We start from the raw sequence: 57,671 nt of genomic DNA on the forward strand, positions 1-57,671 counted from the left end.
TAGTAAGATTTTAAACATGATGACAGGGTGAAAGGCACTTTCGCCACGGTCACTGCTATGGACATGGCGTAGGGTGTGTTCGATACTTTGCCAGTTGATTAGGTTATGTAGTTCATCGAGTTCTTCGATGGCTTTGTGAGCGTTAATGAGACTGTCTGCTAGGGAGAGTTGCCCTGTTTGTTTCCATGCCATATTCGTGTCTTTTGCCATCTGTTTGATTTTACTGTATTATATCACTTTTACAAACTTTTGTGCATTTGTTCGTGCAAAGGTTTTTTTTAGGAAAACATATGAAATTTTTATTGGGTGCGCTCTTTACCGTATTTGTGGCAATCGTTAGCGTGTTTGCGGTTGTTACCAGTGGCGTTGTCAATGTGTGGGAGCAGACCAAGAGCATAGCCCAATGATGTTTAGCTTTTTAGAAACTGCTCGCAATCGTTCCATAGAAAATGCCAGTAAAGATATTGTGGTACCAGATTTAGAGAAGGTTGAGCTAATCAGTTCTGGTGGCGCGGACTATAAGGATATGTGTGCAGGCTGTCACTTGTCTCCGGGAGTGGCACAAACTGACTTTAGTGAGAGCTTATATCCAAAGCCGCCCAACTTTACCAAGGCTGATATTGTCAAACGTTATCAAACAGAAGACGGTGCAAAGCAAAGCTTTTGGGCAATCAAACACGGAATTATGGCTTCGGGAATGCCTGCATGGGGCGCCTCTCATGATGACGCTAGAATGTGGGCAATGGTAGCCTTCATTAGATCGTTACCTGAATTAGATGAAAGCCAATACACGATGCTAACCACTAGGATAGATGGCGATATGATGGACATGTCATTTGATGGTGATATGAATATGTCGGATGATGGATCTGGAATGCAGCATTAATACTTTCTAGATATGAAAGCCTCCTAACTCACGGTTGTCGCTATCACCAATGTAGTACTGAACAGTGCTGCATTTAATGTTTTTAGTTAAGTACATAAGAATTCAAATATAGGGTGTAAGTTTTTAGAATATCGAGCATAACAATAGACGTTTAGGAGTAATTTAATGAGACATTACACACATGTGTTTTCTAATGGACATAACTGGTTATCCGGTCGAGTCCTTTTATTGGTGGTGACATCGTCACTCTCGTTAACGCTAGCCGCTTGCAGCCAATCTAATATCAGTGGCTCTGATTCTCAACCAGTAAAGGTTGAACAGTCTGCTGCCCAGAATGCACAAGTACAAAATGAAAGTTCTGCTCCTGCAAATGCTCCCGTTAACAGCTCGTCATCATTACTCAAAAACGTCTCAGCCACGGTTTATAAAGATGCCAACTGCGGCTGCTGTAAAGAGTGGGTAGGCTATGCAAAAAACAATGGATTAAGTGCAACCACGCACGATGTGGAAGATCTATCCTTATTTAAGGAGCGTTATGGCGTACCACAGCAAATGCGCTCTTGTCATACCACCGTTACCACCGACGGTTTTGTCTTTGAAGGGCATGTCCCTGCTAAACACATGGCTGAATTCTTAGCAAACCCTCCTGCACAAGCTATTGGACTTGCCGTACCGAGTATGCCGGTTGGTAGCCCCGGTATGGAGTATGAAGGTAAATTCATGCCTTATAAGGTAATGCAGCTTAATAAAGACGGCACCACAGAAGTCTATGCTGCTATTGATTCTCCTCAGCAGCAGCTGTAGTGTTGGCTTAGATGTGAATAGATTCTGTTAAATATCGAAAATATTATAACTATAAGCTTAACCACCATCTCTCAAATTAAATCAGGTTATCATTATGAATAAACAGAACATACTGAACCGCCGACGTTTTTTAACCGGATCCTCTGCTGTCCTTGGTGCCTCCTTGATGCCGACTATTGCTAGTAGCGCACTGGGACAATCGAGTCGCTCAGGCAGTCAGGGCGCTACTATTAATAGTGATCAAAACGTTCATAAAGTACCTGTATTGACAGGCAAAGAGTTTGATTTATACGTCAGTAAACAGTCCGTTATTGTGAACGGCAAAAAGAGCATGGCGACGCTCATCAATGATTCACTACCAGCACCGACGCTAAAAATGCGTGAAGGCGATACGGTGGTGATACGTGTTCATAATCAGATGGATGAATCAACCTCTATCCATTGGCATGGACTACTAGTACCGTTTGAGATGGATGGGGTGCCGGGCATTAGCTTTGATGGTATTCCTGCGCACAGCACCTTTACTTATAAATTCAAATTAAAACAATCAGGCACTTATTGGTATCACTCACACAGTGGGTTCCAAGAACAAACCGGTATGCTGGGTGCCATTGTGATTGAACCTAAAGGGCGTGAGCGTCATCCTATCGACGAAGACCATGTGATCGTGCTTAGTGATTGGACCAGCCGCAACCCACATAATCTCTTGAAGCTGCTCAAACAGCGCGCCGACTTTGATAACTACCATCTACCAGACTTCAAAAAACTGCTTGCTGATATTGCCGAAACGGATATGAAAACCGCGTTTGATAAGCGCAAAATGTGGAATCAGATGCGCATGATGCCCACTGATTTTACGGACTTGTCGGGTGAAAACACATTTACCTACCTTATCAATGGCAAAACGACCGCAGCTAATTGGGCGCAAATCGTCAAAGCAGGACAGCGCGTTAAATTACGCTTTATCAATGCCTCAGCACAAACTATCTTTGATGTGCGCATACCCGGTCTCAAAATGACTGTGGTGGCAACCGATGGCATTGATGTCGCCCCAGTTGCGATTGATGACTTTCGCATTGGCGTGGCTGAAACCTATGATGTCATTGTCACCCCGACCAAAGATGCGCATACCATATTTGCCCAAAACATAGACCGTTCGGGCTATGTCGCAGCAACGCTTGCCACCAAAGAAGGTGCTCGTGCGGCAACGCCTGCTATGGACAAAATTGAATGGCTCACCATGGCAGATATGATGGGTGCTATGGGTGCTAATGGTTATAAAGCTAAGCACGCTAAAACAGAATATGACTTTAAGTCTGATATGCGTGTGGACAGTCCACGTATGAACCTTGACGATCCAGGTATCAACCTGCGCAATATTAATAGAGAGGTATTGAATTATAGTCAGCTACGCTCTGTCGATGAGGCAATATTTGCGGAGCAGCGCAAGCCTACCCGAGAGATCGAGCTACATTTAACCGGTAACATGGAGCGCTATATTTGGGCGTTTGATGGGGTTAAGTTCAGTGAGGCCACGCCGGTCAATATCAAGCCGGGTGAGCGCGTGCGTATTACCTTAGTCAATGACACGATGATGAATCATCCGATGCATTTACATGGGATGTGGAGCGATTTGCGCATGCCTAACGGTGAGTTTCAGGTGCGCAAGCATACGATGATGGTGCAACCAGCTCAAAAAATTAGCTTTGATGTCACAGGAGAAGCTGGTCGATGGGCATGGCATTGTCATCTGCTCTATCATATGGAAGCCGGTATGTTCAGAGAAGTGGCGGTCGTTTAAGCAAGTCTTTGGTTGATAGGTGAGAGATGAGATGAAAATACATAAAGTGGGTTTACGGCTCGCTGGGGTATCATCATTGGTATTACTAGCATCATCATTTGCTAATGCTGCTGACCCTGCCACTGCTAAAAAAGACATAACTATGTCAGGCATGGACCACAGCAAAATGGACATGTCGGATATGGATCATAGCAAAATGGATATGTCGGATATGGATCACAGTGGCATGGATATGTCAGGCATGGACCATGGCAGCATGGATATGTCAGGTATGGACCATGGCAGTATGGATATGTCAGGCATGGACCATGGCAGTATGGATATGTCAGGTATGGACCATGGCAGTATGAATATGTCAGGCATGGACCATGGCAGTATGAATATGTCAGGTATGGACCATGGCAGTATGGATATGTCAGGCATGGACCATGGCAGCATGGATATGTCAGGCATGGACCATGGCAGTATGGATATGTCAGGCATGGACCATGGCAGTATGGATATGTCAGGTATGCAAGGTGGTAAAGCTCCAGCTGATGCTCGCAGTCCTGACTATTCAAACGGCGTTCCCTATGGACGCTATGGTCAGCCTATGATGATGGGTGATATGCCATTATGGGGCGTTTCTGTAGACGATTTAGGCTATCAGTTTGATGACGATCAGATTAATTATGAGGTTAGTGCTTGGTATGGTCTAGATGAGCGACGCCTAGCTGTACGCAGCGAAGGTAGTGTTCAGACCAAAGATGAGAAAGACATTGATAGTCTGACCTCATTGTCTTACTGGAAGCCGCTAAGTATTTTTTGGAATGGCGAAGCAGGGGTCGCCTATGATACCAAGAATGATAAGCCTGCCATTATGGCCGGTATTGTCGGCACAATGCCTTACTTTATTGAAACAGATGCTAGAGCATATCTCTACACCGATGGTCAAGTTAGGCTTGATCTTGGTGCAGAATATGAATGGCGTTTGGGTCAGCACTGGGTTGTGATACCGGAAGTTGGTCTGTCAGCTTTTAGTAAAGACGATATTGACAATCATATCACCAAGGGATTCAATGAATTAAAGACTGAAGTTAGACTGACTTATGAAACCTTAGGTCGTCAACTGGCACCTTACGTCGGTGTGAGCTATGAGACGGCTCTTGGCAGTGCGCGTGGCCAGCGGCGTCAAGAAAATGAATCGGTTGATAGCAGTAGTTTGACTGCCGGTGTTAAATTCTGGTTCTAACATTGTCAAAATTATAGGAGATATATTATGAATACTTCTGATCAAAACAGCATGAATCATCAAAGCCATCAACAGGGCATGAATCCTTATGTGAAGTTCACTTTGATGATTCTGACGTCTACGATTGTAATGTTTATCATGATGTATTTTAATACCTATCAATGGGATCATGTTTATTTTAGTGAGACCCGAGCTTATATGGCATTATATATGGGCGCAGTCATGGCGATTATCATGCTCGCCTTTATGGGTAATATGTATAAGAAGACCAAGGTAAATCTACTGGTTTATGGAATAAGTGTAGTAATGTTTGCTGTAGGTATTTGGGGTGTGCGTTCCCAAGCAACGGTCGATCAAGTGGATTGGATGCAGGCCATGATACCTCATCACTCGATTGCTATTTTGACGAGCTCAAGAGCAGATATTGAAGACCCTAGAGTACAACAGCTCGCTGACGATATTATTAAGACGCAAAAGCGTGAAATCGCTGAGATGCAAGCGCTTATTGAAGAGCTCGAATAGACGGCTATATAATATAGAGGTATGGCAAGCTAAGAAATTGATTATGAAAAAATGGTGATACCTGGTATCAGCGCTATAGTCTTCGCTGGTACCTTTACCTTAAAAGGACAGATTGCACAGATAATTAATGTGATTTTTTACCTACCCCTTCAACTGCAGTAACTGCTCTTTGTTTTACTGTACTTATTATCAATATTTATTGTCTTCAAGGAGTGGTTTTATGAAACATATTGCCGATGAAAAATCTATCAAAGGTGGTCAGTACGATAAAGTACCGGAAAATTATAGCGGTACGGTCTATATTTGTCCTATGCATCCAGAAGTAAGAGATGTTGAAAAAAGTGACTGCCCAATATGTGGCATGTTTCTTAAACCTGAAGACGAAGTTGCTAAAGATGATAGTCACGCTAGCTGTCATGGAAAGGATACTGATAGTAGCGGAGTAAAATCTGTTAAAGGCGGTAAATACGATAAAGTACCTGCTGATTACGATGGCACGGTATATACCTGTCCTATGCATCCTGAAGTGAGAGACGTTAGAAATAGCGGTTGTCCGATATGTGGTATGGCGCTTGAGCCCGAAACGCTTACTATCGGTGAAGAGGACACCTCAGAGCTTGACGACATGACTCGTCGTTTTTGGATATGTACCGTGTTGACTGTACCGCTATTAATATATGTGATGAGCGGTATGTTTGGAGTTGACTTTAGTCAGTATGGTATACCTTCACAGGTTTTACAATGGGCTGAGTTGGTGCTTGCGACCCCTGTAGTGCTTTGGGGCGCCGCCCCGTTTTTCGTCCGTGGCTGGCAGTCTATAAAAAGCCGCAATCTAAATATGTTTACCTTGATTGCGATAGGCGTAGGCGCTGCTTATATTTTTAGTATTGTCGCGACCTTTTTTCCCGATATTTTCCCAGACAGTTTCAGAGATGCCTCTGGTCAAGTCGGAGTCTACTATGAAGCGGCAGCGGTCATTGTGACCTTGGTGCTACTGGGTCAAGTATTAGAGCTCAAAGCTAGAAGTCAAACTTCAGGTGCGATTAGAGCTTTGCTTGAGCTTGCACCACCAACCGCAAGACGTGTCGATGAAAACGGTGAAGAAGTCGAAGTCCCGCTTGATGAGGTCGTCACTGGCGATAAGCTACGGGTTAAACCAGGTGAGAAACTACCCGTAGATGGTACAGTGATCGATGGTAATAGTAATGTTGATGAATCAATGGTGACGGGTGAGCCAATCCCTGTATCAAAAGTAGCAGGAGATACAGTGACTGGTGGTACGGTAAATGGCACCGGAACGCTATTAGTCGAAGCGGTCAATGTTGGAGCAGATTCAGTATTATCTAAAATTGTACAAATGGTTGCTGAAGCCCAGCGTAGCCGCGCACCTATACAGAAATTGGTAGATAAGGTAGCTGGGTGGTTCGTACCGATCGTGCTTATTTGCTCCGTCATTACCTTTATTGTCTGGGCGATATTCGGCCCTGAGCCCGCTATGGCCTATGCTTTGGTTAACGCGATTGCGGTACTGATTATTGCTTGTCCTTGTGCCCTTGGTCTAGCGACGCCGATGTCCATTATGGTTGGTACCGGCAAAGGCGCGCAAAACGGCGTCCTCATCAAAAATGCTGAAGCGTTAGAGAGTATGGAAAAAGTCGATACCATTGTCGTCGACAAGACCGGAACACTGACCGCTGGTAAGCCCGAGCTTACCGCAATTGATGCGCAGGTAGGTCAAGATGAAGACGAGTTCCTCGCATTGGTAGCCTCAGTAGAAAGCGCTAGCGAGCATCCTTTAGCAGAAGCTATCGTTAGAGCAGCTCAAGAAAGATCACTCATTATTCCTAAAGCTACTGACTTTAATTCGACTACTGGCGAAGGCGTACAAGCCGTGGTCGATGGTAAGAAAGTCGCTATTGGTAACTCTAAGCTTATGGAAAGCCTAAATAGTTTTGATAATGAGCTGTCCACTAAAGCTGATGTCCGTAGAAAAGACGGTGAAACGGTAATGTTTGTGGCTATAGACGGTAAAGCTGCTGGTATTATTTCAGTTGTTGACCCTATTAAACCAAGCACTAAAGAGGCTATTTCACTGCTTCATGACGCAGGTTTAAAAGTTGTGATGCTAACCGGTGACAACGAAAAAACCGCGCAGGCAGTCGCCAATAAACTAGGTATTGATGAAGTTCATGCGGATGTCTCACCAGAGGATAAAAACCGTATCGTCAAAGAAATGCAAGACAGCGGTAAATTGGTCGCTATGGCGGGTGATGGTATCAACGACGCACCAGCGCTAGCGCAAGCTAATGTTGGTATCGCTATGGGAACCGGTACCGATGTGGCGATGGAGAGTGCGGGCATTACCCTGCTAAAAGGTGATTTAATGGGTATTGCCAAAGCTTATAAGCTTAGCCACGCCACCATGCGCAATATCAAACAGAATCTGTTTTTTGCCTTTATCTACAATGCACTTGGTGTACCTATTGCCGCAGGTGTGCTCTATCCTATATTTGGGCTTCTGCTCAGTCCGATGATAGCAGCGGCAGCGATGAGCTTGTCGTCATTCTCGGTGATTGCTAACGCGCTGCGATTGCGCCGTTTGAAACTATAATTCTGGTACGGTAAAAAGTGTTCTAAAGCACACTGACACATACTGGTCTAAACAAGATCACAAAATATAAGGATACCGTTATGGGCAGCTTTTCTATTACACATTGGCTGATTTTATTGGTCGTAGTGGTGGTCGTATTTGGTACTGCCAAGCTTAAAAATGCAGGTAAAGATCAAGTTCGATTATGTCCTAGCCGATTCATGGTTTTCAGCCAATGCAACATTCAAGCACATCCGTAAAGCCAAAAAACACTTTATCTTTGCATTAAAGTCAAATCGCTTGGTGGCTTTAACACCTGATGATAGACAAAAAGGTAACTTTGTACGTATTGATGAATCCAATCTACCCGATAATACCCCTGTTCACGGCTTTTTAAATGACTATCACGATGAAGTCTTGTTATTACGCCGAGTCTTTACAAACAAGGACGATTCGACAGGGGTGTTATATCTGGTGTGTTCGGATTTGCAATGCGACAAGGATACGTTTATCAATGGCTATCAAAAACGATGGCACGTTGAAGTGTATCATAAGTCGTTAAAGCAAAATGCCAATTTGGGTAAGTCGCCTGTACATAGCCAAAGGGCACGGTTTAATCATATCTTTTTAGCCACGTATGCGGTGTTTAAGCTTGAGTGTTTGAAAATCAAAACCAAGTTAAATCATTTTGCTTTGCGTTTGAAGTTACTCGTATCTGCTAATCAGTCGGCTTTTGCCCAGCTTAAGGCTATGAGCGGTGCGTAACTTCAGATAATATAATAACTGCTAGTTTTCTTTTAAACATAAAATTTCCTTTACCATTATAACCACTTTGATAGCAACACGCCTAACGCAAACAGCGTCACGGAGCAGTCTGACATTCCTTGCCAGTGGCTTTAGGTATTATTCACACAAGCAGAATCCTGTGCTTGCCAAGCTATTATTAAACAAAACCTTACATAAAATCCAGTGGATTAACAAAAAAATTGCTGAATTGATAACGATAAATTTAACAATTTGCTAAATATAACTAACTTTATATTCAATTTTACACCGATTTTACACACAATATTGCCAAAAACTGCACGGACGTTGGTTAAAATAGCCTTGATTGTTGAACCGATTGGGATCTTGTGATGATGCAACGATTAAATGCCCATACAGGTATTGGGCTGTGGCTAAAATGGACACTGTTGGTGTGGATGAATGCCATCTTTGGCTTGGTGATGACATGGGACAACATGCGCCAAGACGGTCTGCCGTATTGGCTGGGCGTGGGCGTGGGCGTGTGTGGTTTTATTCCGCTATATGCTTTGGCAGAACGCCGCCTACGACGGCGCGGCGTGCATGGTATTGGCACGGCACTGACAATCGGTGTCATCATCCGCGCGTTGTTACAAGTCGCGGTTATAGTCGATGCGCTGGCAGGCGTGGTCGGTGTCAGCGTGGCAGAAAACATCGTCGGGGCAGCGCCCAGCGGTTTTGGTGATGAATTCGGCTTTTATTTTGTCGCAACTGTGGTGACAGGCACGTTGTTGTCTGTGATTGCGTGGTTACTGACGGGCTTGTCATTGCTGGGTATGCGTTTATTTGTGCGCAAAAAACAGCCAGCATTGACCCAAGCCGCGCAGCCGTGATTACTACCGTTACGTTAAATGTAATTGAATACCAACAGCTTGGATGAAAAAGGACACCAACATCTTTAAATAATATTGATAAAAATTATCATTCGTATTATTATAGCGGCATTCTGGGGCAGACGCATGATTCTGCCAATATTCAACACGTTAGGGCTTTTTGGTATGTCATCTGCCGCCGCAGTATCTGATTTGCAGATTTCCCGTAAAACATGGTGGGTGACTGGGGTCGGTGTGCTGCTGCTGCACACGGTGGTGGGTTGGGCGTTGTTACAAATGCCCAGCGCAACCATGCCGCTGCCAAACATCACGCCGCCGCTTGAGGTCACGTTTGTTGATTTAACCCCCAACGCCGAGCCAATACCCACACCCACATTGCCCGAAAAATCACAGGCAAACGTGGCGACGGCTATGCCCACACCTGTGCCAACAGACGAGCCGCCACCGCCAACTCTGTCAGCCAAGCCTGAAGCACAGCCCGTTACTGCGACCGCTGCGCCTGCCGATACACCTGCGCCTGCCATCGAGCCACACGCCATTGCCGAACCAGCGTCTAATCTGCCAACGTCACCAACTGCGCCTATGCCCGTGGACGAGTCTTTGCCATCATCTGAGCCCGTTGAGGTGGTCAAAACCGAGCCATTGCCCGAACCTGTGACACAGCCTGAACCCGAGCAACCGCCGATGCTGACTCAGCAGACGGCACAAGCTGAGGCTGAATTGGTGGCCCAACAAGCGCGTGAACAAGCTGAACGCGAACGCCAAGCCCAGCAAGCGCGTGAACAAGCCGAGCGCGAACGCCAAGCCCAGCAAGCGCGTGAACAAGCTGAACGCGAACGCCAAGCCCAGCAAGCGCGCGAACAAGCCGAGCGCGAACGCCAAGCCCAACAAGCGCGCGAACAAGCCGAGCGCGAACGCCAAGCCCAACAAGCGCGCGAACAAGCCGAGCGTGAACGCCAAGCCCAACAAGCGCGCGAACAAGCCGAGCGTGAACGCCAAGCCCAACAAGCGCAACAAACGCCGCAAACTGTCACGTTCGGTAGCGGTGACACGCGTTGGCGTGTTATGCCCAAGACCAACTTCACGGGCAGCATTGCGCGGCAAATTGCCAACCAAAACCTAACCCAAGTCGTAGCGCGGCTACACATCAGCTCACAAGGCGATGTCACTGATGTTCAGATCGTCACATCATCGGGCAACCGTCAAGTGGATAATGCCCTACGCCAACGCTTACTGGCAGGCAAGCTGTATCCGCACCCTGTGCCACGTGTTGGCAACTTATTGATTAACCTCAACGGATCTTAAACATATGTTGCGCCCACCGCGCCATTTTGGAGGAATGATGGATTTTGCAAGTTATTGGCAGTACACCGACGCGGTGAGTAAGACGTTGTTTGTCGTGTTGGTGCTGCTGTCCTTGGCATCGTGGGTCATTGGCATCATGCGGTTGCTAGCAAGCCAGCGACTGGCGCGCACGGTCAGCCAGTCGTTACGCCACCAGCACCAACAACAGGCAGGCGCGTGGACGCACTTAGCCGCTGAGCAACAACGCGCCGCTGCCGAGCAAGCCCTACTGCAACACATCAGCCGCTACCGTTACCAAAGCGAGCAAGGCCTAAGCCTGTTGGGTACTACCGCCGCCATTGCGCCGTTCATCGGCTTGTTTGGCACGGTGTGGGGAATTTTTCACGCCTTACGCAGTATTGGCGAGACAGGGCAGGCAGGACTTGCGCAAGTGGCTGCCCCTGTCGGTGAGGCACTTACCATGACAGGGCTTGGCTTGGCTGTGGCGATTCCTGCCGTTGTGTTGTATAACATCGCTGTGCGCCTTAACCGTACCGCCATGCACCACGCCAACGACACCGCGCGCGCATTGCTGACCGAAGTCATCACCACCGCAGCATAACACTGCAATCAGTCAATTTTACAAGGCAATGAAAAAGGAGTGTCCATGGCATTTCAACTCGGTGATGACGAAGCGCAAGGTGTGCATGACATCAACTTGATACCGTTGATTGACATCATGCTGGTGCTGATGATTATTTTTTTGGTGACTGCCACTGTGCTCAACCCCACCGTGCCGCTTAACTTGCCCAAAACCGCCGCGTCAGTCAGCAATGCGCCGCCGCAAGTCATCCAAATCAGTATTGATAAAGACGGGCAACTGTATTGGGATGACACCGCCATCACCCTAACCGAGCTGGGCACGCGTTTTGCCGAGCAGGGCAAGCTTGCCGATATTCCGACGATTCAACTGCGTGCCGACAAAAACAGCCGTTATGACACCGTGGCGCAGGTGCTAGCCACCGCAAGCCAACACCAGCTGACCAAAATCGCCTTTGTCAGTGACAGCCCGTAATACTTTGATAGTCAAGCAATCAGCGGTGGTATGGCGTTTGACCCAAGTGACGCAGGCATGTCCTAGCCAGTCACTCAAACACACGGGCTAAAACATGGCGCAAAAAAAGTGTAGCGATTTGTTACCGCCGCGCGGATTGTGCCTTGCTTATTTTAGCGTTATTCGGTTTAATACCGCTAACTTTAAGCGGCAGACTTTGGCGTAATATGCCGCGATTTATGGGAAAAATTTTAAGTGGAATGGATTTGCGCGGAGCAATGCGGTGGCAAGTGTGCCAATGTGTTGGTACGTGCCACGGGTAGCTTATGCGACATTTTTATTTTGACATAGTCTTTACTGCCGTCGCGCTTGCTTTGGCAGCGTGGTGGGGGTTTTCGCACGGTGGTATGGGCGCGGTGCTCTCGGCGGTGTTTATCACGCTGATTTTGGCGGTGATGGAGATTTCACTGTCATTTGACAACGCGGTGGTCAATGCTTCAGTGCTCAAGCACTGGGATGAGTTTTGGAAAAAGATTTTCTTGACTGTCGGGATTTTGATTGCCGTGTTTGGTATGCGGCTGCTGTTTCCGATTGTGATTGTCGCCATGACGGCTGATATGGGGATGATGGAAGTTGTCGATATGGCGCTCAACAACCCCAAAGAATATTCTGCCAAATTGATTGCCCACCACGCTGAGATTGCCGCGTTTGGCGGTATGTTTTTGTTGTTGGTGTTTTTAAATTTCTTGTTTGATGACAAGGATATCTTGTGGTTTGAGTGGCTAGAAAGCCGCCTTGTGCGCTTGGGCAAAGTCGATGCCATGAGCGTGTTTATCGCCTTGATTGTGTTGATGGTATCGCTGTCATGGGTGCCTGTGGCAGAAAAACACGCGGTTTTGGTGGCAGGCGTGTATGGGATTTTGGTGTATTTGGGCACCAATGTGCTATCGGGCTTGCTTGAGGGCGATGACGATGAGGCGCAAGACACGGACGAAGCCACAGGTGGTAGCGACACCAAAGCGGTCACAGGCGCGATTGCGCGTGGCGGCATTGCAGGCTTTTTATACCTTGAGATTTTGGACGCGTCGTTTAGTTTTGATGGTGTGATTGGCGCGTTTGCTATCACTGATGATGTCATCATCATCATGTTGGGCTTGGCGATTGGCGCGATGTTTGTGCGTTCGATGACACTGTTTTTGGTGGATAAAGGCACGCTTGATGAGTTCGTTTATCTTGAGCATGGCGCGCATTATGCCATTGGTGCGCTGGCCATCATCATGTTGTTGTCAATGCGCTATGAAATCCCCGAAATCATCACAGGTCTTATTGGGGTGGCGTTTATCGTGTGGGCGGTGATAAATTCTATCAGCTACCGCAAGCGTCATGCCGAAGCCTAAACGCGGTTGATGCGGATTGAGCTTACAAACGTCACACAATCATAACAACCGCGCAAGGCAAATGCCTAGACAAAATTTGACCGTATCGCTATAGTAAACGTGAGTTTAGGCTCACGTTTTTTTATAGGGTCTAAAAAATGCAATAACAATTTTTCAACTCGTTATATTGTTTGACTCTTTGTCAAATTTTTTTGGCACAAACCACACAGGATATAAGGATATCAATATGGCTATTAGCTTAACCAAAGGCGGCAACGTCAATTTGTCTAAAGAAGCTCCCAGCTTGACCAACATGACCGTCGGCTTGGGCTGGAATCCACGCGCAACCGACGGTCAGGATTTTGACCTTGACGCGGTGGCGTTTTTGGTCAATGACGCAGGCAAGGTTCGCGCGGACAATGACTTTATTTTCTTTAATAACCTAAAATCTGCCGATGGCTCGGTTGAACACACGGGTGATAACCGCACGGGAGAAGGCGATGGTGATGATGAAATCATCAAGGTTGATTTGACGCGCCTGCCTGCTGATGTCAGCAAGGTGGTGTTTTGTGCGGTGATTTATGACGGACAAAACCGCAAGCAAAACTTTGGACAAGTCAGCGATGCCTATATCCGTATTGTCAATGACAATGGCAGCAGTGAGGTGGCGCGTTATGACTTGTCGGAGGATAGCAGCACCGAAACCGCAATGATTTTTGGTGAATTGTACCGCCACAACGGTGAGTGGAAGTTCCGCGCGGTTGGGCAGGGCTTTGCAGGCGGTTTAGGCCCATTGGCAGCGTCATATGGCGTGGCGGTCTAAGCGCGTTAATGGGTGGTAAAAAAGCCGCTGTTCATCTTGGCGGCTTTTTTAACACGCATTGGGCGAACCGATTTTAACGCAGGGATAGCACAAACTTTGAACACAGGACGCGACGACGATGGCGGCAACGTTTACATTAATCGGCACGATTGAGCCGTTTTTGCATTGCAATTTAAAAAAAGGTGACCGCGTGCATTGTGAATCCAATGCCATGGTGATGATGGAGAGTAACCTTGAGCTTAAAGGGCAAATGCGTGGTGGCTTTATGCAGTCGATGTTGCGCCGTTTTGCCACGGGTGAGTCGATTTTTCAGCAGCAAATCGAGGCAGTGCACGGTGAGGGCGATTGTCTGCTTGCGCCAACGCTAGACGGTGATTTGCAGATTTTGGATGTGGGCGCTAATCAATATATGTTGAGCGATGGCGCGTTTGTTGCGTGTAGCTCGGAGGTGCAAATTCGCGCCAATGTTCAATCTAACATCGGCGGTGCGCTGTTTGGCAGCACGGGCGGTTTTGTCATCATGCAAACGCAGGGGCATGGTCAGGTTGTGGTGTCGGGCTTTGGTTCGTTGTTTGAAATTGAAGTCACCCCCGGCAAAGATGTGACGATTGATAACGGGCATGTGGTGTGCTGGGATAGCCGCTTAAATTACAGTGCGTCTCTGGCCACAGGGCAGCGTCAAGGCTTTTTGGGCAACATTGTCAATTCTGTCACCAGTGGTGAGGGGGTGGTGCTGCGTTTTTCGGGGCAAGGCAAGGTGGTGATTTGCTCGCGCAATCGCAACACGTTTCAAGGCTGGGTTCAAAGCCTACTGGGTAGCAACAGCGGTGGGCGTGACCGTGGCAGTTCGCTGAGCGATTTGTTATAAGTCAAAATTTAGTAGGGTTAGATTAACACACATAAAGGATAACACATGGCAGTTTCATTGCAAAAAGGACAAAAAATTTCTTTGCAAAAAGAGGCAGGCGGCACACTTAGCCAAGTGGCGATGGGCTTAGGCTGGGATATGGCGCAGGCAAGTACGGGCGGCGGCTTTTTGGGCAAGCTGTTTGGCGGTGGCAGTGGCGACAGCATTGACTTGGATGCCTCGTGCCTACTGTTTGATGCCAACAAAAACTTGGTTGATACGGTATGGTTTCGTCAGTTGCGCTCCAACGATGGCAGTATTTACCACACAGGCGACAACCGCACAGGCGCAGGCGATGGTGATGATGAGGTCATCATGGTGGATTTGACGCGCGTACCGCCAAATGTACAAGCGTTGGTGTTTACCGTCAATAGCTTTACGGGGCAGTCATTTGAGCGCGTGGCAAACGCGTATTGCCGCATTGTCAATGCCAGTAACCAGCAAGAAATCGCGCGCTATAACTTGTCGTCGCAAGGCGGACACACCGCGATGGTCATGGCAAAGATGTATCGCCACAACGGCGAGTGGAAAATGCACGCGATTGGCGAGACCGCGGCGGGGCGCACGTTTGAAAACCTAATCCCGTCGATTTTGCCGCATATTTAAGTGGTAATTGGGTAGGTTTTGGTCGTCACTGGCTATCAAAAGCGCTTGGTGTATCAAAAGCCCTTAGTTTGACTAGGGGTTTTTGTATTTTGCCACTTGTTTTTTTGTGGGGCTTGCGTTAGTTTAGGCGCATTTGGTTGGCTTGACGATGACAAGCCTTGCTGGGCTAAATTTTTGGGCTAACCAAGTTGCTAGTTTTTATTTAAAAAAGGAAGCGCAGAATGACGCAAAGCCGCTTGCAACCGCTGCTGATTGCCGCGCTGTTGCCGTTATTGGGATTTGCTTGGTTTAGCCGCCCTGTGGCTGGGCAGGTGGATTTTTGGCTGTTGTGGCTGGTGGCGATGACGTTGGTCGGGTTGCCGCTGGTGTTTGCCGAGGTGGCCTTGGCGCAGCGTAGCCGTTTAGTGCCGTTGGTTGGCTTGCCCAAGCTGACTCGTGAAGCCGATGTCCCGACCGTGTGGCGCGGGTTTGGTTGGCTGACCATCGTGCTGCTTGCTTTGGTGGGTGGGCATTTGTTGGCAAGCGCAGGCGAGGTGTTGCAGCCGCTGGCGGCAGGGCAAAATACCAATGGCGGTATGGCAATGCCTGCGTTGTTGGCGATTTTGCTGCTTATCACGATGGCGGCAAGTTTTGCCAAACGCTGGATGGGCTGGGCGGCGCTGGTGTTGAGTACGCTTGCGCTGGTGAGCGCGCGTGTGCATGACCCAAGCACGATGTGGCAGATGACCCCGACATCTTTGGCGGAATGGTCGCTGGCGGTGGTGTTGGCGTTGGTGTGTGTGGGGGCAGGTACGGGGCTGTTTTGGTACAGCCGCGCGCAGCAGCTACAGGCACAAGGGCTTGCCGATAGCCAAGCGTCGCAAGCGTTGGTGGTCAGCGCGAGCCGTGCGGTGTTGCCGATTTGGGCGGTGCAGCTGGTGGTCGGTGGATTGGTGGCGATGAGCGTTGCGCCAACCACGCAGTTTGCCCGTCTTAGCTACGCGCTTGCGATGTTGGCAGGCAGTGGCTATTTGCTGGCGACTTTGACCGAGCAGGTCGCGCTAGTTACCGTGCAGCGGCGTTTTCATTTGTTGATCATGGTTGGGCTGGCGGTCATCATGTATGTGTTGGCGTTGTTGCCGACCGCGTGGCTCAATCAGCTACTTATCTTGATAAGCTTTATCAGTGCGATTTGGCTGGCGGTGTTTGCAGGGTGGCAGATGAAAATCAGCCATTTGCGTAAGGCGATGAACTTTAGCAGCGAGGCAACCTACAACCTGTGGCGCGTTGCTGTGCGTATCGTTGTGCCGTTGGCGATTTTGTTGGCCGTGGTGGGCTGGCTTGGTGGCTTATTGTAATTGGCTTGTGGGCAACCACGCTGATGAGCGTAACCTGAGCATTTTGTGGTGTTGGGTTACGCGCTTTTTGAGCCCACAAGCGGATGTATTTGATGTATCCGATATTGAGAAACCAACCATGCCAAGCCCAACGATGACGATTACCTTAGCCTTTGCCCCCGACGCGGCCACCCAACTGCACGAGCGCTTGTCTATGCCCACGGGTCACACGCCTGTACAAGCGTTGGCGCTGACTGACTGGCAAGCGCGGTATCCGTGGGTGCTGCAATGTCAAATCGGCCTATTTGGGCGCAAAATTGACTGGCAAACACCGCTACAAGACGGTGACCGTTTGGAGTTTTATCGTCCGCTGATTATAGACCCCATGCGCAAACGCCAGCTTAAACTGGCGCGCAAGGCTAGCCAAGATTAGCGTCTTAGACAACCCTCTAACGTGCGTTGGCAGGGCGTTCAATACGGCTGACGTTGCCAGCGTTGTCAAAGTAAATTTGGATGTATTGTTGGGCGTTGTGGATATCAGGCTTGCCTTCACGCTGAGCGATTTTGCCTGCTGTGAAGTCATAGATATAATCCCAGCGGTTTGGGTTGAGCGTGTCGCGTATGGCGGGGCTGCCCAACAAGTACAGCACTTGGTTTTGGTTCATGCCAACCTTGACTTGCGCCAGCTGATTGGGGTTGATGGGCGTGCCTTGGGGGATGTCGATTTTATACACGCTTAGCCACGTACACGCAGGCAATACCGCAGACGCGAGCACCGTCGCAAGGCCAACCACAGGCAATAGTCGAACTTTGTTGGTCATCACAAATACCCAAATCGCACTTAAAAAACGTGTTTATCATACGCTATTTGTGCGACGTTGCCTACTGTTTTTGTTGGACAAATTTTTGGTGGGCAGACGTTGGTGGGCTGCCGCTGATGCCACGGGCTAAGCACGCGTTTGACAACCCTGCTGGCACAAAGCCTATACCGTCACGGTTTTTATCATTCATCGGCGTATGCGCCTTTGGGTGTAGGATTGAGACAACACGAGAACTAAAACCACACACGAATTTTGTCTAGCGTGGTGTATTCTGCTACAAAACTTGTTAAAATAACCCCATGAAAACCCTAAAGTTACCCATCAAAGACCATGCCCCAATCGTGGTGGAAGGCGTTAAAACCACCCAATGGCGCAGCAAAAAAGCGAACTAGCCAAAAGCGTATATCACGCAGGTGGGTTTGAAATCAAACGCCAACTGACCTCTCAATGTAACCACGCAGGTTGCCGTTTTGACAGTGTATCAACGCGACACACGGCTTGAGGATACCAATAGCAAAGCCCGGCTGTTTGCAGGCGCAATCTCCGAACGAGAGGCAGGGGTGAGGTCAGAAGATGAAAATGATAAACAAAAGATAATAGGATTTGCCATGTCTGTCAGTACTCAGGATTTGCGCCGCGCAGGGCTTAAAGTAACCTTGCCGCGATTAAAGATTTTACAATTACTTGAAAGCACATCTAAACATCACATGAGTGCTGAGGATGTGTACAAAGCATTGATTGAGCAAGGCGAGGATGTTGGCCTTGCCACCGTGTACCGTGTATTGACCCAGTTTGAGCAGGTTGGTATCGTTGAGCGGCACAACTTTGACAACAATTTGTCGGTGTTTGAACTGGCGCATGATAGCCACCACGACCACTTAGTCTGTGAGCAATGCGGCAAAATCATTGAATTTCACAACGAACAAATCGAGCAGCTACAACGCCAAGTTGCCGCTGAGTATAACTTTACGCTGACGGGGCATTCGTTGGTGTTGTACGGTGTGTGCGATGACCCCGAGTGCCAAGCCGCTGCCAAAAAATAACGGGCGGTTTTGGGGTCAGTTTGGATAAGTTTAGGCAAGTTTGGCTAGATTTGAGCAACACCAACAAACTTAGCCGAATTTGGGCGGTTGTAGCACGGGCAGACGCACACCAACCGCCAACAGCGCGACGGCATACACCAACGCGCCGCCAACGCACAAGCTTGCCAATGCCACAATCTGTGCTGTGCGCGAGCCTGTCAGCGGAAAATAATCCAGCGCAATCACCAACACCAGCAGCATAACCGCATTGGCAACCAACAGTTGCCAACCAAAATGCCGCCATGTGCGCGTCAGCCGATACACCCCACGGCGGTGCAGCGCGGCATACAACAACGCCGCATTGGCAAGTGCCGATATCGACGTGGCAAACGCCAACGCCGCGTGCAGCGCGATGCCAAGCCAGTCAAATAACGCCATCAACAACGCACAAGCCAACCCATTGACCGCCACCGCCGCCATGCCCGCGCGCACGGGTGTGCGGCTATCACGATGGGCAAAAAACGCAGGCGCAAAAACCTTAATCAGCATAAAACCCAGTAGCCCTGCCGCCATACCCGTGAGCGCAAGCCCTGCCATCTGTGCGTCATGCAGGCTAAATTCGCCATGGGCAAATAGCGTTATCATCAAAACATCGCTAATCAGCATCAGCGCACACGTGGCAGGCAAGCCGACCAACACCACCAGTCGCACCGCCCAATCAAGTGTTTGGGCAAAATCCGTGCTTGCTGAATCCGCGCTTGCCGTGCGCGCCAACACGGGCAAAATCACCGTACCAATCGCCACCCCAATCAGCCCAAGCGGCAACTCGCCCATGCGTTCTGCGGCATACAGCCACGCCACTGAGCCATCGACCAGCAGCGAAGCTATCAGCGTGTTGAGCAGTAGATTAAGTTGCAGCACCGACACCGCAAACACCGCAGGCAGCAGCAGGCGCAGCATACGGCGCACGCCTGTGTGGGTAACATCCAATACAGGCAGCACCAGCAGCCCAAGCGCGCGCAAAGCAGGCAACTGTACCAACAATTGCAACACGCCTGCCAATGTCACCGACCACGCCACGATGACCAACGGCTGTGCCCTATGCGGCGCAACCCACCACGCGGCGGCAATCATCACCACATTGAGCACCACAGGCGCGAGCGCAGGCGGCACAAAGCGTTGATAACTTTGCAGCACACTGCCTGCCAACGCGGTCAAGCTAATCAGTAGCCCAAACGGCAACATCACGCGCACCAGCGTCACCGCCGCCTCAAACTTGGCAGGCGTATCCACAAAGCCTGCCGCCAAACCACGCACCAACCACGGCGCTGCCCACACGCCAAGTATCGTGAAAACGCCCAAAATCAGCAGTAACGCGCCCGTCACGCGTCCTAGCAACCCTTGCAGCGGTGCAAGATTGCCTGTGCGTTCGGCAGTTGTTTGGTAATCCACCAGCACAGGCACAAACGCTTGCGCAAATGCACCTTCGGCAAATAATCGGCGGACAAAATTCGGTAGGCGAAAGGCGACCAAAAACGCATCCATCATACCGCCACTGCCAAAACAGTGCAGCAACACACCATCGCGTACCAACCCGAGTACGCGCGACAGCAGCGTTAGCGCGCTGACCCACGCAGCAGACGACAGCAGCCCTTGCTTGCCATCACGCTGGATTGGTTTTGGTTTTGCTTGTGCCAAATGCGCCAACCTATGACCGCACCGCCAATGCCCGTTTAGTCAGCATATTGCGCCACCAGTTGGCGTAAGCGCAGCCAGTCAAACTGTGCACCGGGGTCGGTTTTGCGTCCGCGCGCGATGTCGCTATGCCCTGCCAAGTGATGGCGCGTTTTGGGATATGCGCGGTTGATTGCTGCCACCACCGCCGCCAGCGCGGCGTACTGGCGCGCATCAAACGCCGTGTCATCATCGCCTTCAAGCTCAATACCAATCGAAAAATCGTTGCAATTTGCCACGCCCAAATACCGCGATTGCCCAGCATGCCACGCGCGGTCAGCAAAATTAACAAATTGTGTCACCTGCCCATCGCGCTCAATCAGTACATGTGCCGATACCTGCTGCTGATAAATTTGGGCAAAATACGGGTGATCAGCAGGGTCAAGCCGATTTTGAAAAAACGCCTTAACATAGTGCTCACCTGCGGCATTGGTTTTGCCAAATTCACTGGGCGGCAAGCTGATATTGTGAATCACAATCAAGCGCACATTGGCGGCAACATCGTACGGGGCAGGGCGCGCGCCAAAATTTGGCGACGGCACAAATGCGGCAGGTGACAGCCGCCCGTCTTCGATGGTAAAGCGTGGCAGAGCGTCAGCAGATGGGGCAGAGGTGGGCATGGGGGTTTCCTTGTGTACATGCAATGATTAAAAGCTGATGTTTTAAAACTTATGGTTGAAAACCAAAGGCTTCACGTAAGATGGCTACAGTCAAGTGTTACCATCAAAAAATGGTAGATGATTTGCCTACCAGTATAATCCAATCAGCCGCCAACTGTTAGATAGCGTGACGCGCCCTCACACAAAACGTTACCCATTTTGCCGCCAAATCAGCGATAATAAACCGACCGATGGTTAAACTGACAAATATTGAGCAAACAAACATTGAGGAAGCTATGTCCGCTGTGCCACCCGTTATTTCTCCTGCGTTACGCCTTGAGCTGACCAAGCAAGTCACGCAAGCCTTGCAAGAGGACATCGCCACAGGCGACATCAATGCCGCGCTGATTGCCGCTGACCAACGCGACCACGCGACCATCATCAGCCGTGAGCCGATGGTGCTGGCAGGGCAGGCATGGGTGGACACGGCGTTTGGCTTGCTTGATCCTACTATGAATATCACGTGGTATGCACAAGACGGGGCGCACGTTGCTGCCGACACGGTGTTGGCAACCTTGCATGGCAACACGCGCGCGCTGTTATCAGCTGAGCGTACCGCGCTCAACTTTTTGCAAACCCTGTCCGCCACTGCAACCAGTGTGGCGCATCATGCCGCGCTGATAGCCGATTTACCGACCCAACTGCTAGATACCCGTAAAACCTTGCCGCTATTGCGCCATGCGCAAAAATATGCCGTGCGCTGCGGCGGTGGGCACAATCACCGCATTGGGCTGTTTGACGCGTTTTTGCTCAAAGAAAACCACATCATGGCAAGCGGCAGCATTGGGCAAGCAGTGGCAAATGCTCGTCGTATCGCCAATTTGCCCGTGGAGGTTGAGGTTGAAAATTTCAGCGAGCTTGAAGAAGCCATTGCCGCACGCGCTGATATCATCATGTTGGACAATTTTTCATTGGCAGACACGCGCACCGCGGTGGCACGGGTGGCAGCATTGGGCAAGCCGTGCAAGCTTGAAGCTTCAGGCGATATCAGCGCCGACAACCTGCGCGAGGTTGCCTTGACGGGTGTGGATTATATTTCTTTGGGCGCATTGACCAAACACATTCGCGCGGTGGATTTATCCATGCGCTTTGTCAAAGCTGACGTGATAAACTTATCTTGATAAGTACAGACATCTTGATAAGTACAGACACCGCGCAAAATGTGTAGCACAAAAAGACAACAAGGCAAAATGATGAGCACAGCAACAGACCAAACGCATTATTTGCTGATTGGCGTGGGCGCAATAGGCTTACCCTTGGCAAATCGTTTGGCAGCCAATGGCTACCGCGTGACCGCTGTTAGCCGCACACCCAAAGCCGACTTGGCAACAAGCGTTACCCATCTTTGCACTGATGCGCGCACGTTGCGTGCAGCAGAATTGGGGCAAGCGCGTGCCACCATCAGCCATGTGGTCATTATCGTCACACCAACGGGCACGGGTGAGCAGGCGTATCGTGACAGCTATTTGGCGATAGCGCAAGCGGTGGTACGGCTAGGCGCGGATTTGCCCAATTTGCAGCGCGTGGTGTATGTGTCATCAACGGGCGTGTATGGACAGCATGCAGGCGAGCGTATCGACATCAACACGCCGATTGCACCGCCAACGTCAGCGACCCATCGCGTGTTGTTACAAACCGAGCAGACTTTGCAGGCCGCGTTTGGTGCGCGTTGCACCATCGTGCGCGCCAGCGGTATCTATGGGCGCAAGCGTCGCCGCTTGCTTGCGATGGCGCGTGATGTCGCCACGGGCGCGCGTCCTGCCCCGACAAACAACTGGAGCAACCGCATCATGGACAGCGACTTGGTCAATGCGTTGTACCATATCGTTACCGCGGCCGCGCCATTACCTGTGTACTTGGCGACGGACAGCCACCCCGTCGCCTTGCACGCGGTGTTGGCATTGATTGCCGCGCACATGGGGCTAAAGACGGCAAATTTTGCCACCGACAGCACGCCGACCACAGGCAAGCGTCTGTACGGCAACTTGCCTGCCGATTGGCTAACCTATCCCAACTACCAAACAGGCTACCGCGATATATTAGCCGATGACACACGCGACCAAGCCTAACGACCTATGCCAACGTTGTTACCGCTTCATCGCTTGCGCCATCCCAACGTCATGACCGACGCAGAACGCCATGCCTTGCCCGACCCGTGCCGACCCATTGACGCGCCCAGCGATATGGTCAATCTTGCGTGGCAAGACTGGCTACAGCAGGCGCTTATCGGCGCACCGACTTGGCAGATGGCAGACTTTGACGCGTGGGACAATACAACAGCAAGCACAGCCACATCCGCCAATTTGGCTGATGGTGATTTACCGTATGACAGTCTAGCCGATATGCTGCATGAGCAACGCGCTTTGACACAAGCCGCCGCTGACCCGTACGCGTGGCGGTTGCCGTTGGCGTGGCTACCGTCGATGGTGCAGCGTTTTGCCCAAGCCTTATTTGATGAATTATGGCAGACGCAGCCTGATTTGGCACTGTGGGCGCAAGTCGATAGTCAAGACCATTCATTGCCTGATAGCATGACGTGGCGGTTATTGGTTGCCAAACACCGCCATGCGGTCATGCTGTGCGTGTGGGCGTTGTGTCAATGCCGCGTGCGCCAAAGCGTCAATCCACGCGCGACCTTACAAGCACTGGCAGACGCGCTAAGCGCATTTGCCATAAGCCATCGGCACGCGCTGGCAGCCCATAGCCGCGAGCGTGATTGGCAGGTTTTGCCCAGTCATGTTGAGCTTGCGCTATCGGCTATCGGTGTGCGTATGACCAAGGCGACAGCAGACCAAAATGTCGGTTGCCGCCGCAGCGCGATTGCCGCGCATAGCCCATTAACGTTTTAGCCTGTCAGCATTTCGCCTTTTAATCACGGCTAAACCATAGTAACCATGATAAAAAATGAACCATTGCAAAAAAAGGAACTACCCATGACCCAAGCCCAAACCAACCAAACCGCCACCACTTTTAGCCCACAAGCGTTTATTGAAGCCGCGTTGCAAAATGGCGTGCTAAAATTTGGCGAATTTACCCTCAAATCTGGCCGCGTAAGCCCGTATTTTTTTAACGCAGGGCTGCTTGCGACAGGTGAGCTACTGAGCCTACTGGCAGCAGGCTATGCCGATAAGCTCAAACACCATGCCGATACACAAAACTTGACGATTTTTGGCGCGGCGTACAAGGGCATACCGTTGGTTGCCGCCACCGCGCAGACGCTATGGCAAGCGCACGCCATCAACGCCGATTGGGGCTATAACCGCAAAGAAGCCAAAGACCACGGTGAGGGCGGCACACTCGTGGGCGCAAGCTTACAGGGGCGTGCCGTGTGGGTGCTTGATGATGTCATGACGGCAGGCACGGCCATGCGTGAGGTCATGACGTTGTTGGACAATGCAGGCGCGCGTGTTGCTGGGATTATCGTCGCGCTTGACCGCCAAGAAAAAGGCCAGGGCGAACACTCTGCCATGCAAGAGCTTGCCGAAGCGTTTGGCGTGCCTGTGTTGGCGCTGGTCAGCATGGCAGATATCGCTTCGTATGTTGAAGCGCACGGCACACCCGAACAGCTTGCCAACATGCAGACCTATCGCCAGCAATACGGTGTGTAATATTTTAGCTTAATGTAAATTTTATTTAAAAAAGAGAGTAAACCATGAGCCAACGCCAATTTTTGTTTGTCATGGATGATATCGCCACGGTAAATTATGCCAAAGATACCACCCTTGCCATGTTGTGGGCGGCGCAAGCACGCGGTCACGCGCTGCACTATTGCCAAATCCATGATCTATGGCTGGCAAACGGACAGCTTAACATCGACAGCCAAGCCCTGACGGTGGCGCAAGACCCTGCCAATTTTTATCAGTTGGGCGAAAAAACCACCCACGCGGCGACGGATTTTGACGTGATTGTCATGCGCAAAGACCCGCCGTTTGATATGCGCTTTTTGTACGCGTTGTATTTGTTGGAATATGCCCAACGCGCAGGCGTGTTGGTTGCCAATGACCCACGCAGCGTGCGCGATTGTAACGAAAAACTGTTTGCCACCCAATTTAGCGATTTGATGACCCCGACCATCGTCAGCGCACAGCAAGCGCATATCCGCGCGTTCATCCACGAACACGGCGATGTCATCGTCAAGCCGCTAGATGGCATGGGCGGCATGGGGATTTTTCGCTTGCAAGCCGATAGCCCAAACATCGGCTCGACACTTGAGCTTTTAACCCAGCTGGAAACCCTGCCCATCATGGCGCAAAAGTATATACCTGCCATCCGTGAGGGCGACAAGCGCGTGCTGATTGTTGGCGGCAAGCCCGTGCCGTATTGCTTGGCGCGTATTCCTAGCCAAGGCGAAACGCGCGGCAACTTGGCAGCAGGTGGGCGCGGTGTTGCCATGCCACTGTCAGCGCGTGAGCGCGAGCTTGCCGAAGCCGTCGCGCCTGTGTTGATGGATAAAGGCTTGTGGTTTGTCGGGCTGGATGTGATTGGTGGTTATATCACCGAAATCAACGTGACCAGCCCAACGTGCGTGCGCGAAATTGACAAACAATGCGGCACGCACATTGCCGATGATTTTATGGCGTTTCTTGAGCAGCAGCTGGCGCAGCGTTAATGGGTCACCTTCACCAACGCGCTGACTTTTTGGTAACCTTTGGGCAGTGCTGTGCCGCGTTGGGCGCGTTTGCCTGTGTGGTTGGCAAGATCAGCAGGCTTGAGCGTCAAGGTGCGTTTGCCAGCGGTAACTTGTACGCTGTCAGACGCGCCAAAGGTTGTCATGGCAGCGATGGTTTCATCGGCTTTTAGATCCATCAGCTTGTTACCTTTGCCGCGCTTCATCGTGGGCAAATCTGCCAGCGCATAGCACAGCACATGACCTGCCGTGCTGGCAACGGCAACTTGCGTGTCATCTGTGTCGATGAGGTGCGCCTGTGGTGTCTCGTTGTCGCCTACGGTAATAAGCTGTTTGCCGGCTTTTTGGTTGGTGTCAAGGTTGCCAAGTTCGGTGATAAAGCCATAACCTTGCGTGCCTGCCACCAGCAGCGTTTGTTCATCTTGTCCCATCAAGGCGTGCACAATGCTTGCCCCCGTCGGTAGTTTTAGCAAACTGGTCAAAGGCTCGCCCTGTCCACGTGCTGAAGGCAGGCTGTGCGCGTCTAGCCGATAGCTGCGCCCTGTGCTGTCAAGCAAATACACCTTGTCATTGGTTTTGCCCTGTGCGTGGGTCAGGTAGCTGTCGCCTGCGCGGTAGTTCATGCTGGCAGGGGTGATGTCGTGGCCTTTTGCCGCGCGTATCCAGCCTGCTTGCGACACAATCACGGTAACAGGCTCGCTGGGCGCTAAATCGCTGTCTTTGAGCGCGACCGCCTCACCGCGCTCAACCAGCGGTGACAAGCGTTTGTCGCCATGCGCTTTCATGTCGGCGGTCAGCTCGTCAATCAACAAGCCTGTTAGGCTGTCGGCGTCATTTAGGTAACCTTCAATTTGTTGCTGCTCGCGCATCAGTTCGTCTTGTTCGCGTTTAAGCTCAAGCTCTTCAAGCTGGGCAAGTTGGCGCAAACGAATGTCCAAAATCGCCTGCGCTTGGCGTTCGCTTAAATCATAACGCCGCATCAGCTCGGCTTTGGCATCATCGGCTTCACGAATCAGCGCGATGATGTCATCTAAATGCACATACGCGATGAGCAAGCCTGCCAAAATATGCAGCCGTTCGGTGATTTTATCCAGCCGATAGCGCAAACGGCGCGTTACCGTGTGGCGGCGCACCAAAAGCCATTCGGTCAAAATCTCGCGCAGCCCCATGACTTGTGGCTTACCGCTGCTGCCGATGATGTTGAGATTGACGCGGTAGCTGGCTTGCAAGTCAGTGCTGGCAAACAAATGCCCCATCAACGCCTCGATATCCACGCGGCTTGAGCGCAGCTCGATGACGATACGGCAGGGGTTTTGGTGGTCAGATTCGTCGCGGATATCGGTGACCCATGGCAGCTTTTTTTGTCCGATTTGTTGGGCGATTTGCTCGATGACCTTGTTGCCTGAGACTTGATACGGCAACGCGTCGATGATGACCAGATTTTTTTCGTGTTCATCCACATGGTACACTGCGCGCATTTTGTAGCTGCCGCGCCCCGTTTGGTACAGAGTAAGCAGCTCGGCAGGTGGTGTGATGATTTCGGCGCGTGTCGGCAAATCGGGCGCAGGGATATATTTAGCCAGTTGTTTATCTGTCAGGTTTGGGTTTTTGAGCAGCGCGATACAGCCTTTGACCACCTCGGTCAGATTGTGCGGCGGAATGTCTGTGGCCATACCCACCGCGATGCCCGTTGTGCCATTGAGCAAAATATTGGGCAACCGCGCAGGCAGGGTGGTGGGCTCTTGTAGCGTGCCGTCAAAGTTGTCTTGCCAATCCACCGTGCCTTGCCCAAGCTCTTGTAGCAGCGTGTTGGCATAGTTTGACAGCTTTGCCTCGGTGTAGCGCATGGCGGCAAAGGACTTGGGATCATCGGGCGAACCAAAATTGCCTTGCCCACTAATCAGCGGATAACGGTAGCTAAACGGCTGGCTCATCAGCACCATCGCTTCATAACACGCGCTGTCGCCATGCGGATGGTATTTACCAATGACATCACCAATGGTGCGCGCGGATTTTTTGGGTTTGGCGGTGTTCTTAAGCCCCAATTCGCTCATTGCATAGATGATGCGCCGCTGCACAGGTTTTAGCCCATCAGCGATATGCGGCAAGGCGCGATCCATGATGACGTACATGGCATAGTTTAAATACGCCTGCTCGCTAAATTCCGCCACCGAGCGTGTGAGGCTTGGGTCGTGATTTGGCAGGGTTTTGGGGGCAGTGTTGTTAGCAGTCGCAAGTTCGGTCATGGGTTTTTATCCTATATTTAATGGCATTATGATAAGGCAAGGCGTGATAAACGCAAGCTAAAAACGCGCCATCCGGATTTTGTGCGACAACGCCTGTCGTTTGGTAAAACTCAACCAAAGTTTTGCCTTAGATTTTAGCCGCGCAAAACCCGATAATCTGCTTGAGAAATGGCGCAAAGTTTAGTAAGGTAATGCCGTTATCCAAATCTAAACTCAGCTTAGCCGCGCGCCACGGTGACAAGGAAGTGATGGCAGCAAACGGGCGCAAAAGTCGAGGTTGGGTTGGCGGTTTTGTGGCGGACAGGCATGTACTGACCAGCCGCCGCAAAAATACCACCCACGTTTGGCAAGTTTTTTAGTAAGATATTTTAAAATTAAATAAATTTATTTTAAAATAATTCGCGATAAACTTGGCAAATCTCAACCACCGATTTTAGGCTCAGCCAAGTGTAAATTTAATCAACCAACATTAGCCCATGCTAATCATGCTTATAATGCAGCAAGGAATTTGCAATGATCAACCAAACCACCACCAACGATAAGACCGACGACACCAACGCGCTTGCCGCGCCACGCCTTGCCAGCCAGCACGAAAAGCCGTGGCTCAAAACCTACCGCGACCACGGCATGAGCGCCGACTTTACCCCACCTGCCAACGATGTCACCTTGATGAACGTGTTTGAAGACGCGTTTGAACGGTTTGGCAACAAGCAAGCCTATGTCTGTATGGGCAGCGCGATCACGTTTCGTCAGTTAGACATCTATAGCCGCCAAGTTGCCGCGTATTTGCAAGGATTGGGTCTAAAAAAAGGCGCGCGCGTTGCTGTGATGATGCCCAATATTTTGCAATATCCTGTGTGTATGATGGGGATTTTGCGGGCAGGCTACACACTGGTAAACGTCAATCCGCTGTACACCGCGCATGAGCTTGAGCACCAGTTACAAGACGCGGATGTTGAGGTGATGTTTATCCTTGAAAACTTTGCCCACACCTATGAACAAATCGGCAAGCCACTTGTGCCGCATGTGGTGGTTTGCCACATGGGCGATTTGATGAGCCCAATCAAAGGCTTTATCGTCAATGCTGCCGTGCGCTATATCAAAAAAATGGTACCAAAATGGCGCATTGCAGGCGCGATATCGTTTAAAAAAGTGCTTGATGCGTCTGCCACCCATTATCACCGCCCCGATGATTTGACGGGCGAGGATATCGCGGTGTTGCAGTACACAGGCGGCACGACAGGCGTTGCCAAAGGCGCGATGCTGACCCACCACAATTTGGTGTCCAACACCTATCAGGCGTTGGCGTTTGTGCGCCAGATGTTTGCCGAGGATGACAACGAAGGCTATGCCTTGATTGCCTTGCCGCTGTATCATATCTTTTCGTTTACCGCGTGCGCTTTGATTTCCATGAAGCAGGGACTGACGGGGCTATTGATTCCTAACCCACGTGATTTAGACGGTTTTGTCAAAGAGTTGGACAAGTACAAGCCACGGTTTTTCCCTGCCATCAACACGCTATTTAATGGCTTAGCGCACCACGAAGGCTTTCGCAAGATGAACCATGACTACATCGAGCTGTCGCTAAGCGGCGGTATGTCGGTGATGTCATCAACCGCAGCAGAATGGAAAAAAGTCACGGGCACCGACATCGTGGAGGGCTATGGCTTATCAGAGACTTCACCAATTGCGACCTTAAATATGCTTGATACAGGCTTTACGGGCAAAATCGGCGTGCCATTTCCAGGTACCGATATCAAGCTGATTGACGATGACGGCAACGAAGTGGCGTTGGGCGAGCGCGGTGAAATTGCCATCAAAGGCCCACAGGTGATGAAAGGCTATTGGAAACGCCCCGAAGCCACGCGCGAATCCATGACCGATGACGGGTTTTTTAAATCAGGTGATATCGGCATCATGGATGAACAAGGCTTAATCAAAATCGTGGATCGCAAAAAAGACATGATTTTGGTGTCAGGCTTTAACGTGTATCCCAACGAAGTTGAAGACGTACTTGCCTCACACCCCAAAGTTTTAGAAGTTGGCGTGATTGGTGTGCCAAGTGACAAAAGCGGTGAAATACCAAAAGCCTATATCGTGCGCAAAGACCCAAGCCTAACTGAAAAAGAAATCCTTGATTACGCGCGCAAAGAATTGACAGGCTACAAACGCCCACGTGCCGTGCAATTTGTCGATGAGCTGCCCAAGTCCAACGTTGGCAAAATCCTGCGTAAAGAAATCCGTAAAATGGAAGAAGCGCAAAACGCCAAAAAATAAAACCCAGCTATCAATCAACAATACAACGGCAATCTGCAAGATAGGTTGCCGTTTTTTGTGGATAGCTCATTGCGCGCTGTAAAAACCTTGCCAAAATCCGCCCAAACGGGTAGCATAAAACCTAATTTTTGCCATGTGACAAACAACCACAACCAAAAAAAGGGTATCCCATGCGCATCGACCAACGTCAAGCCAACCAGCTACGCCCCATCAGCATCACCCGTCATTACACCAAACACGCCGAAGGCTCGGTTTTGGTTTGCTTTGGCGATACCAAAGTGCTGTGCACCGCCAGTGTTGAAACCCAAGTGCCGCGCTGGCTTAAAGGCACAGGCAAAGGCTGGATTACCGCTGAATACGGCATGTTGCCACGCGCGACCCACGACCGCAGCAACCGCGAAGCAGTGAGCGGCAAACAATCAGGGCGCACACAAGAAATCCAACGGCTGATAGGGCGTAGTCTACGCGCGATGGTGGACTTAGAAAAATTGGGCGAAGTTAGCATTCACGTTGATTGCGACGTGTTGCAAGCCGATGGCGGCACACGCACGGCAAGCATCACGGGCGCGGCCGTTGCGGTTGTTGATGCGTTGGAGTTTTTACAGCGCAACAAAAAGCTTAAAACTGACCCATTGCGCGGTCTGGTGGCAGCGGTATCGGTGGGGCTACGCGATGGTGAGGTACTGCTTGACCTCAACTACCACGAGGATTCAGGCTGTGACACGGATTTAAACGTGGTCATGACCCAGCAAGGCGAATTTATTGAGATTCAAGGTACAGCAGAAGCCAGGCCCTTCACCCGTGCACAAGTCGATGCCATGCTGGCAGTGGCAGAGCAGGGCATTGGCGAGCTACTCAAGCACCAACAGACCGCATTGGGCTGGTAGCGGTGCTCACCGTACTGGACGATGGCGTCAAAATCGGCTTGCAGCCTGTGGCTGGCGGCAAGCCTGCTTGGTATCGGTTTGGCTATCAGTGGACATGGCTTGGCATGGCGTTGCTATTAGCAGCAATCGGCGCAGCCAATGCATTGGGCTGGCTGACAGGTGCGCAGACAGGCATTGCCATCATCGTGGTGGTTATTGCCTCAGCGGTGGTAAATTGGCTGGGTAGGCGCAGTCAAGCAGGGATCACTGACCCGCCCATTCAATTATCGGGTGGTTATTTGCACGTGCGCAAAGCAACACTGACCCACACCGATGCCACAGGCAAAATCACACCTATCACGCTTGACAACACCAACCATCTACAGATTGACGGTGATACGTTGCAGATTTGCCATGCCGATGGCACACCGCGTTGTCGGGTAATGGGTTTCACCACGCCCCAGCACCTTCACATTGCTCATGCCGTGCTACAAGGCAAATCCATCCAAACCAACGCCAAATCCGTGCGCCTCAATACCAAATAAATTTATTCTTAAAAAAAATTTTGACTAAATTGCACAACTTAATAATAATCATTATTAACTATCATGCTAGATTGGCGTAAGACAATTGGCTTATCATTTTATTGATACCGTTAATCACGTAACCACCATTAGGATAAAATTAGGATCGACCATGAAAATAGGGAATATATACCGTTTTGCACCCGTATTGGCAGCTGCCCTCGCGCTAAGTGCGTGCAACCAAAGCCAACAAGCCGCCAACTCTGCAGATGGCGCAGCAAACACTGCCGTGGCTGCCCATCAAGACGCGCGCGAAGACATCATGCACGATTGGGGTGCAGCAAGCAAAGAAATGAACGCCATGCTCAAAGATCCCTCGAGTTTTAATGCCGATAATTTTCGCGCAGCTGCCAAAAAACTCGACCAAGACGCTTGGGTACATTTTCCTGCAGGCAGTGAAGGCGGTGACGCTAAACCCGAGATTTGGCAAAACCCCACCGCGTGGCAACAAGAAATTGACAAATATAAGCAAGCCGTTGCCGCGCTCAACACCGCTGCCCAAACTGCCACCAGCCCTGCCAACGTACAAGCGCAGTTTGATAACGTCAGCGCCAGCTGCAAAAGCTGTCACCAGCAGTTTCGCGAAAAATAACCCAAACAATCAGCGCGCGTTATGGCTGCATTAGCCGCAGATAAGCAAAATTTTGCGCGATATCAAACGCCGTCAAAGGATACGGGCGCAGCGCGCCCAAGTGGTCGAGCAACTGCCGCGCGTCGGTTGATAGGCGGCTGCCTGTACCGAGCGTGTCGGGCGTTCGCCACTGGGCAAAAAAAGCCAACGCTTGCCGATATACGCGACAGTCAAATGCGGTATCGGGTGCACCGTGGCGCGGCGCGTTTAGGTTGTCTTTAGACACGCGAAAGCGTTTACCAACTGCCAGCGTAAACAGGCACTCCAACGCTTGTGGCGCGACTTCCACCTGCTCAAACTCACGCTGCTGCGCTGCGTTGCGACCATCGGGAGCGTACCAGTAGCCAAAATCACCTAACCTGCGACGACGCTGACCTGCAATGCACCAATGGCTGATTTCATGCAAGCAGCTGGCAAAAAAACCGTGCGCAAACACGATTTGAGCAGGTTGCTGAGCGGTTTTGGCGTAATATTGTGGCTCGTCAGTGCCGCGCACCAACAGGGTATGCCGATGGGCAAACCAACGCGCAAATGCCGCCATCAACCATTCTACTTGTATAAATTCCACCGCACACCAGCGCAAATCAGCCAAGCATTGTTTGGCTATCGCTTGACCTGTGACCACCGACACACGCGTGGGCGTATCATGCGCGGATGACACCGCAACCCATACCGACACCCACGGCATGGCGACAAACGGAAAAATGGCTGTTTTGGTTTGAGACGTGATACCGCCCATTGGATTTTACCCCAAAAAGCCTTATTATAACCCATAATTATCCGCTACATTGACTTGCTACGCCAGCAGTCGCAAAAGGTTGCCAGCCGCTTGTGACCCGACTAAAATTTCACCAATAATAACCATCCATCATCCGTTGTTGTGCTTGACCGTTTTAGCCAGTATTTAGCCAGTATCCAAACCATTCTTATCTTTAGTTACCAACCCACATCTAAGTCACTAACCAACGAGGTGTTATTATGCATATCCATTCCCCAACCGCCGCCGTATCTGCCAACGCATCGGGCGCGACCACCGACACGCCCAACACCGCACTGGCCAAGTACTTGGATTTGAACAAATGGGCAAACAATGACCAAGCTGAATATCACTGGCAAGGCACGTTGTCGCTTGACCAGTTGCCACGCATTGCCGCGCTGCCCGACAACACGCCTGCACCAACGGCGGAAGCACCGTCGCAGGTTGCGGTCAATCTGAGCATCCGCCAAGCAGGTGCGCTATTGCTGTGGTCACTGCACACCGATGGCACGCTGTGGCAAACCTGTCAGCGTTGTCTTGAGCCTGTTGCCGTGCCATTGACAATCGACAGCGAATTTGCCTTGTTGCACGATGAGTCGCAAGCTGCGTTGGTCAGTGAAGACACCGAGACGATTTTGCTGGATGAAATCACCGACGATGCTAAGCTTAATTTGTTGGCGATGATTGAAGATGAGCTGCTGGTCGCGCTGCCGCTTGCGCCCAAACACGCGCATTGCCACATGGCGGTCACCCAAGCAGGCGAGCTGCCTGAAGCTGCGGTGCAACAGGATAACCCGTTTGCTGTGTTAGCCGCGCTTAAAAACTAAGCCGTTATTTTTGACCGTTATTTTTGCGTAATAGCATAAAAAAATGGACAAATGATTTACTCAGCGTCAAAAAACGCGTATAATTGGGCGTTTAAAAATTTATTGCGCCTTGTGCGCCCCTAACGCCCGATTTGCTAGGAGTTTGTCATGGCAGTTCAACAAAACCGTAAAAGCCGTTCACGCCGCGATATGCGCCGTTCACATGACCGCATCACCATCCACGCGGTGTCAATCGATCCAACCACCGGTGAAAAACACTTGCGCCACCACGCAACCAAAGACGGTTTTTACCGTGGTCGTCAGTTGTTCAAAGCGCCTGTGGTGGAAGTGGAATAATCCACCCTCCCATCGCTGCCGCTTGGTTGCTGGCCTGTGACTAAAAAGCCGATGATTGTCGGCTTTTTTACTGGCTAAAATTTAGCCCTGTAATTTAGCCCTGTCGGCTAAGTGGCTGTTTAGCCCATGTAGGCCATTTACCTTAACATAGGGTTTTGCTACCAACGCGCTATGTTAAAATCGGCAAAACTCTGCTAAGTTAATGGGTAAGCATGGATGGTTGAATTTTAGTGTTCATCCTTTAATGCTTATAGTGCTTGATTTTTTTTAGTGCTTCATTCTTTTGTCCTTAACCAGTCATCACACTGCCACCATGCCCACACCTGCTACCAATTCTGCTGTTGCCACCTCACCAGCCGCCGCTAGATCAACCAATGTGCCAAACTATGCCGTGATTTTTCCAGGGCAAGGCTCACAGCGTGTGGGAATGTTGGCGGATTGGGCCGCGGTGTATCCTCAAGTTCGTGCGACGTTTGAACAAGCCAGTGATGCGCTGGGCTTGGATGTGTGGGCGTTGTGTCAAGGGACATGGCAAGATGCGGCAGGGCAGGGGCTGGATGCAACCGCTTATACCCAACCTGCGCTTTTGACGGCAAGCATGGCGATTTGGCGGGTACTTGATAGCCAGATTTGGCAACACGCGCCCGAACGCCGACCGCAGTATGTGGCAGGGCATTCGTTGGGTGAGTACAGCGCGTTGTGTGCAGCTGGGGTGCTGGATTTTGCCGAGGCGGTGCGTTTGGTGCACCAACGTGGGCAACTGATGCAGCACGCCATGCAGCGGCCGTCTGTCGGTGAATCAACACAGGCAGGTGCGATGTTGGCAGTGCTAGGTGTTGAGGATTTTATCGTTGCTGCATTGTGCCAAAGCGTGCAAACTGACACGCCACATGCGGTTGTTACACCAGCCAATTATAATGCCCCTGGGCAAGTGGTGGTGGCAGGTAATAGCTTAGGTGTGAACGCAGTGCGCGCGCGACTTGGCGAGATTGGCGCAAAAGGTGTACCACTTAAGGTTAGTGTGCCATCGCATTGCCCACTGATGCAGCCTGCGGCAGATGAGTTGGCAGCATTGATTGATGACATCGCGTTGCAGCCGCCGCAAATTGCTGTGGTACAAAACCGCCACGCGCGTATTGAGCCTGATCTTGTGGCGATCAAACAAGCTTTGGTTGAGCAGCTGTCTTGCCCTGTGCTGTGGGCAAGTACCCAAACCTATCTTGCGCAAGCAGGCGTGACCTTACAAATTGAATGCGGCAGCGGCAACGTTTTGACCAATTTGGCCAAACGCCAAACCCCAAGCATACCGACGCTTGCCACCGACCCTGTCAGCAAACTTGACGCGGTGCAAACGGCATTGGATGAGTTACTAAACGCATGATGGCGGGTTTAGCCATATTCCGCCATTTACTTGAGCCAAGACTTTACCCAATATTTTTACCTAAAAAAAGGAATCCAGCATGGCACGGCAAATCGCATTGGTGACGGGCGCAAGCCGCGGTATCGGCAAAGCCATCGCCCAACAACTGGCCGATGAGGGCTATTTTGTCATCGGTACGGCAACCAGCGAGATGGGCGCGGCGGTGATTGCCGACTATTTGCGCCCAACAGGTGGGCTTGGGCGCGTGCTCTTGGTTGAAAATGCCGAGCAAATTGAGGCGTTATTCACCGAGATTGAAAGCACCTATGGCTGCGTGCAGGTGCTGGTCAATAACGCAGGCATCACCCACGATACCTTGTTGGCGCGCATGGAAGAAGCGGCGTGGGATCATGTCATTGAGGTGGATTTGACATCGGTGTATCGCATGACCAAACGCGCCTTGCGTGGCATGATGAAAGCACGCTATGGCCGCGTCATCAACATCACCTCAGTGGTTGCCAGCATGGGCAATGCAGGGCAAACCAACTACGCTGCCGCCAAAGCAGGTGTTGAGGGCATGACCCGCGCCCTTGCCCGTGAAATCGGCTCACGTCAAGTCACCGTAAACTGCGTTGCCCCAGGCTTGATAGAGACCGAAATGACCGAAAGCTTGGATGAGCGTTTGCTAAACTCCATGCTAGATGCCGTGCCGCTCGGGCGATTGGGCGCGCCTGAAGACGTGGCTGCGGCAGTCAGCTTCTTGGCCAGCCGCAATGCCAGCTACATCACAGGCGCGGTGTTGGCGGTCAATGGCGGCATGTATATGTAACCCACACATATATTGCCCAAGTCGCTGTTAGTGAACGCAGCGGTATGCCGTTTGCAGCGATAATTGGCGCGTAAATGGTTGAAACCGCACGACAGCCAACATATAATGCCTAAACCACGGGCAAACCGCCAGCATCTCGGCGCGTTGCCCCATGTTTTGCAATGAGAGCCCGCCATGCCGCATCGCCTTATTGCGCCAAGCCATTGCCCACAAGGGCTTATCAGTTTGTAACAGTTCGCTATAAAAGGATACGATAGGAGCGTAGCATGAGCAATAGCCAACAAGTGGAACAAAAAGTCAAAGCCGCCGTCGCCGAGCAGTTGGGCGTAAACGCGGATGACATCAAAAACGACGCGTCTTTTATGGAAGATTTGGGCGCAGATTCGCTAGATTTGGTTGAATTGGTGATGTCATTTGAAAATGAATTTGGCATTACCATCCCTGAAGAAGACAGCAACCAACTGACCACCGTGCAAAGCGCGATTGACTATGTCAGCAGCAAGGTTGATGCTTAATTCACCAAGTGTTTAACCAAACAAAAAGCCTCAATATCATCTTGAGGCTTTTTTTGTGGTGTCTTGTTAGGCATGCGGTGCTTAGCGTTGGGTGTCAAACGCCGTTTCAGGCATTTGCCAAAATACGGGCAGTACCACCACCGCAACCACGGCAATCATCAACGCAGGCACTAATGCCCAGTGGGTTTGGTCAAGCCAATACTGCGCAAGCCACGGTGTCAAACCACCAAAAATCGCTGTTGCCATTGTCGTGCCCAATGCCAAACCACTCAGTCGCCCTTCTGTGGTAAACTGCTCCGCCGTTGCCGACGCGCCCACCGCACTCACCCCACCTGCCAGACACGCCAACAACACCGCACCAATCAAGGCTTGCGTGGTCGTGCCGCTTGCCATCCAGTCAAACAACAACGCAGGCAACAGCACACAGCACAACGCCAAACCAATCAGCACAGGTCGCCGTCCGACTTTATCCGTCAAACCACCCACCAACGGCGTGATGACAATCACTGCCACTGCTGCGATGGTCGAAAGCGACAGTGCCAGTTTTTCGCTGTGGTTGCCCGTGTCTTGCAAAAAAATCGGCACATAGCTGATGCCGACATAATAAGTAATCGACCCCAACGCGGAGATCATAAAGCTACGAAAAATCCCGACTTTGTGCTCACGTATGGTCTGCAACAGCGGCGATTTTGCCAATGCTTGCGCGCGCTGTTTTTGGATAAATTCGGGCGACTCTTGCATGGTTGAGCGCGCTATCCACACCACCAACGCAAGCACGCCACCGATGATAAACGGAATCCGCCAACCCCATGCTGTTAGCTGCGCCTCACTCAGCCATGCCACCGTTGCCCCACAAACGGCCACCGCCAACAGCCCACCAACCTCACTTGCCGCCGACGCAAGCGAGGTAATAAAACCACGCCGCTCGCGCTTTGCGCCCTCAAGCAGATATGCCACCACGCCCGTGTACTCGGCACCCACGGCAAACGACATCACACAGCGCAGCGCAATCAACGCTACCCCTGCCGCCGTGCCAATCTGCGCCGCTGTTGGCAACAGCGCGGTGGCGAACATCGCCACGGTAATCAGCAGCATTGACAGCATCATCATGGTCTTGCGCCCAAATTTATCACCGATATGCCCAAATACCGCCGCACCCAATGGACGCATCAAATACGAAATTGCAAAACCACCCAGTGTCACGAGCAACGATTGTGGCGTGTCGCCAAAAAACACCCGACTTAGCACGCTGGCAAAGTACAAATACAACGTAAAATCATACCATTCAACAATCGTTGAAAGCGCTGCTACCGCCAATGAGGCTTTATCAACAGGCTGCGCGGTGTGGGGTAGGGAAGTGGCTGGGCTAGACATAGGCATTTTTTGCAAAGACTGATAGGCACAATGATTTTGCACCAAATTGTATCGCCAAGTTTGCCGCCAGCCTAGGCGGTTTTTGTAATACCCAAAAAAAGCGGCTTAACCCATGGTCAAGCCACTTTTGTGGCGGGCTATTTACGCGCAACTTTATTCGTACAATACCTCAACGATTTCGTATTCTACCTCACCGCTTGGGGTTTGGATACGCGCTTCATCGCCCTCAGACTTACCGATTAAACCGCGCGCAATCGGTGAGTTAATGGAGATTTTATTGGCTTTAAAATCCGCCTCATCGTCACCGACGATTTTATAGCGTTTTTGCTCCTCGGTGTCTAAGTTTTCGATAACCACCGTCACGCCAAATACCACGCGCCCTTCTTGCGGTAGTTTAAGTGGATCAATGACTTCTGCACCGCCCAGCTTGGCTTCGATATCACGAATCCGCGCCTCGCAAAAACCTTGTTGTTCACGGGCGGCATGGTACTCGGCATTTTCTTTTAAATCACCGTGTTCACGCGCCTCAGCAATCGCGGCGGTAATCCGCGGACGGTCGATAGTCTTTAGCTGCTTAAGCTCTTCTTCTAACGCGGCATGACCTTGCGGTGTCATCGGGTAACGCTGCATGGCAACTCCTTGGAGCAAATCAAAACGAAATAAAACGCGGCAAGTTTTTGCCAGATAAAAAAAATCATGCCAGACAGCATAGCCGCCTAGCATCATCGGTTAAATTTTGTGCGTATTTTAGACATCTATGCCTAAAACAGCAAACGCGTATTATACAAAAATAATTGCAAAAACACAAGCTTAATGTCACAAGGATTTAACACACCGCTTACTTGGCAAACGGTAAACGGCGTGTCAAAAATGACGGGTTCAGCCAACGCAAGACTTACTGGGAGTCTGCTGTTGTCCCTGCTGCCTCAGTGGTCGCTTGGGCGTGTAAATCTTGCAATTTGTACACATCAAACGGTAGCTGCACGCGATACGCCTTGCACACCGCGTCGGCGGCGTTGAGCGTGGTGACATTAAACACTTTGTGCTGCAATGCTGAGCGGCGAATGGAGAACGAATCTTCCAACGCCTGTTTGCCCTCGGTGGTATTGACAATCAAGGCAATCTCGCCATTTTTGATGGCATCAACGATATGCGGCCGACCTTCATTGACCTTGTTGATACGTGTGCATGGCAAGCCTGCATCCGCCAATACGTGTTGCGTGCCTGCGGTGGCAAGTAGCTTAAAGCCATAGTCCAGTAGCTGCTTGGCAACAGGAATGAGGTGGGCTTTGTCGCTGTCACGCACGGACAAGAACACTTGTTTGGTCTCGCCCTCAACGGGTAGGCCTGGTAAGCGTTCGTTGCTGGCAATCACCGCCTTGTAGTATGCCTCGCCAAAGGTTTTGCCCACGCCCATGACCTCCCCTGTGGATTTCATCTCTGGGCTTAAAATCGGGTCTACACCGGGGAATTTGGCAAATGGGAACACCGCCTCTTTGACGGCATAAAAACTTGGAATGACTTCATGGGTGAAGTTTTGCTCGGCAAGCGTTTTGCCTGCCATACAGCGCGCGGCAACTTGCGCCAATGAAGTACCAATACATTTGGAGACAAATGGCACGGTGCGGCTGGCGCGTGGATTGACTTCTAAGATATACACGGTGTCATCTTTGATGGCGTATTGCACGTTCATCAATCCGACCACGCCCAGCTCTTTTGCCATCGCCACGGTTTGCTCACGCATGATATCGCAAATTTCCGTGCTTAGCGAATACGGCGGCAATGAACACGCTGAGTCGCCCGAATGCACGCCTGCTTGCTCGATGTGCTGCATGATACCGCCAATCACCACATTGGTGCCATCGCTGACGCAATCGACATCCACCTCAATGGCATCATCCAAGAAACGGTCAAGCAGTACGGGGGCTTCGTTGGATGCTTGCACCGCTTCGCGCAGATAGCGGCGCAGCTCGGCTTCATTGTACACGATTTCCATCGCGCGGCCGCCAAGTACGTATGAGGGACGCACCACCAACGGATAACCAACTTGCGCGGCCTTGACAATCCCGTCCTCGGTACTGGTCGCCAACGCGTTTGGCGGCTGGTTAAAACCAAGTTGGTTAATCATGTGCTGGAAGCGTTCGCGGTCTTCAGCACGGTCGATTGCGTCGGGACTTGTGCCAATGATATGCACGCCAGCCGCTTCTAGGGCGCGAGCAAGTTTAAGCGGTGTTTGACCACCGTACTGCACAATCACGCCTTTAGGCTGTTCAACGCGGACGATTTCCAATACGTCCTCAAGCGTAATCGGCTCAAAATACAGGCGGTCAGAGGTATCATAATCGGTTGATACGGTTTCGGGGTTACAGTTTACCATGATGGTTTCGTACCCGTCGGCACGCATGGCAAGGGCGGCATGCACGCAGCAATAGTCAAACTCAATGCCTTGCCCGATACGGTTCGGGCCACCGCCGATGACCATGATTTTTTCGCGGTCGCTTGGGTTGGCCTCGCATTCATCATCGTAGGTTGAGTACAAGTACGCCGTTGAAGTGGCAAACTCTGCCGCGCAGGTATCAACGCGCTTATAAACAGGGTACACGCCCAAATCCCAACGTTTTTTGCGTAGCTGCTTTTGTGACACGCCCAGCAAGGTGGCAAGGCGTAAATCTGACAAACCTTTGCGTTTAAACTGGCGCAAGTTTGCCGCCGTCAAACCGCCAAAGCCTAATTCCTTCACTTGGCGCTCGGTGGCGACGATATCGGCGATTTGTACCAAAAACCAGCGGTCAATTTTGGTGTATTCAAACACTTGTTCAAGGCTTAAGCCTGCCCGAAACGCATCGGCAATATAAAAAATGCGCTCAGGTGTTGGGGTTTTGAGCTTAATTTTTAAGGTGTTTTCAATGCTGTCACGGTCTTGGCTCAAGTCTAACTGTTCATCAAATCCATTCACGCCGATCTCAAGCCCACGCAACGCTTTTTGCATAGATTCTTGGAAATTGCGCCCAATCGCCATCACCTCACCGACAGATTTCATTTGTGTGGAGAGGGTGCTGTCGGCTTGGGGAAATTTTTCAAAATTAAAGCGTGGCACTTTGGTGACCACATAATCAATGGCAGGCTCAAAGCTGGCAGGTGTTTTGCCACCTGTGATGTCGTTTTTAAGTTCATCAAGGGTGTAACCAACCGCCAGTTTTGCCGCGATTTTGGCAATCGGAAAACCTGTTGCTTTACTTGCCAATGCCGATGAGCGGCTGACGCGTGGGTTCATCTCAATGACCACCATGCGCCCTGTGTCTGGGTTAATGCCAAACTGGACGTTTGAGCCACCCGTCTCCACGCCAATCTCACGCAACACCGCAATCGAGGCGTTACGCATGATTTGGTATTCTTTGTCGGTCAAGGTTTGTGCAGGCGCAACGGTAATTGAGTCGCCTGTGTGCACACCCATCGGATCAAAGTTTTCAATCGAGCACACGATGATGCAGTTGTCGTTTTTGTCGCGCACAACCTCCATCTCGTACTCTTTCCAGCCAATTAAGCTTTCATCGATCAATAGCTGGTGAGTGGGCGATAAGTCAAATCCGCGTTCGCAAATTTCGATAAATTCTTCGCGGTTGTAGGCAATACCACCGCCTGAACCACCCATGGTAAACGACGGGCGGATGATACACGGAAAGCCGACTTTGGCTTGAATCTCAAACGCCTGTTCCATCGTTTCGGCGACCTCGGCGCGCGGACATTCTAGCCCGATTTTTTTCATCGCCTTGTCAAATAGGTCACGGTCTTCGGCTTTTTCAATCGCCGATTTGGTCGCGCCAATCAGCTCGCAGCCGTATTTTGCCAAAACGCCGTGTTTGTCAAGGTCAAGCGCACAGTTAAGGGCGGTTTGTCCGCCCATGGTTGGCAAAATCGCGTCGGGGCGTTCTTTGTCGATAATACGCTCAACGGTTTGCCATGTGATGGGCTCGATGTAGGTTGCGTCTGCCATGACGGGGTCGGTCATGATGGTTGCAGGGTTGGAATTGACCAAAATCACACGGTAGCCTTCTTCGCGTAAGGCTTTACAGGCTTGTGCGCCTGAGTAGTCGAATTCACAGGCCTGTCCGATGACGATTGGACCTGCCCCGATGATGAGAATGGATTGGATGTCGGTACGTTTTGGCATGGTTACACCCTTACTAAGACAGTATGAAATGCTTATAAATTAATCGATTGCATCAAACAAAGCGTTTTTTAGCGTGCTAAAATCTTTGTCCAAACTTGCCATGGTAATTGGCGAATTTGGCAAACGGCCAAATGAAAAATAGCAAAATGGTGGTTGTCCGTTTGTTTTGCGGTCTTGTGATAGATGGTTGAAGCAAAATTACCTGCTTTATCAGTGGTTTTAAACGCTTGTAAGTCGTCCAAAATTGCCTGCATTTGTGCCAAATCAATGCGTCTAACGCCGCGCATGACGTTATAGCCAGTCAATGGGGTCATGGCAAGTTTTACGTTATCATCACGCCATATTGCGCGCACCAAATGCTTGGCTTCCACCTGTTTGGGATGGTCCTTGTCATGATCAAACTTTGTCATGGTCACAATTGGCACGTTTCAATGGGTTCAAATCCACGGGTTCAAATCCACGTCAAAAGTATCTGGTAAAACAGTGATAAGTAGCCGGGCATTGGGCGAATTTATCACGCGGCTTGGTTTAACCCAACGTCACCTGCACCGCGCAAGTCTTTGATAATAATCTGACGCATCTTTTCCCTTTATTAACTTACCCTTTATTAATTTAGCAAAGCCACACGTGCCAAGTTACGCCTTGGCTTGCTCCATCAATGCCACAAACTTATCAAACAACCCATCGGCATCATGCGGCCCGGGGCTTGCCTCTGGATGACCTTGAAAGCTAAACGCAGGCTTATCCGTGCGCTCAATGCCTTGGTTTGAGCCATCAAACAACGAACGATGGGTGACTTTTAAATTGTCAGGCAAGGTTGCCTCATCCACCGCAAAGCCGTGGTTTTGTGACGTAATCATCACGCGTCCTGTGGCGATATCTTGCACAGGGTGGTTCGCACCGTGGTGACCAAACTTCATCTTGATGGTCTGCGCGCCACTTGCCAATGCTAGCAGCTGATGACCCAAGCAAATGCCAAACACAGGGATATCGGTTTCAAGCAGCGTACGGATGTTGTCGATAGCATAGGTACACGCAGCAGGGTCGCCAGGACCATTAGACAAGAACACACCATCGGGGTTTTGCGCCAACACATCGGCAATCGGTGTTTGTGCAGGCACCACGGTGACATGACAACCGCGATCTACCAACATGCGCAAGATATTGGTTTTGGTGCCAAAATCGTACGCTACCACGTGAAAACGTTTGGGAATTTGGGTCTCAAGTTGGGTAAAAAAGCCGCCTGTTGGGCTGTCAGTTTTGCCATAGTTGGCAATATTGGTGGGATTATCGGCAAGCTGCCACGTGCCTTGCGTCCACTCAAAACCGTGCTGATGGCAACATTCTTTTGCCAAATCCATTCCCGTCAAACCTGCAAAACCTTGCGCAAGCTCGATCGCTTTGGCTTTGTCGGTGTCGCTGATAGCCACACCGTCACTGGCAGTCATCAAACAACCGTGTTGCGCGCCGCGTTCACGTAGCACACGGGTCAGCCGCCGCGTGTCGATTTCAGCAATCGCTACCGTGTTATTGCGCTGCAAAAAGTCACTCAATGACTCGCTATTGCGAAAATTTGAGCTTAATAACGTGGCATCACGGATAATCAAACCTGCCGCCCACACGCGGTTGTCGCTACCTGATTCAATATCCTCGATATTGGTGCCTGTATTGCCGATATGTGGGTAGGTGAGCGTGACGATTTGCTTGGCGTAGCTTGGGTCAGTGAGAATTTCTTGGTAGCCTGTCATGGCGGTATTAAACACCACTTCGCCAACGCTGTGACCTGATGCACCAATGCTAACACCCTCAAAAATCGTACCGTCCGCCAATGCCAAAATCGCAGGCGTGGTCGGAGCAATCGCAGGATTTAAGGTGTCTAATACGGCTGTTTGGTTGGTTGAGTCTGCGCCCGTATCAGTGTACGGTTGGTTGCTATTATTTGTGTTATTCAAAATCGCCTCCGCCAGCATTCGCCCACAAAAAAGCGAGTCACCATGAAATGCCACAATAGCCGAATGGTAACGTCGTGACGCTGACCAAACAAAGGCTATGTGCTTTCATGCAAACTCGCTTAGCTATAGATTTTGGGTATTTTACCAAAACACACGCACAAATGGTAGTCATTGGCGGTGAGATTTTATCGGCAGCGGTTTTGTGCTAAGCTGATAGCCGTTGATGCCTGTGCGAAGACAATTTTTTATCACCAAAAAAACCGCGGAAAAAAATCACCATGCCAGCCCAAAACCCAACCAACCAACCTTTTAGCGATCAGCCACCCCTCACCGAGCAGCGCGTGTTAATCATCGGCGGTGGTAATGTGGGTTTATCGTTTGCCTTACTGCTTGCCCAGCGCGGTATTGCCAGCACCTTGCTTGAGCAAACGGTGTATCCAACTGCTAGCCCCGATGATGCCAGCACACGGCATTTATTTGACAGCCGCAACATCGCACTGTCACGGCGTACGGTACAGATTTACCAAACCATGGGGCTGTGGCAAAATCTTGCCGACCATGCCTGTCGCATTGACCAAGTCAGTATCAGCGAGCAGGGTGGTTTTGGCAAGGCATTGCTTGATAAAACCGCCGAAGGTGTCGAAAGTTTTGGACAAGTCATGGAAAACGCGTGGCTTGGTAAAAAACTGCTGCAAACCGCGCAGGCGCATCCGCTCATCAGCCTCATTGACGGCGCGACCGTCACGGCAATTGCCCAACATCGCGATAGCGTAACGGTGACGTTCACCCACAACGCCACCGATGACGCGGCTGGTGAGCAAACCTTAACCGCTGCGTTGTTGGTGGCGTGTGATGGGCAGCATTCAACCGCACGGCGTTTGCTAGAAATTGGCGAAACGCGCCACGATTATGGACAAATGGCGATTGTCGGCGTGGTCATCACGGATAAGCCGCATGAGCATAGCGCAATAGAACGCTTTACGCCGCATGGCTTGGTAGCCGCATTGCCTTTGCCCGATACGGGGGCGGCGTTGATAGGTGCGCCTAACTGTCGGCGGTCGGTGGTGTGGGTATGCCCTCGTGATGAGGCGCAGCGTTATTTGGACGATGACGCACATTTTTTGGCAACGTTGCAAGGTACGTTTGGTGCGCAGGCAGGTACGTTTGTGCAAGCAGGCAAACGTGGCGCGTATCCGCTGGTCAAGGTGCTGGCAAAACGCCAAGTACAGGGGCGTTGCGTGCTGATGGGCAATGCCGCGCATACCTTGCACCCTGTAGCAGGGCAGGGCTTTAATTTGTGTATGCGCGATGCGGACACGCTGGCGCAGATGTTGGCTCAACAAGCGTTACGCGGTGGCGATTTGGCGGACGCGCGCCTGTTGGCGGATTATGCCAAACACCGCCACGCTGACCAAAAACGTGTGGAACTGTTTTGTGATGCGGTGGTGCATGGCTTTACCCACCGCAATCCGTTGGTCAAATTGGCGCGCAATGTCGGTTTGGTCGCGTTTGAGCATGTGCCCAAGGTCAAGCCGTTGGTGGCAACGTTTGCGATGGGGTTAAAATCTTGATTTTAAAAAAAACCGTGTTGCATTGGCACGGTTTTTTATTGCAAAATACGGCAAAAATCTATGAAATGTACGCTGATTAGCCACACAAAAACGAACCTATGCAAGCCATCGAACGCATCAGCCTACGCACCACGCCACATGCCAAGCCATCATCGAGCAAGCCAGCATACCAAAAAAGGCAGCGCACGAACGCATGTCTTAGCCGATGGCGCAAGCACTTTGGGATTTTATTATCGATGCCAAAAATGCTAAACTGGCAAGCTATTATCAAACGTTTGGATTTTATCTAACTTCCATCCCTTTACGGTTGATTTTGCCAACCAACCAACTGATAAAATTAGAAAATTTAGCAGACAAACATGAAACCTAACACCCTTATCATCGGCGGTGGCATCGTCGGGACGACCTTGGCGTTATGGCTGAGCCAACGTCAGCACCGCGTGACCTTGATTGACGCACGCCCACAATTATCCGACAACAACTGGCAAGCGCGCTTAAGCCAGCGCGATCCACGGGTGTACGCGCTTAGCCTTGCCAGTATTGACTTACTGACCCAAATCGGCGCATGGCAACACATACAGCAAAGCGGACGCAAAGCCGACTACCAGCATATGCAGGTGTGGCAAGCCGATGGTGTGGGCGAGCTCAATTTTTCGCAAGCGGATATGGTGCAGACCGATGCACCAAACGCGAATCATCAATCGTCAAACAGCCGATTGGGCAGTATGGTTGAGCCATCCGTTATTGAATACGCGCTGGCGCAAATGATGGCACAGCCCAATGCGTATTTAACGACGATCACAGGGCAGCGCGTGACATCGCTTGACTGGCTGGGTGATGGCTATCGGGTTGGTTTAGCGGATGGGCGCACACTTGAGGGTGCTTTATTAGTCGGGGCAGATGGGCGTGGCTCGCCCGTGCGCCAAGCGGCAGGCATTGCGCTGGATACGCTTGACTATCACCAAACCGCGATTTGCTGTGCCATTCAGACCGAGCAGCCACACCACGCCACCGCACGGCAGGTGTTTTTGCCCACAGGACCGTTGGCGTTATTGCCACTGGCAGACGTGACCACGGCCGACCAAGCCCAGCCACAACATTGGCAATCAGTGGTGTGGACATTGCCGACCAACCGCGCGTTGGATTTGCTGACCTTGCCCGATGGTGAACTGGCGCAAGAGTTGGCGTTTGCCAGCGGTTATGTGCTGGGTGATATCCGCGCGCTAGAGTCGATCGCCAGTTTTCCGCTATCAGCACAACATACCAAAACTTATATCAAACCCAATCTTGTTTTGCTTGGTGATGCGGCGCACGGCGTGCATCCGTTGGCAGGACAGGGCTTGAATTTAGGCTTATTGGACGTGGCGGCATTAGCGAATTGTTTGCAGCAGGATTTTTTGCGCTCAGGTAAGCAGGCGTGGGCAGGTGAGCCAACCTTGCGCCGCTATGAGCGTTTGCGTTATGCCCACAATGCCATGATGATGCACAGTTTTTCGGGCTTAAATTGGCTGTTTGGCAGTCAGTTACCGCCGATTCAGCAATTACGCAATGAAGGCGTGCAGTTGGTCAGTAAGCTGACCCCGGCCATGCGTTTTTTTAGCCAACAAGCCAGTGGTTTAGCTTAATCATAACCATAACCATCTGCCATCAGCCGCGTTTTTGGCGGTATGGTAACATACCCAACAAAGACCCCTGCCAATATAGCAGGGGTCTTTGGTTAATGATGGATCAATCAGATTCAGAGGCTAGCAGCCATAGCTTAGCGTGCTACCACGTCTGGACCGTCAACCACGTATACTTCTACGCGGCGACCTTCTTGGGTGTTACCAGTTGCGCCAATGGTGTCAGCGGGTTTTTCCATCACCAATTGTGATTCTGGAATACCATTGTCCATCAAGAATTTTTTAACCGCTTCGGCACGGCGTTTGGCTAGGTCTTCGTTGTGTGCTGCGCTACCAGTGCTGTCAGTGTAGCCACTGATACCCAATTTTTTGCCTTGCTGAGCCGCGGCAACCAATGCTCCAACTTTTGATTGGGCTTGTGGTGAAATGTCGTCTTTATCTACCGCAAAGTAGAATTTCAACTGACCATGATGTAGGTAAACTGATGGTTCAGTCTCAGAAATAACGGCTGGGATTTCATCATCTGGTGGCATGGTAGCATCAGCTACAGGCATCGCAGTGCTTGCCATTACATCACTGGCAGGTGCGCTGGCGATTGCATTTAGGTCTTGACCGTTGATGGTAACATCAGATGCTGTCAAGGTCGTGGTATCAGTAGTCATCGGTGCTGCCGAAGCAGGGGCTGAGGCTACAACAGGCGTGGTAACGGGCTCAGGCTGTTTGTTGCATGAACGTAGCAACCACCACGCCAATAGACCAAGAATGATTAGACCAATCAAAGGCAACAAGATTTTGCCCATGCCACCTTCTTCTTCAGGTTTTGGCGTGGCAACCAAATGCTCTTCGGTACGGGTGGTCTCTTTAACCACTTTTTCCTTATTATTAGGGTCTTGATTTGCTGGGTCATGTTTGATATTCATAAGTCCTAGTGCTCCTGCTGGAATTAGTGCGTATGACCAAGTTGGCAAGGCTGAACCAACGCTGCTTAGGTTGTTACCTAAGAAGCCTGATACAGTCGAAGTCCCTGCCAAGTTACGCAGTTCATTGTAAACCATGGGGGTCGCGCGGCTGATAAGGCTTTGCGCTTCTTGTGCGGGTACATTAGATTGACGGCTTAGTTCTTGTACCAAGTTACCGCGGTGTGTGCTGTCAGGCAAAAAGCGGTCAAAAAAGCCCGCATCATCATTGGCAACGGTACTGCCGCCAAAGCTGTTGTAGGTGTTATCGTCGGCAAGACGCGCAACGATAATCGCATAGAGTTTTTCAAGCAATGAGCTACGGTTGGCATCAGCGTTCGCGCCAAGCACCGCAGGGGTGACAGTCTTATTCAAGTGCTCGATAATATTCATCTAATCCTCCTAAAGATTGCAAATAATCCTATTTATATAGGCAACCTCATTGTTACTTAAAAAATATGCTTTATTCATTTGGTCTGGTGGTTGCCCAAATGTTTACGTCACGATCGCCGCCGGTGGGTTATATCCTTTAATAAAAAAAGGCTAACGGCAGGTGCGGCAAGTTGATAAGCGTAAGGTATCCTAAACACGTGTGCACTTCAGTTATATTAAAGTAACTTCTGCGTAAACTTTGTATTAAGACGATGCAAAAACAGGGTATATTTGACATGAATTGATAGCATTGCGGTGAAAAAATGCCTGTTTTGGTTAAAATGCTTGTTTTGGATCAAATAACAGATCGCAAAAAAGATACTGCGTGCTGGTTGTGTAGTGAGATAGGTTAATTAAGGACGGGCTGCTAATTATGATTGAACAACTAATTATGATTGAACAACTAATTATGATTGAACAAATAGGCGCATAAAAAAGCCGCAATTGTGCTAAGCTAGCGGTTTGGTGTGTTAAAACTTGGGCAATAGAAACTTGGGCAATAGAAACTTGGGCAATAGATCGTTGGGGTTTTGTCCCACCCATCTTGGACACAATATAAAAGGCAAGGTATGTCATTGTTGTTTAATCCGACGTTGTTTATCGTTATTATCACTGTGTTGGTCAGCCTTGCCGCATGGCAGTCGCAAGCGTTGATGGCGCGGCTAATTTTTTATCCGCCTGCGGTGGCACGCGGTCAGGTGGATCGATTTGTCACGCATGGTTTTGTCCATGCTGATACGCTGCATTTGATTTTTAACATGATTACGCTGTTCTCATTTGGGCATGCGGTGCAGCGCACTTTTAACGCGCGGCTTGGTGGGTTGGGGTTTTTGTTGTTTTATTTGGCGGCATTGGTGGTGGCGATTTTGCCGACGTATTTGCAGCATAAAGAAGACAGGCGTTATTCAAGCCTTGGCGCGTCGGGTGCGGTGATGGCGGTGGTGTTTAGCTATATTTTATTTGACCCATGGACGCGGATTTACTTTTTTATTATCCCTATGCCTGCGATTGTGTTCGCGCTGTTGTATGTCGGTTATAGTATTTGGGCGCATGACCGTGGTGGTAGTTCGGTCAACCATTCGGCGCACTTGGTCGGTGGCATGTTTGGTGTGGTGGCAACGATATTGATTGAGCCAAATGTCATTGGGCAATTTGTTTATCAAATCATGCATCCGCGTTTTTAGATTTGATACAGTGAGCTAACAAAAGGAGTTGGGGTGATTTACGATATAATTGGCGATGTGCATGGGCAGTTTGATAAGCTGGTTGGGCTGCTAGATACGATGGGCTATACGCACAACGGTAGCCACTATGTGCCGCCTGTTGGGCATCATGCGGTGTTTATTGGTGATTTGATTGACCGCGGTGCAGGGCAGTTGGCGACGCTTGAGACTGCGTTTGCGATGTTGGATCATGGTGTAGCAAGTATTTTGATGGGTAACCATGAATACAATGCCTTGGCGTATGCTACACGCGATGCACGCGACGATAGCGCATATTTGCGCAGTCACAATGATGTGCACACGCGCCAGCACGCGGCGTTTATCGCTGAGGTGGGTTTTGGCAGTGAGCTGCACCAGTTTTGGCTCAAGCGGTTGTATGAGTTGCCGCTGTGGTTGGAGCTTGGCGGCGCGTGTTTTGTCCATGCCTGTTGGGACACGGCGGCGATGGCGGTGCTCAAGCCGCTTTTGACCGCTGATCATCGTCTGACGCCACACGGTTTACAATTAACTTCACAGAAAAACACGCCAGAATATGACGCGCTAGAGCGTGTGCTTAAAGGCGTTGAGACGCGGCTACCCAATGACTTATTTATGCTGGATAAAGAGGGGCACAAACGCCACAATGTGCGTGTTAAGTGGTGGCAACAGCCGTTATCGGGTCAGCCGATTCATGAAATTGCACGGGCAGGTAGGTCGGATTTGCTGCACATTCCTGCCGATACACTGGCGGATTTGATTGAGTTTGAGCTGACCACAGATAAGCCTGTATTTGTTGGACATTATTGGCTGACGGGCACACCTGCGCCGCTGTCTGAGCAGGTGGTGTGTGTGGATTATTCGGCAGGCGGTGGTGGTTATTTGACGGCGTATCAGTTTGATAGCAACCATCCAACGCTAACAGCGGATCGCTTTGTTCAGTTTATTTGCGACTAAGTGAAGTGTTTTGTTGGGTATACTATGGTAAAAAACGGGTGAAAGGTGAGGCATGATACGCCGTTCGATTGAGCCGCTAAAGCTGCTGTTTGTCATGCAAGGGTCGTATTTTCGTCGTTTGCTGATACCGCAGCTGTGTTTATTTGTATTTTCATTTGCGGTGTATTATTACCAGATGCATATCACCAAAACGCCCGTACCGCTTAACCCATCGGTGTTTGCGCTGCTTGGGATTTCGCTGGCGATTTTTCATGGGTTTTGTAACGGCGCGGCATATGACCGTTTTTGGGAGGGGCGCAAGTTGTGGGGCACGTTGGTGTGGCTCAGCCGCAATCTTGCCCGACAAGTATTGTCGCTACCCATACCGTGCGATGAGCAACAAGCGATGATTCGGTTGCATGTTGCGTTTGTGCATTGCTTGCGCCAACAGCTGCGTGGCGAGGACAACAGCCACACCTTGACGCGGATTTTATCGCCCGACCAACAGGCGGTAATTGTCGGCAAGCCGTTTACCTGTTTGCAGCTTACCCAAGCCATGGGGCGGCGACTGGCAGATTGGCGTGCGGCAGGCTTGATCAATGATTGGCAATGGCAAAGTATGGATGAAACCATCGGCAAAATCGCCCAAATCCAAGCAGGCTGCGAGCGTATCAACAACACGCCAATCCCGTTTGCGTATTTTGTCTTGCTGCACCGCACCGTGTATCTGTATTGCTTTATGTTGCCGTTTGGTCTTGGTAATACCATCGGTTGGGTCACGCCAATTTTGGTGACGTTTGTCGGCTATACCTTTATGGCGCTCAACGAAATCGTTGATGAAATCAGCGAACCGTTTGGCGTAGAGGAAAACGATCTACCGCTTGCGATGATGTGCGATATCATCGAAACGCAATTGGCAGGTCTAAGCGAGCAAACCTTTGCGGCTGATATTCGCCCGACTTTACCACCCAATCATGTGATTTAAACTTAAATTTTGTTTAAAGTTTTGCCAAAAAACATCGCCAAACGTCCAAAGTTTTGCTAGAATTTGCGGTTTTCATTTTAAATAATCTCACCGTTTGCTAAGGCTGTCAAACTATGTCTGCTTCTGCTCATTTGCCTGCACCAATTCAATCGCCCGATGGTGCGCCCAAAGTCGGTATCATTATGGGGTCACAATCGGATTGGGACACCATGCAACATGCTGCCAAGCTGTTGGCGGATTTTGGTGTGGCGTTTGAGTGTGAGGTCGTATCGGCGCATCGCACACCCGACAAGCTGTTTGACTATGCCAAAACCGCAAAAGACCGTGGGCTGTGCGTCATCATCGCAGGCGCAGGTGGTGCGGCGCATTTACCTGGCATGTGTGCCAGTCAAACCGCGTTGCCTGTGCTGGGCGTGCCTGTCAAATCATCGATGCTAAGCGGTTGGGATAGCTTGCTTTCTATCGTGCAAATGCCCAAAGGTGTGGCGGTGGGTACGCTTGCGATTGGTACGGCAGGGGCGTATAACGCAGGGCTGTTGGCAGCACAGATTTTGGCGCTGGGTGATGCGGATTTAGCGGCAAAAATCGACGCGTTTCGTCAAAACCAAACCGATACGGTGCTCAATAGCCCAATACCTGGTGTGATCAATGCCTAAGCAGGTGTTACCCACCGTAGCAAAAAGCCAAAGCCCACCCTTTGGCTTTTTTTGTTTTTCAAAATCGTCTAAAGCCTAATAGGTATTGAAAAATTTTGCCCGTGTTTGCCAAATTGCGGTACAATCCTTGCTTTAAGCCATATTTTTGCTTCTTTAGGCAGATATTTGCCAACGGGCAGTCTTTAAAAAAGGCTTAGCCAATATTTCAATATTTTTCATCAATTTTAGCCAATGTGTGACGATATGAGCCAAGCAAACCATCCCACCAATGCTATTCAAACCGCCCTTGATAATCTACAAGCTACCTATAGCCCAAGCGATATTGAGCACGGCATGTACCAACGTTGGGAGCAGGCAGGTTATTTTAAGCCCGATTACAGTAAGCCCGATGCGTTTTCAATTGTGTTGCCACCGCCGAACGTCACAGGTAGCTTGCACATGGGACATGGTTTTAACAACACCATCATGGACACACTGGTGCGCTATCACCGTATGTTGGGCGACAACACGCTGTGGCAAGCAGGTACAGACCATGCTGGTATTGCCACCCAAATGGTGGTCGAGCGCCAGCTCAACGCGCAAGGTGTCACGCGGCGCGATTTGGGGCGTGAGGCGTTTTTGGATAAGGTGTGGGCATGGAAAGCCGAGTCAGGCGGTAACATTACGCGCCAAATTCGCCGTTTGGGTTCGTCGTTGGACTGGACGCGCGAACGCTTTACCATGGATGAAGGGTTGTCAAACGCGGTCAAAGAGGCGTTTGTTGGGCTGTATGAAGACGGCTTAATTTATCGCGGTAAACGCTTGGTAAACTGGGATGTCAAGCTTGAAACCGCGCTGTCGGATTTGGAGGTTGAAAACATCGATGAGCAAGGCTCGTTGTGGCATTTTCGCTATTATTTCACCGATGCGGACGTGACGACTGCCGATGGCAAAAACTATGTGGTGGTGGCAACCACACGCCCAGAAACCTTGCTTGGCGATACCGCTGTTGCTGTCAATCCCAATGACAGCCGCTATCAGCAGCTGATTGGTAAAACCGTGACGCTGCCGATTACGGGGCGTATCGTGCCGATTGTTGCTGATGATTATGTCGAGCAAGAATTTGGCACAGGTGTGGTCAAAATCACCCCTGCGCATGATTTTAATGATTATGAGCTGGGCAAACGTCATCATTTGCCGTTTATCAATATTTTTGACAAAAACGCCAATATCTTGCCGCAGTTGCAAATTTTCCACAGCTTGCAGCAGGCGGATGCTGAGCTTGTGGACACCCCTGCCGATTATAGCGGACTGGGACGTTTTGCCGCGCGTAAACAGTTGGTGGCGCAAGCTGAGCAGCAAGGCTGGCTTGAGAAAATCGAGCCTTACGCGCTCAAAGCTCCGCGCGGTGACCGCAGCGGTGAGGTTGTCGAGCCGTATTTGACTGACCAATGGTATGTGGCCATTGCCAAGCTTGCCAAGCCTGCCATTGATGCGGTAGAAAATGGCGATATCGAGTTTGTGCCTGCGCAGTACAAAAATATGTACATGGCATGGATGCGTGATATTCAAGACTGGTGCATCAGCCGCCAGTTGTGGTGGGGGCATCGTATCCCTGCATGGTATGATGCAGATGGTAAGGTATACGTTGGGCGCAGTGAGGATGAAGTTCGCCAAAAATACAACCTTGGCGAGACACCACTGCAGCAAGATGAAGATGTGCTAGACACATGGTTTAGCTCAGCGTTGTGGACGTTTTCAACTTTAGGCTGGGCGGATGCCAGTGACGATGGCAAGGCATTGGCGGCGTTTCACCCGACCAACGTGTTGGTGACGGGCTTTGACATCATTTTCTTTTGGGTCGCGCGTATGATTATGCTGACCTTGCACTTCATCAAAGACAAAGACGGCAAGCCGCAAGTACCGTTTAAAACTGTGTATGTGCATGGTTTGGTGCGTGACGGACAAGGGCAAAAAATGTCCAAATCCAAAGGCAACGTGCTTGACCCCATTGATCTGATTGACGGCATTGACCTTGATAGCCTGATCGCCAAACGCACCACAGGGCTGATGAACCCCAAAGACGCGGACAAAATTGCCAAACAAACGCGCAAAGAATTCCCCGATGGTATCAATGCCTATGGCACAGACGCGCTGCGCTTCACGTTTGCCTCACTTGCCAGCACAGGGCGCGACATCAACTTTGACATCAAACGTATTGAAGGCTATCGCAATTTTTGCAATAAAATCTGGAACGCCACGCGCTTTGTATTGATGAATGGTGTGGACAAAGACGGCAACGCGCTGCCGCTTGATCACACCGCCAAGCCCGAGCTGTGGGAGCTGCCCGAACGTTGGATTATCAGCCGCATGAACGCCACGGTGCGCGACATCAATCAATACATGCAGCAATACCGCTTTGACTTGGTCAGCCAGTCGATTTATGAATTTATTTGGAATGAATATTGCGATTGGTACATTGAGCTTGCCAAAGCCAGCCTCAATGACCCAAGCGTCAGCACCGAGCGGCAAGCGCAAATTCGCTATGTGCTACTGGCGGTGCTGGAAGTCGCTATGCGCTTTAGCCATCCCATCATGCCGTATTTGACCGAACGCATTTGGCAAACCATTGCGCCGTTGATTGACAAAAAAATTGCCGATAGCATTGTCATCGCGCCGTTTCCGCAAGCCGATAATGCCGCCATCAGTGAGCAAACCGAGCAGGACATGGCATGGCTACAGGCGTTGATTGGTGCGGTGCGTAACATTCGCGGTGAGATGAAGCTGGGCAATGCCGTGCGCCTACCTGTCATTTTAGAAAACGTCAGCGCAGACGAGGCGGCAAGCCTTAGCCGTATCGAAAACCAGTTTAAAGCACTTGCCAAGGTTGAAAGCCTCACTACAGTGCAAACAGGCGCGGATGTGCCGCTGTCATCATCAAGCATGGTTGGGCAGGTCAAGGTCATGGTACCGATGAAAGGCTTGATCGATCCAGCCGCCGAGCTTACCCGTCTTGGCAAGGCCCAAGACAAGCTACAAGCCCAAGCCGATGGTATCGCGCGTAAGCTTACCAATGAAGGTTTTGTCAGCAAAGCACCGCCTGCGGTGGTCGCCGCTGAGCAAGCCAAATTGGACGAGCTGCAAACGCAACTGGCAGAAATCGGTAAACAGGTCGAGCAGTTAAAGGCGTTATAATTTTTTCACAGGTAAAAACAGATAAATAAGCAAGCAACCAACGATGTTGATATTTCACCACCAAGCAGGCGTGCTGACCGACTTAGACGAGCAGCCGTTTGCCCTTGAAAAAGACATGCAAAAACTGGTTGAACACAACCTTGAGGGCATGCTGAGTTTACGGTTAATTCGTTCTGAATTTACCATCAAAAACAGTCGCATCGATACGTTAGCGTATGACCCTGAGGCCAATGCGTTTGTCATTATCGAATTTAAACGCGAAAAAAACTTTAGCGTTATTGACCAAGGCGTGGCGTACCTGAGTCTCATGCTAGAGTACAAATCTGACTTTATTGTCGAGTACAACGAAAGCCAACCTGAGCCGTTAAAGCGCAGCGATGTCGATTGGTCGCAAAGTCGAGTGATATTTGTCGCGCCATCGTTTACCCAGTTTCAAAAACAATCCACCAATTTTAAAGACTTAGCGATTGAATTGTGGGAGCTAAAACGCTTTGCCCAAGACATCATTGTGTTAAATCCCATCCATAAAACCAAACATGCACCGTCACTCAAGCAAATCAATCTTGCCCCGACCGTATCTGATGTACCTATACCAACGGGTCATGATCAGCGGACGACAAATACACTAACAAAAATCACTCAAGAAATTATCGTGTATGATGAGGCTTATCATTTATCGGATAAAAGCGATGATACGCAAGAATTATATGACACATTTAAAGACGCGATTTTAAATCTATCTAATGACATCACAGTGATATATAAAAAACATTATATTGCCTTTAAAAAGAAACGTAATCTAGTTGATATTAACGTGCAAAAAAAGTCACTAAAGCTTTGGATTAATAAACGCTTTGGCGAACTTGATGACCCCAAGCACTTAGCGCGGAATGTGGCTGAAGTAGGGCACTTGGGCAATGGCGATTATGAAGTCAGGGTGCATGACAGCAAAGATTTAGAATATATCATGAGTTTGATTAAACAAACTCTTTGACAGTTTGCGCCGAAAAGCATTTGCGCCAAACCAATGTTTGCGCTATGCTAAGCTTATGGCAAGGAATGCCAGCATTTAACAATTAAAATAGGGTTTATCCCATCAGCAAGGAGGCTTTATCATGACGGTTGCTGCTTTTTCTGCATTCAAGTCCAAAAAATCCCTCGATAGTTGGCTAGCGGATTATGCAATCAGCCACCAACACCCCATAAACAAAAAAATCCATTGGCTGTGTGTGCCGACGATTTTTGCCAGTATTGTCGGCATGGGCATGAGTTGGCAAGCCGCGTTTACGTTGGTTGTGTTGGCGTTGGTCATGTTGTTTTACTTGCGCTTATCGACAACGCTATTTATCGCCATGGGTATGTTTGTGCTGCTGTGTTTGACGGCGGTCAAGCTGCTACCATTTGGCTTTAAGTTTTATTTTGCCGTGTTTGTGGTGGCGTGGATTGGGCAATTTATCGGGCATAAAATCGAAGGCAAAAAACCATCCTTCTTTGATGATTTACAGTTTTTATTGATTGGGCCGACATGGGTGGTGCATTCTGCGCGTCCAAAAAAACACCCAGCTGATTAAATTCAGCTGCCCAAATGTTGCCGAAAAAAGTCAGCCGAAAACATCAACGCGGCAACACGCGCCACACCGCTATGCCCAACGCGCCGCCAGCGGTCAGCGCGTTTAGCGCGATGATTGCCCATGCCGTCGCCAGTGACTTATTGG

At 50.5% G+C, this 57,671-nt stretch carries 57 protein-coding genes and 1 pseudogene (1 of these 58 running past the window's edge); 44 read left to right on the top strand and 14 right to left on the bottom strand.

Annotated elements, in window-relative coordinates; all coding sequences use genetic code 11:
* On the bottom strand, positions 1-192 hold a 192-nt coding region (locus AC5L4R_RS00005), incomplete at its 3' end, for a transposase (protein ID WP_494472339.1).
* Between the two features lie 211 nt (positions 193-403).
* Here AC5L4R_RS00005 and AC5L4R_RS00010 point away from each other — a divergent pair.
* From AC5L4R_RS00010 to AC5L4R_RS00095, 18 genes and pseudogenes are all read left to right on the top strand, one after another.
* Positions 404-886 (top strand): c-type cytochrome, encoded by a 483-nt coding sequence (locus AC5L4R_RS00010; protein WP_494472340.1) that lies wholly within the window; start codon positions 404-406, stop codon positions 884-886.
* A gap of 165 nt (positions 887-1,051) precedes the next feature.
* Positions 1,052-1,690, top strand: a complete 639-nt coding sequence (locus AC5L4R_RS00015; protein WP_494472341.1) for a DUF411 domain-containing protein — start codon at positions 1,052-1,054, stop codon at positions 1,688-1,690.
* 94 nt (positions 1,691-1,784) lie between these two features.
* The gene (locus AC5L4R_RS00020) at positions 1,785-3,491 is read left to right on the top strand and encodes a copper resistance system multicopper oxidase (protein WP_494472342.1); all 1,707 of its coding nucleotides are present in this window, start codon (positions 1,785-1,787) and stop codon (positions 3,489-3,491) included.
* Positions 3,492-3,522: 31 nt separating this feature from the next.
* Positions 3,523-4,722, top strand: a complete 1,200-nt coding sequence (locus tag AC5L4R_RS00025) for a copper resistance protein B (protein ID WP_494472343.1) — start codon at positions 3,523-3,525, stop codon at positions 4,720-4,722.
* Between the two features lie 27 nt (positions 4,723-4,749).
* On the top strand, positions 4,750-5,244 hold the full coding sequence (locus AC5L4R_RS00030) for a DUF305 domain-containing protein (protein WP_494472344.1): 495 nt from the start codon (positions 4,750-4,752) through the stop codon (positions 5,242-5,244).
* Positions 5,245-5,464: 220 nt separating this feature from the next.
* Positions 5,465-7,855: a copper-transporting P-type ATPase gene (locus AC5L4R_RS00035; protein ID WP_494472345.1), complete on the top strand. Its 2,391-nt coding sequence runs from the start codon at positions 5,465-5,467 to the stop codon at positions 7,853-7,855.
* 80 nt (positions 7,856-7,935) lie between these two features.
* A pseudogene (locus tag AC5L4R_RS00040) lies at positions 7,936-8,028 on the top strand (twin-arginine translocase TatA/TatE family subunit); the annotation flags it as partial.
* Positions 8,015-8,599, top strand: coding sequence for a transposase (locus AC5L4R_RS00045; RefSeq protein ID WP_494472346.1), 585 nt, complete (start codon positions 8,015-8,017; stop codon positions 8,597-8,599). The pseudogene AC5L4R_RS00040 and the gene AC5L4R_RS00045, both read left to right, overlap by 14 nt.
* A 371-nt stretch (positions 8,600-8,970) precedes the next feature.
* Entirely contained in the window at positions 8,971-9,471 is a 501-nt protein-coding gene (locus AC5L4R_RS00050) for a hypothetical protein (RefSeq protein WP_494472347.1), read from the top strand.
* Positions 9,472-9,636: 165 nt separating this feature from the next.
* Entirely contained in the window at positions 9,637-10,776 is a 1,140-nt protein-coding gene (locus AC5L4R_RS00055; protein ID WP_494472348.1) for an energy transducer TonB family protein, read from the top strand.
* A 37-nt stretch (positions 10,777-10,813) separates the two neighbouring features.
* Positions 10,814-11,377, top strand: coding sequence for a MotA/TolQ/ExbB proton channel family protein (locus tag AC5L4R_RS00060; protein WP_494472349.1), 564 nt, complete (start codon positions 10,814-10,816; stop codon positions 11,375-11,377).
* Positions 11,378-11,422: 45 nt separating this feature from the next.
* The gene (locus tag AC5L4R_RS00065; protein WP_494472350.1) at positions 11,423-11,830 is read left to right on the top strand and encodes an ExbD/TolR family protein; all 408 of its coding nucleotides are present in this window, start codon (positions 11,423-11,425) and stop codon (positions 11,828-11,830) included.
* 305 nt (positions 11,831-12,135) lie between these two features.
* Positions 12,136-13,206, top strand: coding sequence for a DUF475 domain-containing protein (locus tag AC5L4R_RS00070; RefSeq protein WP_494472351.1), 1,071 nt, complete (start codon positions 12,136-12,138; stop codon positions 13,204-13,206).
* A 226-nt stretch (positions 13,207-13,432) separates the two neighbouring features.
* Positions 13,433-14,008, top strand: a complete 576-nt coding sequence (locus AC5L4R_RS00075) for a TerD family protein (RefSeq protein ID WP_494472352.1) — start codon at positions 13,433-13,435, stop codon at positions 14,006-14,008.
* 118 nt (positions 14,009-14,126) lie between these two features.
* Positions 14,127-14,876, top strand: a complete 750-nt coding sequence (locus AC5L4R_RS00080; RefSeq protein WP_494472353.1) for a TIGR00266 family protein — start codon at positions 14,127-14,129, stop codon at positions 14,874-14,876.
* 45 nt (positions 14,877-14,921) lie between these two features.
* Positions 14,922-15,521, top strand: a complete 600-nt coding sequence (locus AC5L4R_RS00085) for a TerD family protein (RefSeq protein ID WP_494472354.1) — start codon at positions 14,922-14,924, stop codon at positions 15,519-15,521.
* Positions 15,522-15,742: 221 nt separating this feature from the next.
* Positions 15,743-16,858: a hypothetical protein gene (locus AC5L4R_RS00090; protein WP_494472355.1), complete on the top strand. Its 1,116-nt coding sequence runs from the start codon at positions 15,743-15,745 to the stop codon at positions 16,856-16,858.
* A 67-nt stretch (positions 16,859-16,925) separates the two neighbouring features.
* Entirely contained in the window at positions 16,926-17,270 is a 345-nt protein-coding gene (locus AC5L4R_RS00095) for an RnfH family protein (protein WP_494472356.1), read from the top strand.
* A 16-nt stretch (positions 17,271-17,286) separates the two neighbouring features.
* Here AC5L4R_RS00095 and AC5L4R_RS00100 read toward each other — a convergent pair whose 3' ends face one another.
* A complete protein-coding gene (locus AC5L4R_RS00100) occupies positions 17,287-17,658 on the bottom strand; it encodes an outer membrane protein assembly factor BamE (RefSeq protein WP_494472357.1) in 372 nt (123 codons plus the stop codon).
* 61 nt (positions 17,659-17,719) lie between these two features.
* On the bottom strand, positions 17,720-17,848 hold the full coding sequence (locus AC5L4R_RS00105; protein ID WP_494472358.1) for a hypothetical protein: 129 nt from the start codon (positions 17,846-17,848) through the stop codon (positions 17,720-17,722).
* Between the two features lie 418 nt (positions 17,849-18,266).
* Here AC5L4R_RS00105 and fur point away from each other — a divergent pair, with 418 nt between their 5' ends.
* Positions 18,267-18,701, top strand: a complete 435-nt coding sequence (fur, locus tag AC5L4R_RS00110) for a ferric iron uptake transcriptional regulator (protein WP_494472359.1) — start codon at positions 18,267-18,269, stop codon at positions 18,699-18,701.
* A 69-nt stretch (positions 18,702-18,770) separates the two neighbouring features.
* On the opposite strand, the gene murJ is transcribed toward fur, so the two are convergent.
* The gene (gene murJ, locus AC5L4R_RS00115) at positions 18,771-20,378 is read right to left on the bottom strand and encodes a murein biosynthesis integral membrane protein MurJ (protein ID WP_494472360.1); all 1,608 of its coding nucleotides are present in this window, start codon (positions 20,376-20,378) and stop codon (positions 18,771-18,773) included.
* 35 nt (positions 20,379-20,413) lie between these two features.
* The gene (gene ampD / locus AC5L4R_RS00120) at positions 20,414-21,034 is read right to left on the bottom strand and encodes a 1,6-anhydro-N-acetylmuramyl-L-alanine amidase AmpD (RefSeq protein ID WP_494472361.1); all 621 of its coding nucleotides are present in this window, start codon (positions 21,032-21,034) and stop codon (positions 20,414-20,416) included.
* 275 nt (positions 21,035-21,309) lie between these two features.
* On the opposite strand from ampD, the gene nadC reads away from it, so the two are divergent.
* The 5 genes from nadC to gshB all read left to right on the top strand — a co-directional run bounded on the left by nadC (position 21,310) and on the right by gshB (position 25,682).
* Positions 21,310-22,194 (top strand): carboxylating nicotinate-nucleotide diphosphorylase, encoded by an 885-nt coding sequence (nadC, locus tag AC5L4R_RS00125; protein ID WP_494472362.1) that lies wholly within the window; start codon positions 21,310-21,312, stop codon positions 22,192-22,194.
* A gap of 72 nt (positions 22,195-22,266) precedes the next feature.
* Positions 22,267-23,142, top strand: coding sequence for an NAD-dependent epimerase/dehydratase family protein (locus tag AC5L4R_RS00130; protein WP_494472363.1), 876 nt, complete (start codon positions 22,267-22,269; stop codon positions 23,140-23,142).
* A 6-nt stretch (positions 23,143-23,148) separates the two neighbouring features.
* Positions 23,149-23,922 (top strand): hypothetical protein, encoded by a 774-nt coding sequence (locus AC5L4R_RS00135; RefSeq protein ID WP_494472364.1) that lies wholly within the window; start codon positions 23,149-23,151, stop codon positions 23,920-23,922.
* 84 nt (positions 23,923-24,006) lie between these two features.
* Positions 24,007-24,681 (top strand): orotate phosphoribosyltransferase, encoded by a 675-nt coding sequence (gene pyrE / locus AC5L4R_RS00140; protein WP_494472365.1) that lies wholly within the window; start codon positions 24,007-24,009, stop codon positions 24,679-24,681.
* A gap of 44 nt (positions 24,682-24,725) precedes the next feature.
* On the top strand, positions 24,726-25,682 hold the full coding sequence (gshB, locus tag AC5L4R_RS00145) for a glutathione synthase (protein WP_494472366.1): 957 nt from the start codon (positions 24,726-24,728) through the stop codon (positions 25,680-25,682).
* Here the strand turns inward: gshB and parC are convergent.
* Complete coding sequence (gene parC / locus AC5L4R_RS00150; RefSeq protein ID WP_494472367.1) at positions 25,679-27,946, bottom strand: DNA topoisomerase IV subunit A; 2,268 nt, start codon at positions 27,944-27,946, stop codon at positions 25,679-25,681. The genes gshB and parC overlap by 4 nt on opposite strands.
* Before the next feature lie 191 nt (positions 27,947-28,137).
* Here parC and AC5L4R_RS00155 point away from each other — a divergent pair, with 191 nt between their 5' ends.
* The 5 genes from AC5L4R_RS00155 to AC5L4R_RS00175 all read left to right on the top strand — a co-directional run bounded on the left by AC5L4R_RS00155 (position 28,138) and on the right by AC5L4R_RS00175 (position 32,265).
* Complete coding sequence (locus AC5L4R_RS00155; protein WP_494472368.1) at positions 28,138-28,305, top strand: hypothetical protein; 168 nt, start codon at positions 28,138-28,140, stop codon at positions 28,303-28,305.
* A gap of 154 nt (positions 28,306-28,459) precedes the next feature.
* Positions 28,460-30,223, top strand: coding sequence for an AMP-binding protein (locus AC5L4R_RS00160; protein ID WP_494472369.1), 1,764 nt, complete (start codon positions 28,460-28,462; stop codon positions 30,221-30,223).
* Positions 30,224-30,393: 170 nt separating this feature from the next.
* Positions 30,394-31,110, top strand: coding sequence for a ribonuclease PH (gene rph, locus AC5L4R_RS00165; protein WP_494472370.1), 717 nt, complete (start codon positions 30,394-30,396; stop codon positions 31,108-31,110).
* 2 nt (positions 31,111-31,112) lie between these two features.
* The gene (locus tag AC5L4R_RS00170) at positions 31,113-31,634 is read left to right on the top strand and encodes a hypothetical protein (RefSeq protein ID WP_494472371.1); all 522 of its coding nucleotides are present in this window, start codon (positions 31,113-31,115) and stop codon (positions 31,632-31,634) included.
* A 151-nt stretch (positions 31,635-31,785) separates the two neighbouring features.
* Positions 31,786-32,265, top strand: coding sequence for a c-type cytochrome (locus AC5L4R_RS00175; RefSeq protein WP_494472372.1), 480 nt, complete (start codon positions 31,786-31,788; stop codon positions 32,263-32,265).
* A 19-nt stretch (positions 32,266-32,284) separates the two neighbouring features.
* Here the strand turns inward: AC5L4R_RS00175 and AC5L4R_RS00180 are convergent, their stop codons facing one another.
* Entirely contained in the window at positions 32,285-33,043 is a 759-nt protein-coding gene (locus tag AC5L4R_RS00180; RefSeq protein WP_494472373.1) for an elongation factor P hydroxylase, read from the bottom strand.
* A gap of 239 nt (positions 33,044-33,282) precedes the next feature.
* Here AC5L4R_RS00180 and AC5L4R_RS00185 point away from each other — a divergent pair, with 239 nt between their 5' ends.
* The 5 genes from AC5L4R_RS00185 (at position 33,283) to acpP (ending at position 36,928) form a co-directional block, all read left to right on the top strand.
* Entirely contained in the window at positions 33,283-33,888 is a 606-nt protein-coding gene (locus tag AC5L4R_RS00185; RefSeq protein ID WP_494472374.1) for a YceD family protein, read from the top strand.
* Between the two features lie 147 nt (positions 33,889-34,035).
* Positions 34,036-34,224 carry a 50S ribosomal protein L32 gene (gene rpmF / locus AC5L4R_RS00190; RefSeq protein ID WP_067059311.1) on the top strand — a complete coding sequence of 63 codons (189 nt, stop codon included), beginning with the start codon at positions 34,036-34,038 and terminating at the stop codon, positions 34,222-34,224.
* A 313-nt stretch (positions 34,225-34,537) separates the two neighbouring features.
* Positions 34,538-35,605, top strand: a complete 1,068-nt coding sequence (gene fabD, locus AC5L4R_RS00195) for an ACP S-malonyltransferase (RefSeq protein ID WP_494472375.1) — start codon at positions 34,538-34,540, stop codon at positions 35,603-35,605.
* 79 nt (positions 35,606-35,684) lie between these two features.
* Complete coding sequence (gene fabG / locus AC5L4R_RS00200) at positions 35,685-36,413, top strand: 3-oxoacyl-ACP reductase FabG (RefSeq protein WP_067059309.1); 729 nt, start codon at positions 35,685-35,687, stop codon at positions 36,411-36,413.
* Positions 36,414-36,679: 266 nt separating this feature from the next.
* Positions 36,680-36,928, top strand: a complete 249-nt coding sequence (acpP, locus tag AC5L4R_RS00205) for an acyl carrier protein (protein ID WP_067059307.1) — start codon at positions 36,680-36,682, stop codon at positions 36,926-36,928.
* Between the two features lie 81 nt (positions 36,929-37,009).
* On the opposite strand, the gene AC5L4R_RS00210 is transcribed toward acpP, so the two are convergent.
* The 5 genes from AC5L4R_RS00210 to carA form a co-directional block, all read right to left on the bottom strand.
* Positions 37,010-38,302: an MFS transporter gene (locus tag AC5L4R_RS00210; protein WP_494472376.1), complete on the bottom strand. Its 1,293-nt coding sequence runs from the start codon at positions 38,300-38,302 to the stop codon at positions 37,010-37,012.
* Positions 38,303-38,455: 153 nt separating this feature from the next.
* A complete protein-coding gene (gene greA / locus AC5L4R_RS00215; protein ID WP_494472377.1) occupies positions 38,456-38,932 on the bottom strand; it encodes a transcription elongation factor GreA in 477 nt (158 codons plus the stop codon).
* A 265-nt stretch (positions 38,933-39,197) separates the two neighbouring features.
* The gene (gene carB, locus AC5L4R_RS00220; RefSeq protein WP_494472378.1) at positions 39,198-42,473 is read right to left on the bottom strand and encodes a carbamoyl-phosphate synthase large subunit; all 3,276 of its coding nucleotides are present in this window, start codon (positions 42,471-42,473) and stop codon (positions 39,198-39,200) included.
* A 68-nt stretch (positions 42,474-42,541) separates the two neighbouring features.
* Positions 42,542-42,883, bottom strand: a complete 342-nt coding sequence (locus tag AC5L4R_RS00225) for a hypothetical protein (RefSeq protein WP_494478016.1) — start codon at positions 42,881-42,883, stop codon at positions 42,542-42,544.
* A gap of 225 nt (positions 42,884-43,108) precedes the next feature.
* Positions 43,109-44,332 (bottom strand): glutamine-hydrolyzing carbamoyl-phosphate synthase small subunit, encoded by a 1,224-nt coding sequence (carA, locus tag AC5L4R_RS00230; protein WP_494472472.1) that lies wholly within the window; start codon positions 44,330-44,332, stop codon positions 43,109-43,111.
* 371 nt (positions 44,333-44,703) lie between these two features.
* Here carA and AC5L4R_RS00235 point away from each other — a divergent pair, with 371 nt between their 5' ends.
* From AC5L4R_RS00235 to AC5L4R_RS00245, 3 genes are all read left to right on the top strand, one after another.
* On the top strand, positions 44,704-45,996 hold the full coding sequence (locus AC5L4R_RS00235) for an FAD-dependent monooxygenase (protein WP_494472380.1): 1,293 nt from the start codon (positions 44,704-44,706) through the stop codon (positions 45,994-45,996).
* A 205-nt stretch (positions 45,997-46,201) separates the two neighbouring features.
* Positions 46,202-46,366: a hypothetical protein gene (locus AC5L4R_RS00240; RefSeq protein ID WP_494478017.1), complete on the top strand. Its 165-nt coding sequence runs from the start codon at positions 46,202-46,204 to the stop codon at positions 46,364-46,366.
* Positions 46,356-47,621, top strand: a complete 1,266-nt coding sequence (locus tag AC5L4R_RS00245) for an FAD-dependent oxidoreductase (RefSeq protein WP_494472381.1) — start codon at positions 46,356-46,358, stop codon at positions 47,619-47,621. Before AC5L4R_RS00240 ends, AC5L4R_RS00245 begins: the two co-directional genes overlap by 11 nt.
* A 134-nt stretch (positions 47,622-47,755) precedes the next feature.
* Here AC5L4R_RS00245 and AC5L4R_RS00250 read toward each other — a convergent pair whose 3' ends face one another.
* The gene (locus tag AC5L4R_RS00250; RefSeq protein WP_494472382.1) at positions 47,756-48,967 is read right to left on the bottom strand and encodes an OmpA family protein; all 1,212 of its coding nucleotides are present in this window, start codon (positions 48,965-48,967) and stop codon (positions 47,756-47,758) included.
* 608 nt (positions 48,968-49,575) lie between these two features.
* Here AC5L4R_RS00250 and AC5L4R_RS00255 point away from each other — a divergent pair.
* The 7 genes from AC5L4R_RS00255 (at position 49,576) to AC5L4R_RS00285 (ending at position 57,527) form a co-directional block, all read left to right on the top strand.
* The gene (locus AC5L4R_RS00255) at positions 49,576-50,190 is read left to right on the top strand and encodes a rhomboid family intramembrane serine protease (RefSeq protein ID WP_494472383.1); all 615 of its coding nucleotides are present in this window, start codon (positions 49,576-49,578) and stop codon (positions 50,188-50,190) included.
* A 33-nt stretch (positions 50,191-50,223) separates the two neighbouring features.
* A complete protein-coding gene (locus AC5L4R_RS00260) occupies positions 50,224-51,162 on the top strand; it encodes a metallophosphoesterase (protein WP_494472384.1) in 939 nt (312 codons plus the stop codon).
* A 52-nt stretch (positions 51,163-51,214) separates the two neighbouring features.
* Positions 51,215-52,126: a bestrophin family protein gene (locus tag AC5L4R_RS00265; RefSeq protein WP_494472385.1), complete on the top strand. Its 912-nt coding sequence runs from the start codon at positions 51,215-51,217 to the stop codon at positions 52,124-52,126.
* Positions 52,127-52,239: 113 nt separating this feature from the next.
* Positions 52,240-52,782, top strand: coding sequence for a 5-(carboxyamino)imidazole ribonucleotide mutase (purE, locus tag AC5L4R_RS00270; RefSeq protein ID WP_290003571.1), 543 nt, complete (start codon positions 52,240-52,242; stop codon positions 52,780-52,782).
* Between the two features lie 243 nt (positions 52,783-53,025).
* Entirely contained in the window at positions 53,026-55,956 is a 2,931-nt protein-coding gene (locus AC5L4R_RS00275; RefSeq protein ID WP_494472386.1) for a valine--tRNA ligase, read from the top strand.
* A 43-nt stretch (positions 55,957-55,999) separates the two neighbouring features.
* Complete coding sequence (locus AC5L4R_RS00280; protein WP_494472387.1) at positions 56,000-56,950, top strand: DUF5655 domain-containing protein; 951 nt, start codon at positions 56,000-56,002, stop codon at positions 56,948-56,950.
* Positions 56,951-57,071: 121 nt separating this feature from the next.
* Positions 57,072-57,527, top strand: coding sequence for an Mpo1 family 2-hydroxy fatty acid dioxygenase (locus AC5L4R_RS00285; RefSeq protein ID WP_494472388.1), 456 nt, complete (start codon positions 57,072-57,074; stop codon positions 57,525-57,527).
* Between the two features lie 43 nt (positions 57,528-57,570).
* Here AC5L4R_RS00285 and AC5L4R_RS00290 read toward each other — a convergent pair whose 3' ends face one another.
* Positions 57,571-57,671, bottom strand: partial view of a hypothetical protein gene (locus AC5L4R_RS00290; protein WP_494478018.1) — the 3' end only. The gene runs 250 nt beyond the window's last position; only the last 101 of its 351 coding nucleotides appear in the window; its start codon lies beyond the right edge, outside the window; the stop codon is at positions 57,571-57,573.

It is taken from the genome of Faucicola sp. SE7633 (assembly GCF_059264685.1).

What these genes read in the sequence shown, in the direction of transcription:
- AC5L4R_RS00135 (WP_494472364.1), top strand. Translation starts at nt 23,149, where the DNA reads ATGCCAACGTTGTTACCGCTTCATCGCTTGCGCCATCCCAACGTCATG.
- rph (WP_494472370.1), top strand. Translation starts at nt 30,394, where the DNA reads ATGCGCATCGACCAACGTCAAGCCAACCAGCTACGCCCCATCAGCATC.
- AC5L4R_RS00030 (WP_494472344.1), top strand. Translation starts at nt 4,750, where the DNA reads ATGAATACTTCTGATCAAAACAGCATGAATCATCAAAGCCATCAACAG.
- gshB (WP_494472366.1), top strand. Translation starts at nt 24,726, where the DNA reads ATGAGCCAACGCCAATTTTTGTTTGTCATGGATGATATCGCCACGGTA.
- AC5L4R_RS00240 (WP_494478017.1), top strand. Translation starts at nt 46,202, where the DNA reads ATGGCGCAAGCACTTTGGGATTTTATTATCGATGCCAAAAATGCTAAA.
- AC5L4R_RS00160 (WP_494472369.1), top strand. Translation starts at nt 28,460, where the DNA reads ATGATCAACCAAACCACCACCAACGATAAGACCGACGACACCAACGCG.
- AC5L4R_RS00100 (WP_494472357.1), bottom strand. Translation starts at nt 17,658, where the DNA reads ATGACCAACAAAGTTCGACTATTGCCTGTGGTTGGCCTTGCGACGGTG.
- AC5L4R_RS00075 (WP_494472352.1), top strand. Translation starts at nt 13,433, where the DNA reads ATGGCTATTAGCTTAACCAAAGGCGGCAACGTCAATTTGTCTAAAGAA.
- AC5L4R_RS00245 (WP_494472381.1), top strand. Translation starts at nt 46,356, where the DNA reads ATGAAACCTAACACCCTTATCATCGGCGGTGGCATCGTCGGGACGACC.
- pyrE (WP_494472365.1), top strand. Translation starts at nt 24,007, where the DNA reads ATGACCCAAGCCCAAACCAACCAAACCGCCACCACTTTTAGCCCACAA.
- AC5L4R_RS00055 (WP_494472348.1), top strand. Translation starts at nt 9,637, where the DNA reads ATGTCATCTGCCGCCGCAGTATCTGATTTGCAGATTTCCCGTAAAACA.
- AC5L4R_RS00175 (WP_494472372.1), top strand. Translation starts at nt 31,786, where the DNA reads ATGAAAATAGGGAATATATACCGTTTTGCACCCGTATTGGCAGCTGCC.
- AC5L4R_RS00060 (WP_494472349.1), top strand. Translation starts at nt 10,814, where the DNA reads ATGGATTTTGCAAGTTATTGGCAGTACACCGACGCGGTGAGTAAGACG.
- AC5L4R_RS00050 (WP_494472347.1), top strand. Translation starts at nt 8,971, where the DNA reads ATGATGCAACGATTAAATGCCCATACAGGTATTGGGCTGTGGCTAAAA.
- AC5L4R_RS00265 (WP_494472385.1), top strand. Translation starts at nt 51,215, where the DNA reads ATGATACGCCGTTCGATTGAGCCGCTAAAGCTGCTGTTTGTCATGCAA.
- AC5L4R_RS00010 (WP_494472340.1), top strand. Translation starts at nt 404, where the DNA reads ATGATGTTTAGCTTTTTAGAAACTGCTCGCAATCGTTCCATAGAAAAT.
- AC5L4R_RS00180 (WP_494472373.1), bottom strand. Translation starts at nt 33,043, where the DNA reads ATGGGCGGTATCACGTCTCAAACCAAAACAGCCATTTTTCCGTTTGTC.
- fabD (WP_494472375.1), top strand. Translation starts at nt 34,538, where the DNA reads ATGCCCACACCTGCTACCAATTCTGCTGTTGCCACCTCACCAGCCGCC.
- acpP (WP_067059307.1), top strand. Translation starts at nt 36,680, where the DNA reads ATGAGCAATAGCCAACAAGTGGAACAAAAAGTCAAAGCCGCCGTCGCC.
- AC5L4R_RS00090 (WP_494472355.1), top strand. Translation starts at nt 15,743, where the DNA reads ATGACGCAAAGCCGCTTGCAACCGCTGCTGATTGCCGCGCTGTTGCCG.
- ampD (WP_494472361.1), bottom strand. Translation starts at nt 21,034, where the DNA reads ATGCCCACCTCTGCCCCATCTGCTGACGCTCTGCCACGCTTTACCATC.
- AC5L4R_RS00080 (WP_494472353.1), top strand. Translation starts at nt 14,127, where the DNA reads ATGGCGGCAACGTTTACATTAATCGGCACGATTGAGCCGTTTTTGCAT.
- AC5L4R_RS00035 (WP_494472345.1), top strand. Translation starts at nt 5,465, where the DNA reads ATGAAACATATTGCCGATGAAAAATCTATCAAAGGTGGTCAGTACGAT.
- AC5L4R_RS00155 (WP_494472368.1), top strand. Translation starts at nt 28,138, where the DNA reads ATGCCGTTATCCAAATCTAAACTCAGCTTAGCCGCGCGCCACGGTGAC.
- greA (WP_494472377.1), bottom strand. Translation starts at nt 38,932, where the DNA reads ATGCAGCGTTACCCGATGACACCGCAAGGTCATGCCGCGTTAGAAGAA.
- AC5L4R_RS00105 (WP_494472358.1), bottom strand. Translation starts at nt 17,848, where the DNA reads ATGAATGATAAAAACCGTGACGGTATAGGCTTTGTGCCAGCAGGGTTG.
- AC5L4R_RS00275 (WP_494472386.1), top strand. Translation starts at nt 53,026, where the DNA reads ATGAGCCAAGCAAACCATCCCACCAATGCTATTCAAACCGCCCTTGAT.
- AC5L4R_RS00070 (WP_494472351.1), top strand. Translation starts at nt 12,136, where the DNA reads ATGCGACATTTTTATTTTGACATAGTCTTTACTGCCGTCGCGCTTGCT.
- AC5L4R_RS00250 (WP_494472382.1), bottom strand. Translation starts at nt 48,967, where the DNA reads ATGAATATTATCGAGCACTTGAATAAGACTGTCACCCCTGCGGTGCTT.
- rpmF (WP_067059311.1), top strand. Translation starts at nt 34,036, where the DNA reads ATGGCAGTTCAACAAAACCGTAAAAGCCGTTCACGCCGCGATATGCGC.
- AC5L4R_RS00255 (WP_494472383.1), top strand. Translation starts at nt 49,576, where the DNA reads ATGTCATTGTTGTTTAATCCGACGTTGTTTATCGTTATTATCACTGTG.
- purE (WP_290003571.1), top strand. Translation starts at nt 52,240, where the DNA reads ATGTCTGCTTCTGCTCATTTGCCTGCACCAATTCAATCGCCCGATGGT.
- AC5L4R_RS00235 (WP_494472380.1), top strand. Translation starts at nt 44,704, where the DNA reads ATGCCAGCCCAAAACCCAACCAACCAACCTTTTAGCGATCAGCCACCC.
- AC5L4R_RS00065 (WP_494472350.1), top strand. Translation starts at nt 11,423, where the DNA reads ATGGCATTTCAACTCGGTGATGACGAAGCGCAAGGTGTGCATGACATC.
- parC (WP_494472367.1), bottom strand. Translation starts at nt 27,946, where the DNA reads ATGACCGAACTTGCGACTGCTAACAACACTGCCCCCAAAACCCTGCCA.
- AC5L4R_RS00285 (WP_494472388.1), top strand. Translation starts at nt 57,072, where the DNA reads ATGACGGTTGCTGCTTTTTCTGCATTCAAGTCCAAAAAATCCCTCGAT.
- AC5L4R_RS00130 (WP_494472363.1), top strand. Translation starts at nt 22,267, where the DNA reads ATGAGCACAGCAACAGACCAAACGCATTATTTGCTGATTGGCGTGGGC.
- fur (WP_494472359.1), top strand. Translation starts at nt 18,267, where the DNA reads ATGTCTGTCAGTACTCAGGATTTGCGCCGCGCAGGGCTTAAAGTAACC.
- AC5L4R_RS00210 (WP_494472376.1), bottom strand. Translation starts at nt 38,302, where the DNA reads ATGTCTAGCCCAGCCACTTCCCTACCCCACACCGCGCAGCCTGTTGAT.
- AC5L4R_RS00020 (WP_494472342.1), top strand. Translation starts at nt 1,785, where the DNA reads ATGAATAAACAGAACATACTGAACCGCCGACGTTTTTTAACCGGATCC.
- AC5L4R_RS00025 (WP_494472343.1), top strand. Translation starts at nt 3,523, where the DNA reads ATGAAAATACATAAAGTGGGTTTACGGCTCGCTGGGGTATCATCATTG.
- AC5L4R_RS00045 (WP_494472346.1), top strand. Translation starts at nt 8,015, where the DNA reads ATGCAGGTAAAGATCAAGTTCGATTATGTCCTAGCCGATTCATGGTTT.
- AC5L4R_RS00085 (WP_494472354.1), top strand. Translation starts at nt 14,922, where the DNA reads ATGGCAGTTTCATTGCAAAAAGGACAAAAAATTTCTTTGCAAAAAGAG.
- AC5L4R_RS00225 (WP_494478016.1), bottom strand. Translation starts at nt 42,883, where the DNA reads ATGACAAAGTTTGATCATGACAAGGACCATCCCAAACAGGTGGAAGCC.
- AC5L4R_RS00280 (WP_494472387.1), top strand. Translation starts at nt 56,000, where the DNA reads ATGTTGATATTTCACCACCAAGCAGGCGTGCTGACCGACTTAGACGAG.
- AC5L4R_RS00185 (WP_494472374.1), top strand. Translation starts at nt 33,283, where the DNA reads ATGCATATCCATTCCCCAACCGCCGCCGTATCTGCCAACGCATCGGGC.
- nadC (WP_494472362.1), top strand. Translation starts at nt 21,310, where the DNA reads ATGTCCGCTGTGCCACCCGTTATTTCTCCTGCGTTACGCCTTGAGCTG.
- carB (WP_494472378.1), bottom strand. Translation starts at nt 42,473, where the DNA reads ATGCCAAAACGTACCGACATCCAATCCATTCTCATCATCGGGGCAGGT.
- AC5L4R_RS00015 (WP_494472341.1), top strand. Translation starts at nt 1,052, where the DNA reads ATGAGACATTACACACATGTGTTTTCTAATGGACATAACTGGTTATCC.
- fabG (WP_067059309.1), top strand. Translation starts at nt 35,685, where the DNA reads ATGGCACGGCAAATCGCATTGGTGACGGGCGCAAGCCGCGGTATCGGC.